This is a genomic window from Nocardia caishijiensis NBRC 108228 (genome assembly GCF_001612825.1).
GTDB lineage: Bacteria > Actinomycetota > Actinomycetes > Mycobacteriales > Mycobacteriaceae > Nocardia > Nocardia caishijiensis.
This window is the reverse complement of sequence record NZ_BDBE01000047.1, coordinates 1-55,995: the sequence shown is the minus strand read 5'-3', so window position 1 is coordinate 55,995 and position 55,995 is coordinate 1. Positions and strand designations below refer to the sequence as shown.

Annotated in this window: 58 protein-coding genes (1 of these 58 only partly in view); 30 read left to right on the top strand and 28 right to left on the bottom strand. The window is 68.1% G+C overall.

Annotated features, from left to right (window positions below; all coding sequences use genetic code 11):
• From NC7_RS25305 to NC7_RS25275, 7 genes are all read left to right on the top strand, one after another.
• On the top strand, nt 1-328 hold the final stretch of the coding sequence (locus NC7_RS25305; RefSeq protein WP_067987476.1) for a lipid-transfer protein. 842 nt of this gene lie to the left of the window's left edge; the window shows 328 of its 1,170 coding nt (coding positions 843-1,170); the start codon falls outside the window, past its left edge; its stop codon occupies nt 326-328.
• Nucleotides 329-428: 100 nt separating this feature from the next.
• The gene (gene zapE, locus NC7_RS25300; RefSeq protein ID WP_084458782.1) at nt 429-1,385 is read left to right on the top strand and encodes a cell division protein ZapE; all 957 of its coding nucleotides are present in this window, start codon (nt 429-431) and stop codon (nt 1,383-1,385) included.
• A gap of 139 nt (nt 1,386-1,524) precedes the next feature.
• Nucleotides 1,525-2,463 (top strand): DUF4129 domain-containing protein, encoded by a 939-nt coding sequence (locus NC7_RS25295; protein ID WP_067987526.1) that lies wholly within the window; start codon nt 1,525-1,527, stop codon nt 2,461-2,463.
• A gap of 37 nt (nt 2,464-2,500) precedes the next feature.
• Nucleotides 2,501-3,019: a hypothetical protein gene (locus tag NC7_RS25290; protein ID WP_236573235.1), complete on the top strand. Its 519-nt coding sequence runs from the start codon at nt 2,501-2,503 to the stop codon at nt 3,017-3,019.
• A gap of 17 nt (nt 3,020-3,036) precedes the next feature.
• Nucleotides 3,037-3,999, top strand: coding sequence for an AAA family ATPase (locus NC7_RS25285; RefSeq protein ID WP_067987470.1), 963 nt, complete (start codon nt 3,037-3,039; stop codon nt 3,997-3,999).
• On the top strand, nt 3,996-5,270 hold the full coding sequence (locus NC7_RS25280) for a DUF58 domain-containing protein (RefSeq protein WP_067987467.1): 1,275 nt from the start codon (nt 3,996-3,998) through the stop codon (nt 5,268-5,270). Before NC7_RS25285 ends, NC7_RS25280 begins: the two co-directional genes overlap by 4 nt.
• Nucleotides 5,267-5,713 carry a hypothetical protein gene (locus tag NC7_RS25275; RefSeq protein ID WP_067987464.1) on the top strand — a complete coding sequence of 149 codons (447 nt, stop codon included), beginning with the start codon at nt 5,267-5,269 and terminating at the stop codon, nt 5,711-5,713. Before NC7_RS25280 ends, NC7_RS25275 begins: the two co-directional genes overlap by 4 nt.
• A 66-nt stretch (nt 5,714-5,779) precedes the next feature.
• Here the strand turns inward: NC7_RS25275 and chsH3 are convergent, their stop codons facing one another.
• The gene (gene chsH3, locus NC7_RS25270) at nt 5,780-6,640 is read right to left on the bottom strand and encodes an enoyl-CoA hydratase ChsH3 (RefSeq protein ID WP_067987461.1); all 861 of its coding nucleotides are present in this window, start codon (nt 6,638-6,640) and stop codon (nt 5,780-5,782) included.
• Nucleotides 6,640-8,331 (bottom strand): 3-oxosteroid 1-dehydrogenase, encoded by a 1,692-nt coding sequence (kstD, locus tag NC7_RS25265; protein WP_067987522.1) that lies wholly within the window; start codon nt 8,329-8,331, stop codon nt 6,640-6,642. Before kstD ends, chsH3 begins: the two co-directional genes overlap by 1 nt.
• Nucleotides 8,332-8,455: 124 nt before the next feature.
• Between kstD and NC7_RS25260 the strand changes: the two genes are divergently transcribed.
• From NC7_RS25260 to NC7_RS25245, 4 genes are all read left to right on the top strand, one after another.
• Nucleotides 8,456-9,241 carry a 2-keto-4-pentenoate hydratase gene (locus tag NC7_RS25260; protein WP_067987457.1) on the top strand — a complete coding sequence of 262 codons (786 nt, stop codon included), beginning with the start codon at nt 8,456-8,458 and terminating at the stop codon, nt 9,239-9,241.
• Between the two features lie 14 nt (nt 9,242-9,255).
• Nucleotides 9,256-10,161 (top strand): acetaldehyde dehydrogenase (acetylating), encoded by a 906-nt coding sequence (locus NC7_RS25255; RefSeq protein WP_067987454.1) that lies wholly within the window; start codon nt 9,256-9,258, stop codon nt 10,159-10,161.
• Nucleotides 10,162-10,173: 12 nt separating this feature from the next.
• A complete protein-coding gene (gene dmpG / locus NC7_RS25250; RefSeq protein ID WP_067987451.1) occupies nt 10,174-11,223 on the top strand; it encodes a 4-hydroxy-2-oxovalerate aldolase in 1,050 nt (349 codons plus the stop codon).
• 122 nt (nt 11,224-11,345) lie between these two features.
• Nucleotides 11,346-12,182, top strand: a complete 837-nt coding sequence (locus NC7_RS25245) for a GNAT family N-acetyltransferase (RefSeq protein ID WP_067987449.1) — start codon at nt 11,346-11,348, stop codon at nt 12,180-12,182.
• Between the two features lie 126 nt (nt 12,183-12,308).
• Here NC7_RS25245 and NC7_RS25240 read toward each other — a convergent pair whose 3' ends face one another.
• Nucleotides 12,309-12,866, bottom strand: a complete 558-nt coding sequence (locus tag NC7_RS25240; protein ID WP_067987447.1) for a YdeI/OmpD-associated family protein — start codon at nt 12,864-12,866, stop codon at nt 12,309-12,311.
• A gap of 63 nt (nt 12,867-12,929) precedes the next feature.
• Nucleotides 12,930-13,526, bottom strand: a complete 597-nt coding sequence (locus NC7_RS25235; protein ID WP_067987444.1) for a TetR/AcrR family transcriptional regulator — start codon at nt 13,524-13,526, stop codon at nt 12,930-12,932.
• Nucleotides 13,527-13,557: 31 nt separating this feature from the next.
• Here NC7_RS25235 and NC7_RS25230 point away from each other — a divergent pair, with 31 nt between their 5' ends.
• Entirely contained in the window at nt 13,558-14,757 is a 1,200-nt protein-coding gene (locus NC7_RS25230) for a saccharopine dehydrogenase family protein (RefSeq protein ID WP_067987441.1), read from the top strand.
• A gap of 244 nt (nt 14,758-15,001) precedes the next feature.
• On the opposite strand, the gene hsaB is transcribed toward NC7_RS25230, so the two are convergent.
• The 4 genes from hsaB to hsaA are packed head-to-tail and all read right to left on the bottom strand — an operon-like array spanning nt 15,002 to nt 18,540.
• Nucleotides 15,002-15,580: a 3-hydroxy-9,10-secoandrosta-1,3,5(10)-triene-9,17-dione monooxygenase reductase subunit gene (gene hsaB, locus NC7_RS25225; protein ID WP_157102173.1), complete on the bottom strand. Its 579-nt coding sequence runs from the start codon at nt 15,578-15,580 to the stop codon at nt 15,002-15,004.
• An 18-nt stretch (nt 15,581-15,598) separates the two neighbouring features.
• Complete coding sequence (gene hsaC / locus NC7_RS25220) at nt 15,599-16,507, bottom strand: iron-dependent extradiol dioxygenase HsaC (protein WP_157102172.1); 909 nt, start codon at nt 16,505-16,507, stop codon at nt 15,599-15,601.
• A complete protein-coding gene (hsaD, locus tag NC7_RS25215; RefSeq protein WP_067987436.1) occupies nt 16,504-17,373 on the bottom strand; it encodes a 4,5:9,10-diseco-3-hydroxy-5,9,17-trioxoandrosta-1(10),2-diene-4-oate hydrolase in 870 nt (289 codons plus the stop codon). The genes hsaC and hsaD overlap by 4 nt, the downstream gene beginning before the upstream one ends.
• Before the next feature lie 3 nt (nt 17,374-17,376).
• Entirely contained in the window at nt 17,377-18,540 is a 1,164-nt protein-coding gene (hsaA, locus tag NC7_RS25210; RefSeq protein WP_067987433.1) for a 3-hydroxy-9,10-secoandrosta-1,3,5(10)-triene-9,17-dione monooxygenase oxygenase subunit, read from the bottom strand.
• A 161-nt stretch (nt 18,541-18,701) separates the two neighbouring features.
• On the opposite strand from hsaA, the gene NC7_RS25205 reads away from it, so the two are divergent.
• Complete coding sequence (locus NC7_RS25205; RefSeq protein ID WP_067987431.1) at nt 18,702-19,871, top strand: 3-ketosteroid-9-alpha-monooxygenase, oxygenase component; 1,170 nt, start codon at nt 18,702-18,704, stop codon at nt 19,869-19,871.
• 1 nt (nt 19,872) lies between these two features.
• Nucleotides 19,873-20,205, top strand: coding sequence for a hypothetical protein (locus NC7_RS25200; RefSeq protein ID WP_067987428.1), 333 nt, complete (start codon nt 19,873-19,875; stop codon nt 20,203-20,205).
• 2 nt (nt 20,206-20,207) lie between these two features.
• Here the strand turns inward: NC7_RS25200 and NC7_RS25195 are convergent, their stop codons facing one another.
• The 8 genes from NC7_RS25195 to NC7_RS25160 all read right to left on the bottom strand — a co-directional run bounded on the left by NC7_RS25195 (nt 20,208) and on the right by NC7_RS25160 (nt 28,140).
• Nucleotides 20,208-21,452, bottom strand: coding sequence for an MFS transporter (locus NC7_RS25195; protein ID WP_067987425.1), 1,245 nt, complete (start codon nt 21,450-21,452; stop codon nt 20,208-20,210).
• Nucleotides 21,453-21,468: 16 nt separating this feature from the next.
• The gene (locus NC7_RS25190) at nt 21,469-21,921 is read right to left on the bottom strand and encodes a MarR family winged helix-turn-helix transcriptional regulator (protein ID WP_067987422.1); all 453 of its coding nucleotides are present in this window, start codon (nt 21,919-21,921) and stop codon (nt 21,469-21,471) included.
• Nucleotides 21,922-22,035: 114 nt separating this feature from the next.
• Nucleotides 22,036-23,070, bottom strand: a complete 1,035-nt coding sequence (locus tag NC7_RS25185) for an acyl-CoA dehydrogenase family protein (protein WP_067987419.1) — start codon at nt 23,068-23,070, stop codon at nt 22,036-22,038.
• 25 nt (nt 23,071-23,095) lie between these two features.
• Nucleotides 23,096-24,220, bottom strand: a complete 1,125-nt coding sequence (locus NC7_RS25180) for an acyl-CoA dehydrogenase family protein (protein ID WP_067987417.1) — start codon at nt 24,218-24,220, stop codon at nt 23,096-23,098.
• A gap of 172 nt (nt 24,221-24,392) precedes the next feature.
• Nucleotides 24,393-24,590, bottom strand: a complete 198-nt coding sequence (locus tag NC7_RS25175; RefSeq protein WP_067987414.1) for a hypothetical protein — start codon at nt 24,588-24,590, stop codon at nt 24,393-24,395.
• Nucleotides 24,587-25,729: an acyl-CoA dehydrogenase family protein gene (locus NC7_RS25170; RefSeq protein ID WP_067987411.1), complete on the bottom strand. Its 1,143-nt coding sequence runs from the start codon at nt 25,727-25,729 to the stop codon at nt 24,587-24,589. Before NC7_RS25170 ends, NC7_RS25175 begins: the two co-directional genes overlap by 4 nt.
• The gene (locus tag NC7_RS25165) at nt 25,730-26,593 is read right to left on the bottom strand and encodes an enoyl-CoA hydratase (protein WP_067987409.1); all 864 of its coding nucleotides are present in this window, start codon (nt 26,591-26,593) and stop codon (nt 25,730-25,732) included.
• Entirely contained in the window at nt 26,590-28,140 is a 1,551-nt protein-coding gene (locus NC7_RS25160) for a FadD3 family acyl-CoA ligase (protein ID WP_067987519.1), read from the bottom strand. The genes NC7_RS25165 and NC7_RS25160 overlap by 4 nt, the downstream gene beginning before the upstream one ends.
• An 80-nt stretch (nt 28,141-28,220) precedes the next feature.
• Here NC7_RS25160 and NC7_RS25155 point away from each other — a divergent pair, with 80 nt between their 5' ends.
• The 7 genes from NC7_RS25155 to NC7_RS25125 all read left to right on the top strand — a co-directional run bounded on the left by NC7_RS25155 (nt 28,221) and on the right by NC7_RS25125 (nt 35,467).
• On the top strand, nt 28,221-29,399 hold the full coding sequence (locus NC7_RS25155) for an acyl-CoA dehydrogenase family protein (protein WP_067987406.1): 1,179 nt from the start codon (nt 28,221-28,223) through the stop codon (nt 29,397-29,399).
• A complete protein-coding gene (locus NC7_RS25150) occupies nt 29,396-30,193 on the top strand; it encodes an SDR family oxidoreductase (protein WP_067987402.1) in 798 nt (265 codons plus the stop codon). Before NC7_RS25155 ends, NC7_RS25150 begins: the two co-directional genes overlap by 4 nt.
• Nucleotides 30,194-30,239: 46 nt before the next feature.
• Nucleotides 30,240-30,851 carry a TetR/AcrR family transcriptional regulator gene (locus NC7_RS25145; protein WP_067987398.1) on the top strand — a complete coding sequence of 204 codons (612 nt, stop codon included), beginning with the start codon at nt 30,240-30,242 and terminating at the stop codon, nt 30,849-30,851.
• A 45-nt stretch (nt 30,852-30,896) separates the two neighbouring features.
• Entirely contained in the window at nt 30,897-32,057 is a 1,161-nt protein-coding gene (locus NC7_RS25140) for an acetyl-CoA C-acetyltransferase (RefSeq protein ID WP_067987517.1), read from the top strand.
• A 210-nt stretch (nt 32,058-32,267) separates the two neighbouring features.
• Nucleotides 32,268-32,927, top strand: a complete 660-nt coding sequence (locus tag NC7_RS29365) for a hypothetical protein (RefSeq protein ID WP_157102170.1) — start codon at nt 32,268-32,270, stop codon at nt 32,925-32,927.
• Nucleotides 32,928-33,003: 76 nt separating this feature from the next.
• Entirely contained in the window at nt 33,004-34,965 is a 1,962-nt protein-coding gene (locus NC7_RS25130; protein ID WP_067987392.1) for a molybdopterin-containing oxidoreductase family protein, read from the top strand.
• 40 nt (nt 34,966-35,005) lie between these two features.
• A complete protein-coding gene (locus NC7_RS25125) occupies nt 35,006-35,467 on the top strand; it encodes a hypothetical protein (protein WP_067987389.1) in 462 nt (153 codons plus the stop codon).
• Between the two features lie 144 nt (nt 35,468-35,611).
• On the opposite strand, the gene NC7_RS25120 is transcribed toward NC7_RS25125, so the two are convergent.
• The 4 genes from NC7_RS25120 to NC7_RS25105 are packed head-to-tail and all read right to left on the bottom strand — an operon-like array spanning nt 35,612 to nt 39,106.
• The gene (locus NC7_RS25120) at nt 35,612-36,694 is read right to left on the bottom strand and encodes an NAD(P)H-dependent flavin oxidoreductase (protein ID WP_067987386.1); all 1,083 of its coding nucleotides are present in this window, start codon (nt 36,692-36,694) and stop codon (nt 35,612-35,614) included.
• Nucleotides 36,691-37,458 (bottom strand): CoA-transferase subunit beta, encoded by a 768-nt coding sequence (locus NC7_RS25115; RefSeq protein ID WP_067987383.1) that lies wholly within the window; start codon nt 37,456-37,458, stop codon nt 36,691-36,693. The genes NC7_RS25120 and NC7_RS25115 overlap by 4 nt, the downstream gene beginning before the upstream one ends.
• Nucleotides 37,455-38,333: a CoA transferase subunit A gene (locus tag NC7_RS25110; protein WP_067987381.1), complete on the bottom strand. Its 879-nt coding sequence runs from the start codon at nt 38,331-38,333 to the stop codon at nt 37,455-37,457. The genes NC7_RS25115 and NC7_RS25110 overlap by 4 nt, the downstream gene beginning before the upstream one ends.
• Nucleotides 38,334-38,341: 8 nt before the next feature.
• Nucleotides 38,342-39,106 carry an enoyl-CoA hydratase family protein gene (locus NC7_RS25105; RefSeq protein WP_067987378.1) on the bottom strand — a complete coding sequence of 255 codons (765 nt, stop codon included), beginning with the start codon at nt 39,104-39,106 and terminating at the stop codon, nt 38,342-38,344.
• A gap of 72 nt (nt 39,107-39,178) precedes the next feature.
• Between NC7_RS25105 and NC7_RS25100 the strand changes: the two genes are divergently transcribed.
• The 5 genes from NC7_RS25100 (at nt 39,179) to NC7_RS25080 (ending at nt 43,795) form a co-directional block, all read left to right on the top strand.
• A complete protein-coding gene (locus NC7_RS25100) occupies nt 39,179-39,946 on the top strand; it encodes an SDR family oxidoreductase (protein ID WP_373861276.1) in 768 nt (255 codons plus the stop codon).
• 12 nt (nt 39,947-39,958) lie between these two features.
• On the top strand, nt 39,959-40,870 hold the full coding sequence (locus NC7_RS25095; protein WP_067987376.1) for an SDR family oxidoreductase: 912 nt from the start codon (nt 39,959-39,961) through the stop codon (nt 40,868-40,870).
• A 203-nt stretch (nt 40,871-41,073) separates the two neighbouring features.
• On the top strand, nt 41,074-42,240 hold the full coding sequence (locus NC7_RS25090; RefSeq protein WP_157102169.1) for a hypothetical protein: 1,167 nt from the start codon (nt 41,074-41,076) through the stop codon (nt 42,238-42,240).
• A gap of 11 nt (nt 42,241-42,251) precedes the next feature.
• On the top strand, nt 42,252-42,767 hold the full coding sequence (locus NC7_RS25085) for an ImmA/IrrE family metallo-endopeptidase (RefSeq protein WP_067987371.1): 516 nt from the start codon (nt 42,252-42,254) through the stop codon (nt 42,765-42,767).
• A complete protein-coding gene (locus NC7_RS25080; RefSeq protein ID WP_067987369.1) occupies nt 42,764-43,795 on the top strand; it encodes a hypothetical protein in 1,032 nt (343 codons plus the stop codon). The genes NC7_RS25085 and NC7_RS25080 overlap by 4 nt, the downstream gene beginning before the upstream one ends.
• A 77-nt stretch (nt 43,796-43,872) precedes the next feature.
• Here the strand turns inward: NC7_RS25080 and NC7_RS25075 are convergent, their stop codons facing one another.
• Together NC7_RS25075 and NC7_RS25070 are read right to left on the bottom strand one after the other, a co-directional pair.
• Nucleotides 43,873-44,289: a helix-turn-helix domain-containing protein gene (locus tag NC7_RS25075; RefSeq protein WP_019044759.1), complete on the bottom strand. Its 417-nt coding sequence runs from the start codon at nt 44,287-44,289 to the stop codon at nt 43,873-43,875.
• Between the two features lie 365 nt (nt 44,290-44,654).
• The gene (locus tag NC7_RS25070) at nt 44,655-45,818 is read right to left on the bottom strand and encodes a steroid 3-ketoacyl-CoA thiolase (protein ID WP_067987511.1); all 1,164 of its coding nucleotides are present in this window, start codon (nt 45,816-45,818) and stop codon (nt 44,655-44,657) included.
• A 132-nt stretch (nt 45,819-45,950) separates the two neighbouring features.
• Between NC7_RS25070 and NC7_RS25065 the strand changes: the two genes are divergently transcribed.
• Nucleotides 45,951-47,231: a cytochrome P450 gene (locus tag NC7_RS25065; RefSeq protein ID WP_084458780.1), complete on the top strand. Its 1,281-nt coding sequence runs from the start codon at nt 45,951-45,953 to the stop codon at nt 47,229-47,231.
• 57 nt (nt 47,232-47,288) lie between these two features.
• Here the strand turns inward: NC7_RS25065 and NC7_RS25060 are convergent, their stop codons facing one another.
• From NC7_RS25060 to NC7_RS25040, 5 genes are read right to left on the bottom strand one after another with little or no spacing between them, the layout of a single operon-like run.
• The gene (locus tag NC7_RS25060) at nt 47,289-47,690 is read right to left on the bottom strand and encodes a nuclear transport factor 2 family protein (RefSeq protein WP_067987364.1); all 402 of its coding nucleotides are present in this window, start codon (nt 47,688-47,690) and stop codon (nt 47,289-47,291) included.
• A complete protein-coding gene (locus NC7_RS25055; RefSeq protein ID WP_067987361.1) occupies nt 47,687-48,571 on the bottom strand; it encodes a TIGR03619 family F420-dependent LLM class oxidoreductase in 885 nt (294 codons plus the stop codon). Before NC7_RS25055 ends, NC7_RS25060 begins: the two co-directional genes overlap by 4 nt.
• Entirely contained in the window at nt 48,568-49,737 is a 1,170-nt protein-coding gene (locus NC7_RS25050) for a thiolase family protein (RefSeq protein ID WP_067987358.1), read from the bottom strand. Before NC7_RS25050 ends, NC7_RS25055 begins: the two co-directional genes overlap by 4 nt.
• Nucleotides 49,734-50,753, bottom strand: a complete 1,020-nt coding sequence (locus tag NC7_RS25045) for a thiolase family protein (RefSeq protein ID WP_236573236.1) — start codon at nt 50,751-50,753, stop codon at nt 49,734-49,736. The genes NC7_RS25050 and NC7_RS25045 overlap by 4 nt, the downstream gene beginning before the upstream one ends.
• Nucleotides 50,754-50,763: 10 nt before the next feature.
• Nucleotides 50,764-51,732: a Zn-ribbon domain-containing OB-fold protein gene (locus tag NC7_RS25040; protein WP_067987352.1), complete on the bottom strand. Its 969-nt coding sequence runs from the start codon at nt 51,730-51,732 to the stop codon at nt 50,764-50,766.
• Nucleotides 51,733-51,793: 61 nt separating this feature from the next.
• Between NC7_RS25040 and NC7_RS25035 the strand changes: the two genes are divergently transcribed.
• Both NC7_RS25035 and NC7_RS25030 read left to right on the top strand, forming a co-directional pair.
• Entirely contained in the window at nt 51,794-52,831 is a 1,038-nt protein-coding gene (locus NC7_RS25035; protein ID WP_067987349.1) for an LLM class F420-dependent oxidoreductase, read from the top strand.
• Between the two features lie 22 nt (nt 52,832-52,853).
• A complete protein-coding gene (locus tag NC7_RS25030; protein ID WP_067987348.1) occupies nt 52,854-54,389 on the top strand; it encodes an acyl-CoA synthetase in 1,536 nt (511 codons plus the stop codon).
• A gap of 13 nt (nt 54,390-54,402) precedes the next feature.
• Here NC7_RS25030 and NC7_RS25025 read toward each other — a convergent pair whose 3' ends face one another.
• Nucleotides 54,403-55,401 carry a sigma-70 family RNA polymerase sigma factor gene (locus NC7_RS25025; protein ID WP_067987345.1) on the bottom strand — a complete coding sequence of 333 codons (999 nt, stop codon included), beginning with the start codon at nt 55,399-55,401 and terminating at the stop codon, nt 54,403-54,405.
• Between the two features lie 150 nt (nt 55,402-55,551).
• Here NC7_RS25025 and NC7_RS25020 point away from each other — a divergent pair, with 150 nt between their 5' ends.
• Nucleotides 55,552-55,968, top strand: a complete 417-nt coding sequence (locus NC7_RS25020; RefSeq protein WP_067987505.1) for a VOC family protein — start codon at nt 55,552-55,554, stop codon at nt 55,966-55,968.
• The last annotated feature ends 27 nt before the right edge of the window (nt 55,969-55,995 follow it).

Genomic DNA, 55,995 nt, shown 5'->3' with positions numbered 1-55,995 from the left:
CGGTCTCGCCGCCACCGATATGCAGGCGGCCATTCTCTACGACCACTTCACCCCGTTCGTCCTCATGCAGCTCGAGGAACTCGGCTTCTGCGGTCGCGGCGAAGCCAAGGACTTCATCGCCGACGGTGCCATCGAGATCGGCGGCCGACTGCCCCTCAACACCCACGGCGGTCAGCTCGGTGAGGCCTACATCCACGGCATGAACGGCATCGCCGAAGCTGTCCGCCAGCTCCGAGGCACCTCGGTGAACCAGGTCGACGACCTGGAACGCATCGTCGTCACGGCGGGCACCGGCGTCCCGACCTCCGGCCTGGTGCTCACCGCCTGACGCGGCGGCGGGTGACTCAACGCACCCTGTCGATCGGGTCACCAACTCTGTCGCCCGTCCTCCTCGCCCCACTACAACTGGGTGGGACGAGGAGGTCGGTGTGGCAGTGGTTCTCGATCCCGGGCAGACGGCGGCGGCGGCGCGGCTCGGGCGGTTGCTCGACCGGCACGGGCGGGTACGGAAACGGGTGCGTGGGATCTACCTGCACGGCAGGCCGGGCCGAGGCAAGACGATGGTGATGGATCGGTTCTTCGCCTCGGCTGATCCGATTCGCAAGCGGCGCTTTCATTTCCACAACTTCTTCGCCGAACTGCACGCGGCGGCACACGAACTCGGGTCGATCGAAAAGGCGGTCGCGCGTTTGCTCGGTGACGCGGAACTGGTGTGTTTCGACGAATTCCACGTGCACGACATCGGCGACGCCATGCTCGTGGCCCGGCTGCTCGACACCCTGTTCGCCGAACACCGCACCCTGGTCGTCACGTCGAACTACCCACCCGAGGGGCTGCTGCCCAACCCGCTGTTCCACGACCGGTTCGTGCCGACCATCGAGCGCATCCGCGCCGCCCTCGACGTGGTGACACTCGACGGCCCACTCGACTACCGCACCCTCGGCACTCGCCAGGACCAAGGCTTCGGCGCCGGACGCTATGTGGTGACGGCGGAGGACATCCTCGGCCCGGGCGTGGTGCTCGACCTGATCGACGGGCGCACGGTGCGCGCGGAATCCGTGGACGGTGAGGCGGTCACCTTCGGCTTCGCGCACCTGTGCGGTACCGCCACCAGCGCCGCCGACTACCTGCGCCTGACCGCCCGCTTCCACCGCTGGACGCTGGTCGCGGTGCCTCCGCTGCGCGAGGTGCCACCGGACTGGGCGATGCGGCTGGTGAATCTCGTCGACATCCTCTACGACGCCGACCTGCCGTGCACGATCCACGCGGCCGAACCCGTCACCGAGCTGACCGCCGGGGTGGCGGCCGTGCCGGACCTCGCCCGCACCGCGAGCCGACTCAGTGAACTCTCACTAACCGGAGCCCGAACCGTTCGTACTGCGTAGCGGGCGCACGGCCGCGAGGGGGACAATGAACAGGAGGAAATCCAAAAGAGCCGATTTCCTCCCGAGCGAACCGCCCGGCATGTAACTATGTGGCTGATTTGTGCAGTCTCTGGGGTTTGGTGGTACAGCTGTGATCGGGGTGAATCAGCCCATTACGCGGGCGATCGTCGTGATCGCACTGGTGGCCTGCGCGACCTTCGCGCTACAGGGCAGTCTGCCCGGCGCGGGTTCCGACGAGTCGGCGGGCACGCCGTCGCCGCTGCTCGTCGCGGTGATGCCGGTGCTGCTGCTGGTATCGATCGTCATCCTGGTGGCCGGAGTCGTCGCGAGCCAGCACCGTCTCCCACTCGCCATGCCGCACCACGAGGACACCGTGCTGCCGAAGGTCCAGTGGCGCAGGCTCGCGGTGCTCGTACCGATGCTCGTCGCCACCCTCGCCCTGCTCTTCGCCGCCGGGGTCACCGCGCTGTTCCTGCTGCCAGGCGCCCGCCCGATGCGCCCGGCCGCGGAGACCCTGTCCGAGGGTTCCGGCCCGGTGCCGACCCCCACCGACGCGCCCGCCCCCGACCCCACCGCGGGCCCGACCGAACTCACCGGCACCGCCCTGCTCATCGCGGCGGGACTGGCCCTCACCCTGATCGCGGTCGCGATGGCCGGGCTCGCCGCCGTTGCGGTCGCCGCCCGCCGCGCGCCCGAGCAGACGGTCGTCGAGGAACCCGCGGCACCGACCGCCAGCGACGTCGACTCGCTCACCCGCGCCGCCGAGATGGGTCTGGCCGCGATGAACGCGCCGGGCCAGGACCCGCGCACCGCGATCATCGCCTGCTACGTGGCCATGGAACGCGGCCTGTCCACCGACAGCGTCGCCCGTCCGAAGGCCTCCGACACTCCGATGGAGGTGCTGGCCAGAGCCTTCGAGAGTGGTGTGCTGCACGACGCCTCCGCCCGCGAACTGGTCGCGCTGTTCGAGGAGGCCAGGTTCAGCCCCCACTCGATGCTCGAGTGGCAGCGCATGCGCGCCGAACAACTGCTGCGCATCGTGCTCTCGGACCTGCAGCGACGGGTGGTGCCCGCATGATCGGCGCGCATCGGGCGACCCGGGTCACGGAGGTCACGTGAACCCGGGGGAGGAGATTCGGTCGAACCGGACGACAGTTGTCGTCACGGCGGTGATCGCGGTGCTCGTCATCGAGGTCGTCCTGTTGCGGCTCGACCGCGACCTGCTGCTGCTCGCCGTCGCCCTGCCGGTGGCGGTCGCGCTCGGCGTGCTCGTGTGGTCGCTGCGCTACCGGGTGCGACGCGAAGAACCGCTCACCGAATACATCGACAACGGTCCCGCCGAGATGCTCGGCCGCTGGCACGCCCGCGCCGAGATGCTCGTCGCCCGCGCCGACGGCACCCGCGCCGACTGGGACCGGCACCTGCGCCCGCTGCTGGCCAAAGAGTTCGAACTGTCCACCGGTATGCGGGTTTCCAAGAACCGCAGAGCCATCGAAGCGGCCGGTCAGCTGCAGTTCGGTCCCGAACTGTGGCTCTGGGTCGACCCGGCCAATTCGTCGTTGCGCGACCAGACGGGTCGCGCTCCGGGTAGGGCGGCGCTGGACGAGATCCTGCGCCGATTGCAGACGATGTGAGGGGTTAGAGGCCACCGATGACAATGCCGTTGAACGTGACCGTCCAGCGCTCCGACGCAGTGCTGCGTGAGCTGGGCCGGGTCGTGGTCGGCAAGCGCGATGAGATGCAGCTCATCATGATCGCCGTGCTGTCCGGGGGCCACATCCTCATCGAGGATCTGCCCGGCCTCGGCAAGACGCTGATCGCGCGGTCGTTCGCCGCCGCGCTCGGCCTGGATTTCACCCGCGTGCAGTTCACGCCGGATTTACTGCCCGCCGACCTGCTGGGTTCGACGATCTACGACATGTCGTCCGGGCGGTTCAACTTCCGCCGCGGACCGGTGTTCACCAATGTGCTGCTCGCCGACGAGATCAACCGGACCCCGCCCAAGACCCAGGCGGCGCTGCTCGAGGCCATGGCCGAGGGCCAGGTGAGCATCGACGGCGAAACCTTCCTGCTGCCACAGCCTTTCATCGTGCTCGCCACCGACAACCCGATCGAGTACGAGGGCACCTACCCGCTGCCCGAGGCCCAGCTCGACCGGTTCGCCATCCAGCTGCGTCTGGGGTACCTGTCCGAGCAGGACGAGACCCAGATGATCCGGCGTCGGCTCGAACGTGGCTCCACCCCACCGCAGGTCGGCCAGGTGGTCGACGCGCAGGGGCTGATGGAGATGCGGCAGTCGGTCGAGTTCGTCACCGTGCACCCCGACGTGGTGAATTACGTTGTCGCACTGGCCTCGGCCACCCGCAGCCACCCCCAGGTGGAGGTCGGCGCCAGCCCGCGCGCCGAACTCGACCTGGTGCAGATGTCGCGGGCGCGGGCGCTGCTGCTCGGCCGCGACTACGTGATCCCCGAGGACGTGAAGGCGCTCGCCGTGCCCGCCATGGCGCACCGCATCACGCTGCGCCCGGAGATGTGGGTGCGGCGCATCCGCGGTGAGGACGTCATCGCCGAACTGCTGCGCAGGCTACCGGTTCCCCGCGCGACGAGCACATGAAGCACCGCGACGAATCGAAGACCGTCGAGGTCGAATTGCGGTGGCGCCCGGCGCCGTTGGTGTTCATCCTCGCCGGTTGCGCCGCGGCGGCGCTCGTGGTCGCGGTGTTGCGGGGGCAGTGGCAGCTCGTCGTCTTCGCCGCGCCGATGCTCGGGGTGCTCGCCACCGCCCCGTGGCAGCAGAACCCCACCCGGATCCAGGTCGACGGGAGCGGCACCGTCCGCTGTTTCGAGGGCGAGACCGTCACCGTCACGGCCGCCGCGTTCGTCGAGAGCGGGCACGCCCTGTTGCGGATGGCCCCCGTTCCGCTCGCCGGTCTCGACCTCGAGGTGGAGGAATCCCACGACTCCGGTGGCGTACCGGCCGGGATGCGGCTCGCGCTGTCGGCCACGCGCTGGGGACGCTACCCGGTGCAGGCGGCGGTGACCGCGCTGAGCCCCGCCGGGCTCGCCGTCGCCACCGCCGAACTGCCCGCCGCGAACCTCTACATCTATCCCATCGCCGACCCGCAGCGCATGCGCCTGCCACGCACCGAACTTCCCGATCGCATCGGCACCCATCTCACCCGCAGACACGGACCCGGCGTCGAATACGCCGATATCCGCGCCTACGCCCCCGGCGACCAGTTGCGCACCGTGAACTGGCCGGTGAGCGCGCGTCGCGGGCGGCTCTACGTCACCGAACGGTTCACCAACCGTTCCGCCGATGTGGTCGTCCTCGTCGACACCTCCCAGCAGGCACCCGGCCCGGCCAGCGACTCGCTGGAACTGTCGGTGCGCGGCGCCGCCCAGGTGGTGCAGTCCACGTTGCAGGCCGGTGACCGTACCGCCGTGGTGTGCCTCGGTGAGTCACCGCGCTGGTTGCGTCCCGACATCGGGCGCAGGCAGTTCTACCGGATCGTCGACACCGTCCTCGGCGTCGGTGACGAGCACGTCGAGCACACGGGCACCCTCGCCCCGCACGCCGCGGTGCCGATCGGCGCCATCATCGTCGCCTTCTCCACCCTGCTCGACACCCAGTTCGCCCTGGCCCTCATCGACCTGCGCAAACGCGGTCACGTGGTGGTCGCTGTCGACGTGCTGCGCGGCACGCCCTTCGCCGAGGGCCTCGACCCGACCATGGCCAAGATGTGGCAGCTCGAGCGGGCCTCGATGTACCGCGACATGGGTACTGTCGGTGTCGACATCATCGCCTGGCCCGACGGCACCCGCCTCGATCAGGCCATGCGCCTGCTCCCCGACCACCGTCGAACCGTGCGGGTGCGCCGATGACCAGATTCCTCGCCCTGCTCGCCGGGCTGCTGCTCGTCGCCTCGGTCGCCCTGGTCAACCCGTTCCTCGGTGTCCCCGCCCTGGCATTCGTCATCGCGAGCTGGTGGTGGCGCCCCGCCTCGGTCGGCGCCGTGCTCACCGCCATCGCTGCTCTCGCCTTCGCCGATGTAGGCGTAATAGCCTCCGCCGCAACAGGTCTGGTTGCGACCACCTATCTCCTCAACGCCGCCGTCCTGCACGCCCCCGAAGGTGTCGTCCCCACCACCATCCCCTCGGTCGGCGGCGCGGTCCTGTTCACCATCGCCGCGACCACCGCGGCCCTGGTGCCCGTCAACCTCGCCTGGGCCCCGCTCGCCGCCCCCATCCTCATAGTCACCATCTACGCCTTCCTCACCACCACCCTCACCTCCCGACCCGCCCACACCACCCTCCCGCCCGCCTGACCAAGATCACCACGCTCCGGTGGCGGGCCGATGCCGCCACCGGAGCGTGGTGATCAGGTGTTCACTTCAGGCGATGCGCAGGGTGACGTCGCCGAGGACGGGTGCGTCGTCGCGGTCGACGGCCGTGACCGCCGCGACCAGCGTGTCCGCCTCGCGCCAGACCTTGGTGCGCAGGGTCTCACCGGGGTAGAGGACGCCGGTGAATTTCGCGCGGAACCCGGCGACTCGGGTGGTGTCGCCGTCGAGCAGGATGTCGGTGAGCGATTTGCACACCACACCGTAGGTGCACAGACCGTGCAGGATCGGCGCGGGAAAGCCTGCCGCCCTGGCGAATTCGGGGTCGGAGTGCAGTGGGTTGCGGTCGCCGCAGAGGCGGTAGAGCAGTGCCTGCTGCGGGAGGGTGGCGGTGGTGAGCTCCGCGTCGGGGGCGCGGTCGGGCAGCTCGGCTTTCGTGCTCGGGCCGCGTTCGCCACCGAAGCCGCCCTCGCCCTTGGCGAAGATCGAGGAGCGTGCCGTCCACAGCGGCTCGCCGTCCGCGCCCGTGACGGTGTGTTCCTGCACGATCACCGCGTTGCTGCCCTTGTCCCAGATCTCGGCGATCCGGCCGACGGACACGGCCTTGCCAGCGGCGGGAATCGGCTTGTGCACCAACACTTCCTGATGACCGTGCACCACCTTCGCCAGGTCGATCTCGACGCCGGGGAAACTCACCCTCGGTGCGGCGGTCTCGCCGAGGGTCGGGGCGACGGTGGCGAAGGTCGGCAGCACCTTGGGTTCGCTGTCGTCGAGATAGCGCAGCTCGGCCGGGTCGGTGCACCGCGCACCGGCGCCGAGTCCCAGGTGGTAGAGCTGCACATCGGTGGGGGTCCAGCTGAATTCGCGGCTGGGCAGCGCCGCGCCGAGCGCGATCTGTGGATCGATGGGCACTACTTCACTTCCTCGGTGGTGGCGGACTTCTTGGCGACGATGTCGAGCACGGACAGGTAGGCGAAGGTGATCGCGGGGCCGATGGTCGCGCCTGGGCCCGCGTAGGTGTGGCCCATCACCGGTGAGCTGGTGTTGCCCGCGGCGTACAGTCCGTCGATCACCGAATCGTCCTCCCGCAGTACGCGTCCGGCGGTATCGGTGACGAGACCGCCCTTGGTGCCGAGGTCGCCGGGGACGATCTTGGCGGCGTAGAACGGGCCATGCGAGATCTCGGCCAGGCACGGGTTGGGCTTCACGGTCGGGTCACCGTAGTAGCGGTCGTAGTGGCTGTCACCGCGACCGAAGTCCTCGTCCTTGCCCGCGGCGACGAATCCGTTGAACCGGTCGACGGTTCCGGCGAGCGCGTCGGCGGGAACACCGATGCGGGCGGCGAGTTCGGCGATCGTGTCGGCCGCGACGATGTTGTCGTTCTCCAGCCAGCGTTTCGGGAAGCGTTGTCCCGGTTGCAGTCCCGCGAAGATGTAGCGGTTGCGGTAGCGCTGGTCGAACACCAGCCAGGCGGGCACGTTCTCGCCGGGGCCCGCGCCCTGGCCGTACTCGCCGCCGTACATGGTGTGCACGGCCTCCACGTACGGGGCCGACTCGTTGCCGAAGCGTTCGCCCCGGTCGTTGACCATGATGGTGCCGGGCAGGTTGCGTTCGGCCAGCGCGAACCAGGGCTTGCCGCCCTTGAAGATGGTCGGACCCCACCAGGCGTCCTCCATGAACCCGACCGTCGCGCCTACCGCCATGCCCGCCACGATGCCATCGCCGGTGTTGGCCGCGGCACCGGTTGTCCACTCAGTGGTTATCGGCTGTCGCTGGTACTTGGCGCGCATGTCGGCGTTGTGCTCGAAACCGCCGCTGCCGAGGACCACGCCGTAGCGCGCGGTGAAGGTGACCGATTGCCCGTCGACGGTGGCCTTGACGCCCGTGATCCGGCCGTCGGTCTCCACCAGGTCGGTGAGTGGCGTGTCGAGCAGCACCGGGACACCCGCGTCGAGCAGGCCCTTGCGCATGGCGGCGATGATGGCCTGGCCCATGCCGAGCAGGTGCTTACCGGTGAACTTGGCCAGGTAGGTGCGCGCGCCGACGCGCAGCGCCCGCATCATCCCCTTGGGGTGGCGGCGGATCAGGTTGAGTCGCACGAAATCGGCCTGCATGACGACGACGTTCATCGGCGCCTTGGCGTAGGGCGGCTCCAGATTGGCCAGTTCCGCGCCGAGCACTTTGCCGTTGAACGGTGTCGGTTCGCAGGAGCGGCCCTGTCCCAGTCCGCCGGGCGCCTCGGGGTAGTAGTCGGAGTAGCCGGGGACCCACTTCATCTTCAGTGGCGTGTGGTCGAGCACGAAGTCGAACGCCTCGGCGCCGCGATCGAGGTAGGTGTCGATCTTCTCGGCGGGCACCACGTCGCCGATGATGCTGTGCAGGTAGGTGCGCGCCTCGTCGCGATCGTCGGGGCGGCCCGAGGCGAGCAGCGCCTTGTTGCCCGGAATCCACACCCCGCCCCCGGACCGGGCGGTCGACCCGCCGTAGTGCGCGGCCTTCTCCAGCACCACCACGCTCAGCCCGTGGTGCGCCGCGGTGAGGGCGGCGGTCATTCCAGCGGCGCCACTCCCGACGACCACCACATCGTATTCCCGATCACTCATGTAGAACACGTTATAGAATCGGGGTGCGGTTGCGCTATGTTGTCTGGAAGAAGAGCAGATACTCAGCTCCGAAACCGGTTACAGTTTGGCTGTCCAGCCGAGCAGATTTTCCCAGGAGGTACCCGTGCTGTCCGACGCGCAGCGGAGTGAACTCGCCGATGAACTGGCGCGCGCCGAACACGATCGGGTGGCCGTGGCGCCGCTGGTCGACCGGTATCCGGGTATCGACGTGGTCGACGCCTACGAGATCCAGTTGCTCAACATCCAGCGCAGGCTGCGCGATGGCGCCCAGGTGGTCGGGCACAAGGTCGGGCTGTCGTCGAAGGCGATGCAGCAGATGATGGGTGTCGACGAACCCGATTACGGTCACCTGCTGGCCGAGATGGAAGTCTTCGAGGACGTTCCCGTGGACACGTCGCAGTACTTGCTGCCCCGTGTCGAGGTCGAGGTCGGGTTCGTCCTCGGCCAAGACCTGCCCGGCGAGGACTGCACCGAAGCCGACGTGCTGGCCGCGACCGTCGCCTACGCCCCCGCGATCGAGCTGATCGACTCACGCATCACCGATTGGAAGATCGGGTTGGCCGACACCATCTCCGACAACGCGTCCTCGGCCGGTTTCGTCCTCGGTGAGCAGCGGGTGGCCCCGGCCGATATCGACATCACCGCCATCGATGCGGTCCTGACCCGCAACGGTGAGGTCGTCGCCGAAGGCCGCAGCGACGCGGTGCTCGGTGACCCGGTGATCGCGGTGGCCTGGCTGGCACGCAAGGTCGCGACCTTCGGAGTGCGCCTCAAAGCCGGTGACATCGTGCTGCCCGGCTCCTGCACCCGCGCGATCGATGCCCGCCCCGGTGACGACTTCCACGCCGAATTCACCGGACTCGGTTCTGTCCGTCTGCGTTTCAGCTGACCTAGGAGTATTCCGTGACAACCAAAGTCACCGCCGCGATCGTGGGGTCCGGCAACATCAGCACCGATCTGCTCTACAAGCTGTTGCGGTCGGACAAGATCGAGCCGCGCTGGATGATCGGCATCGACCCGGACTCCGAAGGGCTGAAGCGGGCCAGCGGGCTCGGCCTGGAAACCTCCGCCGAGGGCGCGGACTGGCTGCTCGCCCTTGACGACAAACCGGACCTGGTGTTCGAGGCCACCTCCGCCTACGTGCACCGCGCGTACGCACCGAAGTACGAGGCCGCGGGCATCCGCGCCGTCGACCTGACTCCCGCCGCTGTCGGCCCGGCCGTGATTCCGCCGGTGAACCTGGATTCCTTGCGGGACGCGCCCAACGTCAACATGATCACCTGTGGTGGGCAGGCCACCATTCCCATGGTCGCGGCCGTTTCGCGGGTGGTTCCCGTTGCCTATGCCGAGATCGTGGCGTCGGTGGCCTCGGTGTCGGCCGGGCCGGGTACCCGCGCCAATATCGACGAGTTCACCAAGACCACGAGTCGCGGTGTGGAAACCATCGGTGGTGCACAGCGGGGCAAGGCCATCATCATCATGAACCCGGCCGAACCGCCGATGATCATGCGCGACACCATCTTCTGCTCGATCCCCGAAGACGCCGACCGCGACGCCATCGCCGACAGCATCCTGCGGATGGAGAAGTCCATCCAGGAGTACGTGCCCGGCTACCGGTTGCTCAACGAACCCCAGTTCGACGACCCGTCGGTGGTGTCCGGCGGCATGGCGAAGGTGTCGATCTTCGTCGAGGTCGAGGGCGCGGGCGACTTCCTACCCCCGTACGCGGGCAACCTCGACATCATGACCGCCGCCGCGACCCGCGTCGGTGACGTGCTGGCCGATCAGATCATCTCGGCTCGGGTGTAAGGAGTTTCCGCAATGAGCACAATCCTGAAGCCCTTCTCGGGCGAACTCGATGTCCGGGTCACCGACACCTCGCTGCGTGACGGGTCACACCACAAGCGCCACCAGTTCACCGTGGACGAAGTGCGAAATATCGTTGCCGCCCTTGATGGTTCCGGTGTGCCGGTCATCGAGGTCACCCACGGTGACGGGCTCGGCGGGTCCTCGTTCAACTACGGGTTCTCCAAAACCCCTGAGCAGGAGCTCATCAAGGCCGCGGCCGAAACCGCGAAACAGGCCAAGATCGCCTTTCTCATGTTGCCCGGTGTCGGCGTCAAGGAAGACATCAAGATCTCGCAGGACAACGGCGCCTCGATCTGCCGTATCGCGACCCACTGCACCGAAGCCGATGTCTCCATCCAACATTTCGGACTCGCGCGTGAACTCGGCCTCGAGACCGTCGGGTTCCTGATGATGGCCCACTCCACCACCCCGGAGAAGCTCGCGAAGCAGGCGCGGATCATGGCCGATGCCGGATGCCAGTGCGTCTACGTCGTCGACTCCGCCGGTGCCCTCGTGCTCGAACAGGTCTCCGACCGCGTCTCGGCGTTGGTGGCCGAACTCGGTGACGACGCCCAGGTCGGCTTCCACGGCCACGAGAACCTCGGCCTCGCTGTCGCCAACTCGGTCTACGCCGTCCGCGCGGGTGCGACCCAGATCGACGGCAGCGCACGCCGATTCGGCGCAGGCGCTGGCAACCTCCCCGTCGAAGCGTTCATCGGCGTCTGCGACAAACTCGGCATCAAGACCGGCGTCGACTTCTTCGCCGTCACCGACGCCGCCGAAGACGTCGTCCGCCCCGCCATGCCCACCGAATGCCTCCTGGACCGTCAAGCCCTGATGATGGGCTACGCGGGCGTCTACTCCAGCTTCCTCCGCCACGCCGAACGCCAAGCCGAACGCTACGGCGTCTCCGCCGCCGAAATGCTCGTCCGCGCGGGCAAGCGCAAACTCGTCGGCGGCCAGGAAGACCAACTCATCGACATCGCCCTCGAACTCCAACGCGAAGCCACCACCCGTTCCTGACCCTATCCACTCTGATCACCACGCTCCGGTGGCGGCATCGGCCGAGAGGTCGCCGCCACCGGAGCGTGGTGATCTCGGTTCGGCGGCGGAAACTCGCTGGACACGGGGGATATAAGTGGAGGATGAGTAGAAACGGATCGCCGTTGTTCTGTGGTGGGGATATGGCGGCGCGGATCGAAGAGGCGGAGGCTTCGGCGATCGTGGCGGCCACCGAGGTGGCGATGGCGCGGGGCAGTGGTGGGTTCGTTCGGGGTGTCGGGGGTGGGACGGCGTGTTTCGCGGAGACGGGGTCACCGTTGAACAAGGTGGTCGGGGTCGGGTTCGGTGGGGTGCCGTCGGTGGGGGAGTGGGAGGCCGTCGAGGAGGCTTATGCGCGGGTGGGGTGCCCGGTGCAAGTGGAGTTGGCGCAGTTGGCGGAGCCGGGGATCGCGGAAGGGTTGACCGGGCGCGGGTATCGACTGATGTCGTTCGAGAACGTGCTCGGGATGCGATTGGACGGTGGGGAGTGGGCGGTGCCGGAGGGAGTCGAAGTGCGGCTCGACGCCGGGGACGACCTCGACGCTTGGCTCGATGTGGTGGTCGACGGCTTCGCGTATCCCGACGAAGGCCCGGTACACGAGGAATTTCCGCGTGCGGCGATCGCGGCGGTGATGCGCGATATGGCGTCGGTCGGCGAGACACGTCGCTACCTCGCCTACCGTGACGGGGTCGCGGCCGGTGGGGCGAGCGTGCGCATCGATGGCGGGATCGCGGCTCTCGCGGGCGCGGCCACATTGCTAGCGCACCGCAGGAGAGGTGTCCAAACAGCCCTGCTCGCAACGCGTCTCGCGGATGCGGCCAGGGCGGGATGCGAGCTGGCTACGGTTACTACTGCGCCCGGATCGAAGTCTCAGCAGAACGCGCAAAGCCAGGGATTCTCGCTCCTCTACACCCGCGCCATCCTGGTGAAAGACCACTGAGCTGACGCATGGCTTCGTCGCCGCGACGAATCCGCCGACACCACAGCGGCTTCTGCTCCGGTGCGACACCGCGAGAGCACCCTGCTTCGGCCGAACTCGACGCGCGGTTGCTCGCTCTGGAACGGTTCACGGTCGGAGTGCGGTAAGAGCCTGGGCGACCCGGTTCGTCCGCTCTTCCGGCGTCGTTGCCTCGAGGATCGGGAGGAACAGTCGATACCGATCCGAACGACTCAGCGATGCGTAAGCCGCTGTCGCACCCGATGATTCGCCAAGCGCGGCGACCAGCTCCGCAGGGGTCTCGGCGGTGCTCTGCCGTTCGTAGGCCCCCGCCCAGCGCCCGTCGGCGACGGCCTCCTCGATCGCCGCGTAACCGGCGAGCCGCATCCGTCCGGCCGCGATCAGCGCCTCGGCCTTGGCGACATTGACCTGCGACCACGGGCTCCGCGCCCGCCGCGGCGAATACCGCTGCAGGTAGTGATGCGCGTCGAGGGAACGCCGGTGGCTGTCGATCCAGCCGTAGCAGAGTGCGCCGTCGAGCGTCTCGGTGATCGTCACCGACGGCTCCGGTGCGCCCTTCTTCGCGATCCGCAACCACACCTCGTCCGCCGAGGCGTGGTTCGCGGCCAGCCACGCTTCCCATTCGGCGGCGTCACCGCAGGTGATGAATTCGATGCTCGCGTTCATGAGAACCATCCTGCTCGCCAAAGTGCTCACCGAATGAGCGGTTTTACGACCATTGTGGCGGCCCTACGCGGCGCCGAGCGCGGACAGCAGAGTGTGGGCGCTCTGTTTGGCCTGCTCGGTGCGGTCGGGCTCGTTCACACCTTGGAGGTGGAATGCCCAGTGCGCCTCGAACAGGCAGGCCAGGGCGTACGCGGTGGTGGCCACCCGATCCGGTGATGCGGCCGGGTAGGCGGCACCGAGTTGTCGTTCGAGGCCGGGCAACCAGCGGTTCGTCCAGAGATCCGTGAGACGTTGCCGCACAACAGGTTCCCGAGCGGCGAGGGCGACCAGTTCGCACCACACCACCAGATCGTCGCGATCGGCGTAGGCGCCGGGCTCGAACATGCGCGCCACCCGTTCCTCGACGGGCGCGTCGGCGCCGAGGCGAAGCAGGTTGTCGCCGTACTCGGCGACGGCGTCGGTGACGAATGCCTGCATGAGACCGTCGCGGCTGCCGAAGTAGTGCAGCACCAGGGTGCGTTGCACGCCTGCCGCCGTCGCGACCCGTGACAGCGTCGTATTCGCGAACCCGTCGGCGGCTACCACCGAGCGCGCCGCCCGCAGGATCTGCGCGATCCGCTCGGGGGCCTTGCTGGGGCGGCCGATTTTATTTACTGTCATGGCGGTCAATATATTCGAAGGGGAGGCAGTGATGCGAGTTCTGGCACTGGGTGGGGCAGGGGAAATGGGGCGCGTCGCGGCGCGCGTCCTGCGCGGCGATGACAGGGTCACCGCGTTGACGATCGCCGATCGCGACGAACGGGCAGCGCGCAAGGTCGCGAGGGAACTCGGTGCCGAAGCACGAGCGCTCGACGTCACCGACGGTCCGCTACTCGCCGCGGCACTGCGCGAGGCGGACCTCGTGGTGAACACTGTCGGCCCGTACTTCCGCTTCGGCCCACCGATCCTGGCCGCCGCCATCGCGGCGGGTTGCGACTACATCGATATCTGCGACGACCCACAGCCCACGGCCGACATGCTCGAACTCGACGCCGAGGCGAAAGCGGCGGGGGTGACGGCGCTGCTCGGCATGGGCGCGAGTCCGGGTGTCGCGAACCTGCTCGCCGTCCGGGCGGGCGCCGAGCTCGACCGGGTCGACTCCCTCGTGACGGGCTGGAACATCCACTCGGCCCACACCGAGCAAAGCGCCTCGGCGACCGCCGCCGTCGTGCACGGCATGCGCCAGATCAGCGGGAACATCCCGGTGACCAGGGCAGGCGCACGCGTCGAACGGCCTGCGCTGGAACGGTTTCGGCTCGAATACCCGGGACTCGGTACCGGTGCGGGCCGCAGCTTCGGTCACCCGGAGGCGATCACCCTGCCCCTGGCTTTCCCGGGCGTCCGGAACGCGACCTCGGTGGTCGTCGCCGATCGTCCGACCTCGGCCGCGCTGCTGGCACTGCGCACGGCGATGAACCGCCGCCTGCTGACCGTCGATCGCGCGGCGGTCCTGGCCGCCCGCCTCGAACGCCTGCTCCCGGCCGACCCGGCAACCCTCGTCGCGGCCGGTGGACTGCCACCGCTGTTCGCCATCGCCGAGGGGGAACGAGACGGCTCGCCCGCCAGGGTCGCCACTGCGCTGAGTCAGGTCCCCGGCCTGTCGATGGCCGACAACACCGGCGTCCCGTTGGCTGTCGGCGCACTGCTGCTGGCCGCGAACCCACGTCCAGGAGTCCACGCACCCGAAACACTGCTCGACCCGGACCAGTTCTTCGCCGCCTTCGCCTCCCACTGCCTCGGCGCACCGGACCCCGCGGCGATGACGATCACCACCCGAAGCTGGGCCACCCCCGACAGCAACGCCGCGGCGCTGTCGTCCGCCCTGCTGACAGCCCTCATCGCGGCACGCTGAGCCCGCGTTCGATCGGAGCCTGGGCCCCGGATCGGTTCTGCGCTGCTTTCGCGACGCACTGCGTCGGCACGCCCGACCCGGCCACGATGACTTGTCACATCGACAAGCCGGGCTGTGCCCGAAGCCAACGACGAGGCTTTGTCGCGTCCGCCCTGGTGACCGCCCTGATCGCGGCTGAGCCCACAACCGGGCGTCACCTTTGGTACACGTCGGCAATACGTGCTCACTCGAGCACCGGCGCCACTTACAACCAGGTGTCGAGGCTGGTGGTGGTGAGGAAGTGGTCCAGGTCGGCGCGCCAGGGGGCGGGGGTGGTCTTGTCCGGTTCGATGCCGGTGTACTGCCCACGGTAGAACAGCAGCGGACGGCCGTTGGTCGTCGACTCCGCCTCCGTCAGCGCCTGAACCCGCCCGATGACGATGTAGTGATCACCACCGTCGACCACAGAGTCGACAGTGCATTCGATGGTCGCCAGTGAACCGTCGAGCACAGGCACACCCAGATCCGAAGTGTGCCAAGGGACTCCGGCGAACTTGTCCGGTTCGCGAGAGCCGAAGCGGGCACACGTCGGCTGCTGTTCCTCGGCGAGCACGTTCACACAGAACTTGCCCGCCGCCTCGATCGCCGCCCACGAGCGCGACCCCTTGGTGGGGCAGAACAGCACGAGCGGCGGATCGAGGGAAAGCGCGGCGAAGGACTGACAGGCGAACCCGATCGGCGCGCCGTCGGGGTCGAGCGCGGTGATCACGGTGATGCCGGTGCAGAACTGTCCGAGCACGTTACGGAATTGTCGGCCGTCGATCGCCGGTGTCTGTTCGGTCATGTCCCTCGCCGCCATTCCCTATTGCTGCTTGAATCCGACGGTGAAGTCGTGACCCCATAGACTGACCGCGGTCGATTCGCGGGCCGTCCAGTTGTCGTCGTCGACTTCCAGCCCCTCGCAACCGAATTCGATGTCGAAGCCGCCGGGCGTCTTCATGTAGAACGACAGCATCTTGTCGTTGATGTGCCGTCCGAGGGTGGCCGACATCTTCACCTTCTTGCGCAGGGCGCGGTCCAGGCAGAGGCCGACGTCGTCGGAGTTCTCCACTTCGACCATCAGGTGCACGATGCCGGTGGGGTTCGGCAACGGCAGGAACGCCAGCGCGTGGTGGCGCGGGTTGCAGCCGTAGAAACGCAGCCAGGCCGGATCACCGTCGGCGGGGCGGCCGACCATCTGCGGTGGCAGCCGCATGGAGTCGCGCAGCCGGAAACCGAGCACGTCCTGGTAGAACGCCTGTGCGGCGGCATCGTCGGTGCAGGTCAGCACCACGTGGCCGAGGCCCTGTTCGGCGGTGACGAACTTGTGGCCGTAGGGGCTCACGAAACGGCGACCCAGGTACTGCGCGCCGTAGAACGCCTCGAGGGTGTTCCCGGACGGGTCCTGGAACCGGATCATGCCCTCGACGCGGCGCTCGCCCAGCTCTTCCTTGGTGCCCTCGGTGTAGTCCACCCCGGCCTTGTCCAAGGTTTCCCGAAGCTGCTGCAGGCCACGCGCGTCGGTGACCTCCCAGCCCGAGACCAGCAGTCGGTCCTGTTCGCCGGGGACGATCACCAGTCGCGCGGCGAAATCGTCCATGCGCAGGTAGAGGGCGTCGGGGTTCAGCCCGGTGCCCTCCATCATGCCGAGCACCTTGAGGCCGTACTCGCGCCAGGCCGCCATGTCGGTGGCCTCGATGCGCATGTAGCCGAGTGCGCGAATACTCATCACTTGCTCCCGAGGAAATCGACTGTGAGCCGGTTGAACTCGTCGAACTTCTCCAGCTGCGCCCAGTGGCCGCAACCGCCGAACACGTGCAGTTGCACCCGGGGAATCACCTTGGTTGCTACGAGCGCGCCGTCGAGCGGGTTCACCCGGTCCTCCCGACCCCAGATCAACAGCACCGGCTGACGCAGCTTGTAGGCGTCGCGCCAGAGCATGCCCTTCTCGAAGTCGGCGCTCGCGAAGGACTTGCCCATCGCGCGCATGGCCGCCAGCGATTCGGGGGTGCTCGCCTGGGCGAAGCGTTCGTCGATGAGCTCCTCGGTGACCAGCGACTGGTCGAAGACCATGATCCGCAGGAACTTCTCGAGGTTCTCCCTGGTGGGCTGGTAGCTGAACGCCGAGAGCAGCTTCACGCCCTCGGTCGGGTCGGGCGCGAACAGGTTGGTGCTCAACCCGCCCGGACCCATCAGCACGAGTTTGCCCGCGCGCGTGGGGTTGTCGAGCGCGAAGCGCACCGAGGTGCCGCCGCCGAGCGAATTGCCCAGCAGGTGAACACGATCGGTGATCTCGAGATGATCGAGCAGCGCGAGCAACGCGGTGGACGCGTGCACGAAGTACTGCGGATGATCCACCGGCTTGTCGGACTTGCCGAAACCCGGCTGGTCCAGGGCGATCACATGGAAGTTCTCGGCCAGCACCGGAATGTTGCGGGCGAAGTTCGACCACGCCGAGGCGCCGGGTCCGCCACCGTGCAACAGCACGATAGTCGGACCGTTGCCGACGCCCGCTTCGTGATAGTGCAGCTTCAAAGATGGGGTGACCTGCGCGAAGCGTGAGGTCGATGCGTAGGTGATCTCAGCGGTCTGGGTCATCGGCTACACCATGGCGTCGGTGACGGGCAGCCCGAACTCGTGCGTGCCGTACATGACGTAGGCGCGCTCGGGATCGTTGGCCGCGTGTACTCGTCCGGCATGCGCGTCACGCCAGAAGCGCTGCAGCGGAGTGCCGTTGGCCAGCGCGGTGGCGCCGGAGGATTCGAAGAGCTTGTCGATCGAGGCGATCACCCGGCCGGTGGCGCGCACCTGGTCGCGCCTGGCCCGCACGCGCAGGTCGAACGGCACTTCCTCGCCCGCGACCAACAGCGCGTACTCCTCGGCCACATTGCCCGAGAGCTGCCGCCAGGCGGCATCGATATCGCTGGCGGCCTCGGCGACACGCACCTTGGCGAACGGGTCGTCCTTGGCGTTCTCACCCGCGTAGGCCGCGCGCACACGCTTGCCCTGATGCTCGACGTGCGCCTCGTAGGCGCCGTAGCCCATGCCGACGATCGGGGTGGAGATGGTGGTGGGATGGATTGTGCCCCACGGCATCTTGTACACCGGATCGGGATTCTGCGCGAGACCGGGCGAGCGGCCCTCGCTCATCGCGCGGAAGCTGAGGAAGCGGTGCGTCGGCACGAAGACGTCCTCCACCACAACGGTATTGGAACCGGTGCCGCGCAGGCCGACCACATTCCAAACGTCGTCGATGCGGTACTCGGAGCGCGGAATCAGGAAGCTGCCGAAGTCGACCGGCTTGCCGTTCTTGATGACGGGTCCGCCGAGCACTGCCCAGGTCGCGTGATCGGAGCCCGATGACCACGCCCACGACCCGCGCACGATGTACCCGCCGTCGACCGCCTGGCCCACGCCCATGGGGGCGTACGACGAGGAGATCCGCACGTCGGTGTCCTCACCCCACACCTCTTCCTGTGCGGCCTGGTCGAACAGTGCGAGGTGCCAGTTGTGCACGCCGATGATGCCCGCCACCCAGCCCGTCGACCCGCAGGCACTGGCGATGCGGCGCACGGAGTCGTAGAAGACCACCGGGTCGGCGGCATGCCCGCCCCACTGCTTGGGCTGCAACAGCCGGAAGAACCCGGTCTCCTGCAGTGCCTTCATGGATTCGTCGGGTATGCGGCGCAGGTCCTCGGCCTCCTGCGCGCGTTCGCGCAGCGTCGGCAGCAGCGCCTCGACCCGTTCGGTCACTTCTTGCGTCATTTCGCCAGCCCGTTCCTGCCCTGTCGGAATCGACAACGTGTTCTCGTTCGTCTCTGAGATTAGAACAGGTTCCCATTCCTGTCGAGAAGGGAATAACGCGGACAGCTGGCGTGAAGCAGCCGTATTTTGTAACGTGTTCTAGTGAAGAAGGAGGGTTCGGGATGGCAGTCAACCCCAAGGTGAGAGAACTCGATGTCGGTACCACGCCGACCAGGTTCGCGCGCGGCTGGCACTGCGTCGGTCTCGCGAAGACGTTCCGCGACGGCAAACCGCACGCGGTCGAGATCTTCGGAACCAAACTCGTGATCTGGGCAGATACGTCCGACCAGCTGCGGGTGCTCGACGCCTACTGCAGGCATATGGGCGGCGACCTGAGCATGGGGTCGGTGAAGGGCGACGACATCGCCTGCCCGTTCCACGACTGGCGCTGGGGAGCGAGCGGCAAGTGCACCGCGATTCCCTACGCCCGGCGCGTGCCGCCGCTGGCGCGCACCCGCAAGTGGACGACGCTGGAACGCAACGGTCAGCTGTTCGTCTGGCACGACCACGAGGGCAACGAACCGCCGCCCGAGGTCACGATCCCGCACATCGAGGGCGTGTACACCGACGCCGACGGCAAGCCGAGCGAGACCCACGACAGCGGCTGGACCGACTGGACCTGGAACTCGCTGCTGATCGAGGGCGCCAACTGCCGCGAGATCATCGACAACGTCGTCGACATGGCGCACTTCTTCTACATCCACTACGCCTTCCCGACGTACTTCAAGAACGTCTTCGAAGGGCATGTGGCGACCCAGTTCCTGGAGACCAAGGGCCGCCCGGATGTCGGCATGGCGGCAAAGCACGGCGGGGAGACGCTGCTCAAGTCGGAGGCGTCGTACTTCGGCCCGTCCTACATGATCAATCCGCTGATCAACATCTACAGCGGGTACGAGATGAAGGTCGTGCTGATCAACTGCCACTACCCGGTGAGCCAGGACTCGTTCGTGCTGCAGTGGGGTCTGACCGTCGAGAAGCCCAAGGGCATCGACGACGCGACCGCAACCAAGCTGGCACAGACGATGACCACCTTCTTCGGCGACGGCTTCCTGCAGGACGTCGAGATCTGGAAGCACAAGTCCAAGGTCGAGAATCCGCTGCTGTGCGAAGAGGACGGGCCGGTCTATCAGCTGCGTCGCTGGTACGACCAGTTCTATGTCGACGCCGCGGAGGTCACCGAGAAGATGACCCAGCGTTTCGAGTTCGAGGTCGACACGACCAAGGCGAACGAGGCGTGGGAGGCCGAGGTCGCCGAGAACCTGCGGCGCAAGGCCGAGGAAGCGGGCGTGTGACATGGCCGCCAGCTGGGCCAAGGCACCGGACTTCGCCGATCAGCCCGCCCGCCGGGCGGCGGTGCGCGCCCAGACCGCCCTCGACCAGCAGCGCTATCTCGACGAAGGTCTGACACCACTTCGGTGTCAGACCTGCCGCACCGAGGTGCTGGTGCGCAAGTACAGCGCGCACCAGACTTCGGTGCAGTGGACCGAGCGGCCCGAGACCCGCTGCCCGGTCTTCGCCGAACTCAGCGCCGGGGGCGTTCGGCCAGGGAGGCCGGAATCGTGCCCGTCGCTGGAGAAGTCGATCAAGTGGGCGATCGATGAGGGCGTGCTCGAGGTTCCCGAATAACGTCAGTCGCCGACGGTGAGTGCCTGGGCTTCCTCGATGCTGTGCGGCGCGGGGTCGTGGTCGTCGAGGTGAGCCAGGGCGCCGCGCCCGAGAAGTAGAACGCCCACCCCGGCGACGGTGCACGCCGCGCCGAGCCAGAACGGCAGGGACACGCTGTGCTCGCCGAGCTTGCCCGCCACCCAGGGCGCGGCCGCGCCACCGGCGAACCGGACGAAGCTGTAGGCCGCCGACGCGGTGGACCGCTCGACCGGCGCGGAGATCATCACTGCCTCGGTGATGAGGGTGTTGTTCACACCGAGGAACAGCCCGGCGACCACGACCCCGACGATCAGCACGATCTTGTGCTCGGCGAGCAGCGCCATGACCGCGAGGTCGGCGGCGAACAGGCCGAGGGACAGCCCCATCATCGGCAGTGTGCCGAAGCGCGCCTGCAGTTTCGGGGCGAGGAACACCGAGGCCACCGCGAGCATCACGCCCCACCCGAAGAAGATGAAACCGATCGCGTAGGTGCCCATGTCGAGGGGGAACGGGGTGTAGGCGAGCAGAGTGAAGAAGCCGAAGTTGTAGAGCAACGCGGTGATGCTGACGGTGAGCAGCCCGCGGTGCCGCAATGCCTTGAACGGCGCGCTGATCGAGGTGGGGGTCGCGGGCTTCGGCAGTTCCGGCAGCAGCACGACGATCGCGACGAAGGCGACGGCCATCAGCACGGACACGCCGAAGAACGGTCCGCGCCAGCTGATTCCACCGAGCACCCCACCGAGCAGCGGTCCGGTCGCGATGCCGATTCCGAGGGCCGCCTCGTAGAGGATGATCGCCTTGGCGACGCCGCCCGTGGCCGCACCGACGATGGTCGCCAGCGCGGTCGCGATGAACAGGGCGTTGCCGAGACCCCACCCGGCACGGAAGCCGATGATCTCGCCGATGGTGCTCGACATGCCTGCCAGCGCGGCGAACACGATGATGATCGCCAGGCCCGACAGCAGGGTCTTCTTGGCACCGAAGCGACTGGAGATGACACCGGTGACCAGCATGGCGACGCCGGTGACGGCCATATAGCTGGTGAACAGCAGCGAGACCTGCGAGGGGCTGGCGTGCAGCTGTTCGCCGATGGGTTTGAGGATGGGATCGACGAGGCCGATGCCCATGAACGCGATGACGCTGGCGAAGGCGACGGCCCAGACGGCTTTCGGCTGGCCGGTCGGAGTCACCGCGGCGGCGTCGTCGCGAGTCAACTGAGAGGTGCTCATGAGCGCTCCTGTTGCTTCACTGATGACCGCGGGCAACCGCGCGCAAGGCTGTCAGCAGGTCGTTCATGTCGGTATCCAGGCGGATCAGCCGATCGAGATCGAAGTCGGCGAGTCCGGGCGCCAAGGCGGCCGCGTAGGCACGTCTGGCGCGGGTGAGGCGGGTCCGGCCCGCCGGGGTGAGTTCGACGCGTACCGCTCGCGAGTCCTGCGGGTCCTTGGTTCGGGTGGCGAATCCGTCGGTGACGAGCCGTCCGAGCAGCGCCGTTGCCGCCGGTTGTGAGCATCGATCGATGCGGGCGAACTCGCTGACCCGCAGGCCGTCGTGCTCGTCGAGCACGGCGAGGGCGCGCAGCATCGCGCGGGGCAGGTCGTCGGAGCTGACCGCCCCGGCGAGCCGGGTGAGCCGACCGGCAGTGACCAACAGGTCGACCACGATGTCGTCTGGTGATGGCTGCTCGTTCTGCTGCACGAGAAATATTATTGCATAAGCTAACTATCTATATCGACTGCTGGTGCTGCGTTCTGTGCCACAACGCACGAAACCCCAGCTCCAGGGGTCGGAACTGGGGTTTCGGGAGCTCGGTTACGCGGCGATCGGACGGCGGGCGGTCCCGAACAGTTGCGCGGTGGCGTGTGCCCGCTTGAAGTACAGGTGGGCGTCGTGTTCCCAGGTGATGGCGATACCGCCGTGCAACTGGATGGTCTCGGCGGCCACCGCGTTGAACGCCTCGGTGCAGTAGGCGCGGGCCACCCACACGTCCTCGGCGGCCGAATCGCTGCCCGCCGCCAGCGAGTGGGCGGCCAGCAGCGCGGCCGACTCCGCCGATTCGACGAGTACGTACATGTCGGCCATCCGGTGCTTGAGCGCCTGGAAGCTGCCGATCGGCCTGCCGAACTGCACGCGCGCGCCCGTGTATTCGACCGTCATCTCGAGGCAGCGCCGCGCCGCGCCGACCTGCTCGGCGGCCAGCGCCGCCCACGCGACATCACGCAACCGTGCGCCGGGGTCGCCGATCCTGGTCGCGGGGGTTTCCGCGAAGGTGATGCTCGCGAGGGAGCGGGTGGGATCGAGTCCCGGTGTCGGCGTCACAGTGACACCTGGTGCGGTAGAGGAGGTTTCGAAAAGGCCGCGTTCGGTGAGTACGAGAAGGACATCGGCCTGGGCGCCATTCAGCACGTACTGTGCTGTCCCGGTGAGGGTTTCGCCGTCGGAGCGAACGCCGAACGACTCCCAGCCGTCGGCATCGGCCCAGCACAGCGCCGCCGTGCGCGACCCGTCGGCCAGATCGGGCAGCAGCCGCGCACACGCCTCCTCGTTCCCGGCCAGCAGGATGGCCTGGACGCCGAGCACGGCCGACCCGAGCATCGGCACCCCACTCAGGACACGACCCAATTCGCCCACCACCATGAGGGATTCGACCAGGGTCGCGCCGACACCACCCCATTCCTCCGGCACCGCCAACGCGGCGACCCCCACCTGATCGCACAGCATCCGCCACAGCTTCTCGTCGTATCCGAGGTCGGTCTGCATGGCCGCACGCAGCGCCTCGGGGGTGGCATGTTTCGTCAGCAGTGCACGCACCGACGAGCGGAATTCGAGCAGTTCATTCGATGACATGGGATTCCTTGGCGAAGTCGACATCTCAGCTCGCCGCCGTAGCGCGCAGGGCAGTGGCGATCCGGGCGCGGTGGAAGTCGGCGGTGCCCCAGGCAGTGCGCAGGGCTGCGACTTTGGTGAGCCACAGCGACAGGTCGCACTCGGCGGTATAGCCGATGGCGCCGTGCACTTGCAGACCTACCCGCGAGGAGCGGTGGGCGGCGTCGCCGCAGGCCACGAGCGCCGCCGAGACATCGCGGGCGCGATCGGGGGAGTCGAGGGTGAGTGCGGCGCGGTACAGCAGTGGCTCGGCGAGATCCAGTGCGATCCGCACATCCGCGAGCTGCTGCTTCACGGCCTGGAATTCGCCGATCGCGCGACCGAACTGCTTGCGCTGCTTGGCATAGGCGGTGGTCTGGTCGAGGATCGCGCGTCCCGCGCCGAGCAGTTGCGCGGCGCAGGCGAGCACGCCCACGTCGAACGCGAAGTCGATGGCATCGCCGCCCTCGGCTACCACTTCATCGGCACACACCGGGAAGAGCTTGCGGGCCGGATCAATCGACGCGATCGCCCCGGTGCTGTCGAACCTGCCTGTGCCACCCGCCCCGGCGGTGGTGCCGGACTGGGTCGGTTCAGTGCGGGCCGCGACCGAATCGACATCGGGCGAACCACTTTCCGCTGGTACGTCGTCCCCCGCGACAGGGTGTCCCTGATCCGGTCGACCTGTGGCGAGCTGACCACCGGCGACAAGCACGAAGTCGGCCGCATCCGCGTCGAGCGCGACGGTTCGTCCGGGGTGCTCGAACGCGATGGTGCCGAGCAGTTCGCCACTCGCCACCCCCGACAACCAGTGTTCGGCGACACCCGGGAGTCGTTGCAGCAGAGCCGGAATCACGGCGGCCGATTCGATCACCGGCCCGGGCGCAGCCGCGCGCCCAAGCTCGATCAGCGCCACGACCAGATCGACCGGCGTCGCCTCGGCACCACCGTGATCTTCGTCCACGATCAACCCGAATACGCCCATGTCCGCGACCTGCCGCAACAACGAACGACCGGGCGCGGTGTCACCCGACGACCACGCACGCACGGCGGCGGGCACCTGCCCCGCATCGAGGATCTTGCGCAGCTCCGCGGCGAAGTCGAGCTGTTCGGTACTGAGGGCGAATCTCATCGCACACCTCCTGTTGTCGGGCGGTCGATTCGACTCGCAGTGCCGCCTCGGCCCGACATCGGAACGCGTGGCCTTGCGGCCGCGGACTGGTCCATGCGGGTTGCCTCGCGCGGGTCGGCGGTGAAGTCGGATGGTCGGCTACTGAGGGCGAGTCTCATCGCATACGCCCTGTTCACGGGTGGTCGATTCGACGCGCATAGTCTGCGGGCTCAGTGGTCGCGGCGGAGGCCAGGTCGACGTCGAGTACGTGCCGGTCGGTGGAAGAGCCGGTCTGTGTCCGAGCGTGCGGCAGGTCGATCGCGCAGCCGTCGCGCTCGGCGCGGACCTCACTTGTGCGCCGCTCGAGATAGAGCAGGAAGCGGGCGTTCATCGCTTGCTCTCTCTCGGCAGGCCGAGCAGGCGTTCGGCGATGATGTTGCGCTGGATCTCGTTGGTACCGGCGTAGATCGGGCCCGCGAGCGAGAACAGATAGCCGTCGGTCCAGGTGCTGCGCTGCTCGGCGGCCGCGCCAAGCAGGTCGAGACCTGTTTCGTGCATGGCGATATCGAGTTCGGACCAGAACACCTTGGTGATCGAGGACTCCGCACCGAGCTGGCCGCCGTCCTGCAACCGGGTCACCGTGCCGAACGTGTGCAACCGGTACGCCTCGGCGCCGAGCCAGGCGTCGACCACCGAGTTTCGCGCGGCGGTGTCGGCGGGATCGGCGGTCCGCGACCACAGGTCGATCAGGCGCTCGGCGGTGGCGCTGAACCGACCGGGGCTGCGCAGCGAGAGCCCGCGTTCATTGCTCGAGGTCGCCATCGCGACGCGCCAGCCCTCATTGGGAGCGCCGATCACGTCGTGGTCGGGGACGAAGACATCGTCGAGGAAGATCTCGGCGAAGCCGGGTTCACCATCGAGCTGGGGGATGGGCCGCACGCTCACACCCTCGGCGGTCAGCGGGAACATCACATAGGTCAACCCATGATGCCGCTGCGCCTCGGGATCGCTGCGGAACAGGCCGAAGGCCCAGTCCGCATAGGAAGCACGGGAACTCCACGTCTTCTGGCCGTTGAGCACCCAGCCACCCTCGGTGCGCCGGGCGGTCGAGCGCAGACCCGCCAGATCGCTACCCGCCTCGGGCTCCGACCAGGCCTGGGCCCAGATGTCCTCGCCGCGAGCCATTCGCGGCAGGATTCGTGCCAGCTGTTCCTCGGTGCCGTGTTCGAACAGGGTCGGTGCCAGCAGGAAGATGCCGTTCTGCGCCACCCGGCCGGGCGCGCCCGCCGCGTAGTACTCCTGCTCGAAGAGCACCCATTCGAGAATGGACGCATCGCGTCCGCCGTATTCGCGCGGCCACGACACCGCCGAGAGCCGCGCGTCGGCCAGTGTCGCCTCCCATTCCCGATGGGCGGCGAAGCCCTCCTCGGTGTCCATGGACGGCAACGGTTCGCGCGGCACATGAGTGGCGAGGAATTCGCGCACCTCGAGCTGGAACCGTGCGGCTACCTCGTCGATCTCGAGATCCATCTACTTCGACCCGTTCTGTTCGGTCGCGGCGCCCTTCATCGTCTTGGCGTTCATCCCGCCCAGCGAATCGGCGCCGACCTCGGCATTGTGCGCGTGCGCGAAATGATGCAGGCCGAAGACCGAGTCCATGCCGGCACGCATACCCATCAGATCCTCGGCCTGGTTGACGGCCTTCTTGGTGAGTGCGAGCCCGAATTGCGGCATGGTGGCGATCTTCTCGGCGAGCGCGATGGTCTCACCTTCCAGGTCGTCACGCGGCACGACCCGGTTCACCATGCCCCACTCCTTGGCCTGCGAGGCCCCGAACCGGTCACCGGTGAACAGGAACTCCTTGGCCGCGCGCGGGCCCATCACCCACGGGTGCGCGAAGTACTCCACGCCCGGAATGCCCATGCGGACAACCGGATCGGAGAAGAAGGCGTCGTCGGAGCAGACGATCAGATCGCACACCCAGGCCAGCATCAGCCCACCGGCGATGCAGGCGCCCTGCACCATCGCGATGGTCGGCTTGGGGATCTCGCGCCAGCGGCGGCACATCCCGAGATACACCTCGGTCTCCCGGGCGAACCGCTGGTCGCCACCGGCCCGGTCGACGTGGTCCCACCACAGCGCGGCTTTGTTCTCGTAGCGCACATCGTGATCGCGCCCAGGTGTGCCGATGTCGTGCCCGGCGCTGAAGTGTTTCCCGTTGCCCGCCAGCACGATCACCTTCACCTCGGCATCCTCGACCGCGCGCACGAACGCGGCGTCGAGGGCGTAGGTCATCTTCGAGTTCTGCGCGTTGCGGAAATCGGGCCGGTTCATGGTGATGACGGCGACCGGTCCGCGCACCTCATAGGTGACGACCTCGGTTTCGGAACTCACGACTTCTCCTCACGTAGCTCGCGCTTGAGCACCTTGCCCGCCGCGCTGTAGGGCAGCCGGTCGCGGAACTCGACGAACCGGGGCACTTTGAAATTCGCCAGATGGGCGGTGGCATGGGCGATCACGTCGTCGGTGGTCAGGTCCGCGCCCGGCTTCGCGACGACGAAGGCCTTGCCGACCTCGCCCATCCGCTCGTCGGGCACCCCGATCACGGCCGACTCGGCGACACCGTCGAGGCGGGCCAGGGTCTGCTCGATCTCGGCCGGGTAGACGTTGAAACCGCCGGTGATGTACATGTCCTTGAGCCGGTCGGTGATCTTCAGATAACCGCGTTCGTCGACCACGCCGATGTCGCCGGTGTGCAGCCAACCCTCGGCGTCGATCGCCTCGGCGGTGGCTTCGGGATCGTCGAGGTAGCCGAGCATCACATTGGGTCCGCGCAGCAGCACTTCGCCGTTGTCGGCCAGGCGCAGTTCGAAACCGGCGATGGGTTTGCCGCAGGTGTTGGCGATGGTCTTCGCGTCGTCCTCGGGGTCGCACATGGTGCCGAAACCCGCGGTCTCGGACAGGCCGTAGGCGGTGATGACGACCTCGAAGGCGAGATCGTCGCGCATCCGCTCGATCAGCACCACCGGCACGGTCGCCGCGCCGGTCACCGCGACCCGCAGCGAGGACAGCTCCCGGCCGGTGCGGTCGGGATGATCGAGGATGGTCTGGTAGATCGTCGGCGGGCCGGTGAGCACCGTGATCCGCTCGGACTCGACCAGGCGCAGCGCGGCCGGGACATCGAAGGTCGCCTGCGGGACGATCGTGGCCCCGGTGACCAGGCAGGCGAGGATGCCCGCCTTGTATCCGAAGTTGTGGAAGAACGGCGGGATCACCAGGTAGCGGTCACCCGCACGCACGGTCGAGCAGGCGCACCAGGCGCGCACCACGTCGAGGGCCTGCCGGTGGGCGACCAGGGTGCCCTTGCTGCGGCCGGTCGTTCCCGAGGTGAAGAGGATGTCGGCGATGTCGTCGGGGGAGACTTGTACGGCCCGCGCCTCGCCGTCGGCCTCGGTCACCTGCTCCGCCTCGGCGAGGAAGTCCGCCCAGGTGAGAGCGCTCGTCGGAGTGGACGCACCCGGCTCGACCGGGATGACGACGACCGTGCCGATGCCCGAATCCGGTGCTTCGGCGAGCAGTTCGGTGACCCGGTCGCGACCGAGGAACGGCCCGGCGACGAACAGCGCCTTCGCGTCGACCCGGCTCAGCACATCGATCGCCTCGGCCGCCACGTAGCGGGTGTTCAGCGGGACGAGTGCGGCGCCTGCGGAATGGGCGGCCAGGGCGGCGACCACCCAGTGATGGGTGTTCGGCGCCCACATGGCGACCCGGTCACCGGGTGCGATGCCGCGGGCGATGAGCGCGCGTGCCGCGATCCGCACCTGGTCGAGCAGTTCGGCCCACGTCAGGCGGGTGTCGCCGTCGACGATGGCAGGCTCGTGCGGAAACGCCTCGGCGGTCTGGCGCAGCGCCTGCGGGGTGGTCTGTGCAGCGGGTGTCACGGGGTCCTCACCGTTGTGCGGTTCGCTGTTCTTCACGAAGCAGCGGACAAAGCAAGTGCTTGGTAGGTTACTCTACCGGGGTGGGCGTGATCCAGACCGCAGATTCAGTTACCTCCGACGCGGAGTTCCGCGCGGAGATCCGGGAGTGGCTTGCCGAAAACCTCGCGGGCGAGTTCGCCGACCTGCGCGGAACCGGTGGACCGGGCCGCGAACACGAGCACTTCGAGCGACGGCTGGCCTGGGATCGTCATCTCGCCGCCGCTGGCTGGACGTGTCTCGGTTGGCCGACGGAGTACGGGGGCCGTGACGAGAGCGTCGCCCGCCAGGTGATCTTCCACGAGGAGTACGCCAAGGCCGACGCGCCCGCGCGGGTCTCGCACGTGGGCGAGGAGCTGCTCGGGCCGACCGTGCTGGCCTACGGCACCGAGGAGCAGAAGCAGCGCTTCCTGCCCGGCGTTCGTTCGGTGGGCGAGCTGTGGTGTCAGGGTTACTCGGAGCCGGGCGCCGGTTCGGACCTGGCCGCCGTGTCGACCACCGCGCGCCTCGACGGCGACCAGTGGGTGATCAACGGTCAGAAGATCTGGACATCACTGGCCCACGTGGCCGACTGGTGTTTCGTGATCGCCCGCACCGAACGTGGGTCGACCCGGCACCACGGCCTGTCCTACCTGCTCGTCCCGATGAATCAGCCGGGCATAACCGTCCGCCCGATCCAGCAGCTCACCGGCACCTCGGAATTCAACGAGGTGTACTTCGACGACGCCCGCACCGACGCCGACCTGGTGGTCGGGGCGCCCGGCGACGGCTGGCGAATCGCCATGGGCACCTTGACCTTCGAGCGTGGCATCTCCACCCTCGGCCAGCAGATCCGCTTCGCCCGCGAACTCACCGACATCGAGGACCTCGCCCGGCGCACCGGCGCTGCCGACGACCCGCTGATCGCCGCGCGTTCCGACCGCGCGTGGATCGGCCTGCGGGTGCTGCGCGCGCACGCCTTGCGAACCATGAGCGACGAGAACGACGCGGGCGGCGCCTCGGTGTCGAAGTTGTTGTGGGCCAACTGGCATCGCGATCTGGGCGAGCTGGCCATGGCGGTGCGGGGCGCCGCCGGTCTGGTGATCCCCGACGACGACATGACCGCCTGGCAACGGCTGTACCTGTTCAGCCGTGCCGACACCATCTACGGAGGTTCGAACGAAGTGCAGCGCAACATCATCGCCGAGCGGGTGCTCGGTCTGCCGCGCGAGGCTCGACCGTGACCGGCCCGCTCGCCACCCCGCCCGCGCCCGTCCCCGGCCACGGTCTGCTCACCGGCCGCAAGGGTGTGGTCACCGCCGCCGCCGGTACCGGCATCGGCTCGGCCACCGCCCGCAGGCTGCTGTCCGAGGGTGCCGACGTGGTCGTCTCCGATTGGCACGAGCGGAGATTGGGTGAGACAGCCGAACTGCTGGCCAAGGAATTCCCGGAGCGAACCGTCGGTGCCGTGGTGTGCGACGTGCGCGAGACCGCCCAGGTGAATCAGCTGCTCACCGCCGCTGCCGCCGAACTCGGGCGCATCGACATCATGATCAACAACGCCGGTCTCGGCGGCGAGACGCCCGTGGTCGACATGACCGACGAGCAGTGGGACCAGGTGCTCGACATCACCCTCACCGGCACCTTCCGCTGCACTCGCGCGGCGCTCGGCTACTTCCGCGACGCGGGGCACGGCGGCGTGATCGTCAACAATGCCAGCGTGCTCGGCTGGCGAGCCCAGCACGGGCAGGCGCACTACGCGGCCGCCAAGGCGGGTGTGATGGCGCTGACCCGGTGCAGCGCGATCGAAGCCGCCGAATTCGGCGTGCGGATCAACGCCGTCGCGCCGAGCATCGCGCGTCACCCGTTCCTGGACAAGGTGAGCTCCACCGAACTGCTCGACAACCTCAGCGAGCGTGAGGCTTTCGGGCGCGCGGCCGAGCCGTGGGAGGTCGCGGCGACGATCGCCATGTTGGCCAGCGACTACACCTCGTACCTGACCGGCGAGGTGGTTTCGGTGAGTAGTCAGCGCGCATGACACCGAGCAGCGTGCCAAGCAAATGCTTGGTTGTACGATGTCAAGGGTGACCGCTCCCGATACCGTGAAACGCACCCGCCGCGACGAACTGCTCGCCCTCGCCGCCGACCTGTTCGCCGAACGTGGCCTGCGCGCCACCACGGTGCGCGACATCGCCGATTCGGCGGGCATCCTCTCGGGCAGTCTCTACCACCATTTCGATTCCAAGGAATCGATGGTCGACGAGATCCTGCGCGGCTTCCTCGACGACCTGTTCGGCCGCTACCGCGAGATCGCCGCGGCCGGGCTCAGTTCACGGGCCACCCTCGAGGCCCTGGTCCTGGCCTCCTACGAGGCGTTCGACCGCCACCACGCCGCCGTCGCGATCTACCAGGCCGAGGCCAAGAACCTGCGTGACGTGGAACGTTTCGGCTACATCCGGGACTTCAACACCGAGTTCCGCGACCTGTGGCACCAGGTGCTCACCGCCGGTGTCGCCGACGGCAGCTTCCGCCCCGAACTCGACGTGGAACTGGCCTTCCGCTTCCTGCGCGACACCGTGTGGGTCGCGGTCCGCTGGTACACCCCCGGCGGTCCCATCACCGTGAAAAACCTTGCCTCGCAATATCTGACCATCGTGCTCGACGGGCTCACCGTGCCCGCGAGCGACGCGCATTAGGAGTTCCCCATGACCGCACCCGCCGAGCGCCGCCCCTACACCCCGTTGCGGGAGGCCTATGTGATCGACGCGGTGCGGACCGCCGTCGGCAAGCGTGGCGGCGCGCTGGCAGGTGTCCACCCGGCCGACCTCGGCGCGGCCGCCCTGCGCGGACTCGTCGAGCGCACGGGCATCGACCCGGCTGTTGTCGACGATGTGATCGTCGGCTGTGTCGACAACATCGGCCCGCAGGCGGGCAATATCGGGCGCACGATGTGGCTCACCGCCGGTTTCCCCGAGGAAGTTCCCGGCGTCACCGTCGACCGGCAGTGCGGTTCCAGCCAGCAGGCCATCAACTTCGGCGCCCAGGCCATCATGAGCGGCACCGCCGAGGTGATCGTCGCGGGCGGCGTACAGAACATGAGCGCCATCCCGATCTCGGCGGCCATGCTCGCGGGCAAGGAGTACGGTTTCGATTCGCCCTTCGTCGGCGCCACCGGGTGGGATCAGCGCTACGGCACCGGCGAGGTCTCCCAGTTCCGCGGTGCCGAACTGATCGCCGAGAAGTGGGGCATCACCCGCGAGGACATGGAGCAGTGGGCGCTGCGCAGCCACCAGCGGGCGCGCGCGGCGATCGCCGAGGGGCGCTTCGAGGCCGAGATCGTGCCGGTAGGTGACTTCGCCGTCGACCAGGGTCCGCGCGAGACCAGCCTCGAGAAGATGGCCACGCTGCAACCACTGAGTGAGGGCAGCCCGCTCACCGCCGCGGTGGCCAGTCAGATCTCCGACGGAGCGAGTGCGACGCTGCTGGCGTCCGAATGGGCCGTCAAGGAGTACGGGCTCACCCCGCGGGCCCGCATCCACCACGTCAGCGCGCGTGGCGCCGACCCGATCTTCATGCTGAGCGCGCCCATCCCGGCCACCCAGTGGGCGCTGGACAAGACCGGGCTCACCATCGACGACATCGACGTCATCGAGATCAACGAGGCTTTCGCGCCGGTGGTGTTGGCCTGGATCAAGGAGATCGGCGCCGATCCCGCGAAGGTCAACGTCAACGGCGGTGCCATCGCGCTCGGGCATCCGCTCGGCGCCACCGGTGCGAAACTGTTCGCGACCCTGCTGCACGAACTCGAGCGCGTCAACGGCCGCTACGGTCTGCTCACCATCTGTGAGGGCGGCGGCACGGCCAACGTCACCATCATCGAAAGGCTCGGCGCGATCGCGTAATTCGACGCCAGGCCGAGGACGGCCCGGTACCGGACACTCCGGTACCGGGCCGTCGTGCGTCGGCGGACTTGCGGACGATCGATCGGTCGCAGAGACTGAACGGTTGCTCAACCCGGCGCCGCAAATAACACGAGGGCGCAATGGGTAAGCCATGTGCTGAAGCGGCGCCGGTCAGGTGCTGCTCGTCGAAAAAGGGAACAGGAATTTCGAATGGGTTACCCACAACCGCCCAACCCGTATCAAGGTCGGCCAGGTCAGCCGATGCAGCCTGGTCAGCCGTATCCGGGCCAGCCGATGCCGGGGCAGCCCTATCCGCAGGGCCAACCGATGCCGGGCCAGCCCTACCAGCAGGGTCAGTATCCACAGGGTCAGCCGTACGGTGCGCCCGGAGGTTACGGACAGCCGCCGCGTCAGTCGGGCGGTGGCGGCGGCAAGATCGTCCTCGTCCTCGGTGGCCTGGTTGTGCTGATCGCGGCGGCGGTCGGCGCGTTCTACCTGTTCGGCAGCGGCGGGGGTGGACTCGGCGGTGGCGGTTACGACACCCCGCGAGCGGCGGCGCAGGCCTGGGTCGACAAGGACGGTGAGCTCGAGGATCTGGTGTGCGCCTCCGATCGCGACGAGATCGCGAAGTACGAGAAGCAGGCCGCGCCGACCGGGGTGCCGTCGGGCGGCGGGTCGGTCCCGAACGTGACGACCACCTTGAAGAGCGTGGACGTCGCGTCCGGCAGCAAGTCCGGCACCTTCACCACCGCGATGAGCATGTCGATCCTCGGTCAGAGCACCACCTCCACCGCGACCTACAAGCTGGTCGAAGAGGACGGCGGCTGGCGGGTGTGCGGCATCCTGAACCCGACCATCGAAACGGAGTGAGTTCGGCGGGTCGGTCCGCAGGGGCCGACCCGCGCACCCTGTCGAGGCATCGGTGAACGGGCCTACGATAGGAACGGTGAAGGTGCTGGGTGCGTGTCCGCTCGACTGTCCTGATGCCTGCTCGTGGGTGGTGACGGTGCAGGACGGCGTCGCCACCGGCCTGCGCGGCAACAAGGAACACCCGGTCACGCGCGGTGCGCTGTGCGTGAAGGTGAACCGCTACCTGGAACAGGTCGATTCGCCGGATCGGCTCAGGTACCCGCTGCGCCGGGTCGGGCCGAAGGGCTCCGGCCGCTTCGAGCGGATCGGTTGGGACACCGCGCTCGACGAGATCGCCACCCGGCTCACCGACATCATCGACGAGTTCGGCGCCGAGGCGATCTGGCCGTTCCACGGCACCGGCAGCCTCGGTTACCTCCAGGGCCTCGAGGGGTATCCCGGTCGCCGCATGTTCAACGTGCTCGGTGCCTCCCACCATGCGGCGACGATCTGTTCGGTCGCGGGCAGCGCGGGGCTGAACTACACCCTCGGCACCTCCGGCGGCATGGACCCGGAGGACTTCGCGAAATCGAAGCTGATCCTGCTGTGGGGCACCAACCCGCTCACCTCCGGCCACCACCTGTGGAAGTTCGTGCAGGACAGCGGCGCCCACCTGGTCGCGATCGACCCGGTGCGCACCAAGACCGCCGAACGCTGCGACGAACACCTCGCACCCCTGCCCGGCACCGATGCCGCCCTGGCACTCGGCCTGCTGCACGTGGTCGTCTCGATGGGTGCCGAGGACACGGAGTTCATCGCCGAGCACACCGAGGGCTGGCCCGAATTCCGTGAGCACGTCATGGAATTCACCCCGGACCGGGTGGCCGCGATCACCGGCCTCGAGCGCGAACAGATCGTCGCACTCGGTGAACGGATCGCGCGTACCAGGCCGACCGCGATCCGCGCCTCCCAGGGCATGCAGCGGCACGCCGGTGGCGGGATGGCGCTGCGGGTGCTCGGGTGCCTACCCGGCGTCACCGGCGACTGGGCGATTCCTGGTGGCGGCCTACACTATTCGACCAGCGGACACTTCGACCTCGACCTGCCCGCCCTGGTTCGCGACGACCTGCTGCCGCACCCGGTGCGCACCTTGTCGATGACCAGGCTCGGTGAGGCCCTGCTCGAGGTCGCCGATCCGCCCGTGCGGGCGCTGTTCGTGATCGGCGCGAATCCGGTCGGCTCCAATCCGGACCAGCGCCGGGTGATCGAAGGCCTGTCGCGCGAGGACCTGTTCACCGTGGTACTCGAGCACTTCGCCACCGATACGGTCGATTACGCCGACATCGTGCTCCCCGCGACCATGCAGCCCGAGCACCTCGACGTGATCGCGGGTTACGGCCACCTGTACCTGGTCTGGAACGAGCCAGCTGTCGAGGCGCCGGGCGAATGTCTGTCCACCACAGAGACTTTCCGCCGACTGTCCCGCCGCCTCGGACTCACCGAACCGGCGCTGTACGAATCGGACGAGGAACTGGCCCGTCAGCTGCTGAAGGGTCACGATCTCGACCGGTTGCGCGCCGACGGTTTCTTGAAGGTGCGGCCGGGACCCGTCCCCGCAGGGAAGCTCCAGTTCGTCTCTCCGCGAGCACAATTCGCGGGACACGACCTGCTGCCCACCTACACCCCACCCGCCGACCCCGGCGACGGACTCGTGCTGATCTCCGCCGCCTCGCACCACTTCCTGAACACCACCTTCGGTGCCAACCCCGAATTGCGCCGTCGCGCAGGCGAAAACCGCATCACCCTGCACCCCGATGATGCCGCCGCGCGCGGAATCGTCGACGGCGCCCCGGTGTCGGTCGTCAACGGTCGCGGTTCCTTCGAGGCGATCGCCGAGGTGTCCGACCGTGTCAGACCCGGCGTAGCGGGTACCACGAAGGGACGCTGGGCCAAGAATTCCGGCGGGGCGACCGTCAACGCCACGATCGCCGAGCGCGACGCCGACTACGGCGGCGGCGCGGTGTTCCACGACAACCGGGTGGAGGTGGTACCCCGCTGACACGACTCGCACGCGATCATCGAACGAAAGGCACGCAGTGATGTGGAAGTACACCGGCCGCGCGACGATCGTCGCGGCGGCAACCGCAGGACTCCTACTCGGCGCGACGACCCCCGCCTCGGCCATGACGTCGTTCAAGCCCACCTACACCCTCGCCACCGGCTGGACCTGCGCCGGGCAGATCGACGCGACGGCACTGTCCGGCCAGGGCATCATCCGCTCCGGCGAGGCCGAGATGCGACTGCGCGGCACCTTTTGGAGTCCGGCCCCCGGTTCACATCAGAGCGGCTGCACGGTCACGACGACGGTCGAGTGGCGCAACCTCGACACCGGCGCGGCCGGTTCGGCGGCGACCGTGGTGGCAGGCGGCCCGGTGGGGCAGCAGGGCCCTGAGGTCGGCGTGACGCTCGTGACGGGCGCCGGTCGCATCGAGGCGACGATCCGCACCACGCCACTGGCCCACCTGCCGAGCACCGGTGAATTCGCCGTCTCCGAATTCTGAATCCGAAACACCGAACCGGATGCGCGCCTTGTGAGTACCGCATCCGGTTCGGTGTTCGTTCGCCCTGTCGACGGGAGGCTCAGACCCGTCGGGCGGCACCCTCGGCGTACCGTGTGCGGGGTTCGCCGAGGATGGGTCTCGAGGTCAGCTCTGCTCGGTGACCGGCGCGTCGACCAGCGTGCCGACAGCCGCGATGCGCGTGAGCGCGTCGGTGACGATGCCGTCGATCAGTTCGGCGACCGTCGGCAGGCTGTCGATGATGCCGGTGACCTGACCCGCGGGCAGCACGCCCGCGTCGGTACGGCCCTCGACGAGTCCGGCCTTGGTCAGCATCGCCGAGTTGGCCGCCATCACGACCTGCGACCAGCTGAGGTCCTTGGTCTTGCGCATGGCGAGACCGTCGCGCATCAATGTCGACCACTTCATCCCGGTCATGCTCTTGAACTTGGCCGCGTTGCCGACGGCCGCCGAGAGCCCACGCCAGCCACCCGAATGTTCCAGGCGCTCCACGAGTTCGGTGTTGAGCATGCGGTGCGGCATCCCGTCGACCTTCACCGACACCACGGTGTCGCCGAGCCCGCGCGCCAGGTACTCCTGTTTCACGGCGTCGGGGACGGTGCTCTCCTGAGTGAGCAGGAACCGGGTGCCCATGGCCACACCGGCGGCACCGTAGGACAACGCGGCCGCGAGCCCACGCCCGTCGAAGAAGCCACCCGCCGCGACGACGGGGATGTCGACGGCGTCGAGGACGGAGGGCAGCAGCAGGGTGGTGGCCACCGGACCGGTGTGCCCGCCGCCCTCACCGCCCTGGACGATCACCGCGTCCGCGCCCCACGAGGCCACCTTCACCGCGTGCTTGGCGGCACCGATCGACGGAATCACCACCACGCCCGCGTCTTTGAGCCGGGCGATCAGTTCCTTCTTCGGAGCCAGCGCGAACGAGGCGACTCGCACCTGCTCACGGATGAGCAGTTCGATGCGCTCGGGCGCGTCGGTGGCGTCGGCGCGGATGTTCACCCCGAACGGCTTGTCGGTCAGCGACTTCGTCTTGGCGACAGCCGCTTCCAGCTCCTCGAACGTCATCGTCGCCGAGGCGAGAATGCCGAGCCCGCCCGCGTTCGCGGTGGCGGCGACCAGTCGCGGCCCGGCCACCCAGCCCATCCCCGTCTGCACGACGGGATGCTCGATACCGACCAGCTCGGTCAGCGGGGTACGCAGACGGCTCATGCGGCCACTTCCTTCTCGCGGAAACCCTTGGGATCGAGCACGGTCCGGATGATCCGCAGCTCCTCCTCGGTGGGCAGCCGGGTTTCGTCCGCGTCGGCCAGTCCCGCGATCTCGAAGGAGGTGTTCTCGGCGACTTCCTCGGCCGTCACACCCGGGTGCAGCGACAGCGCCCGCATGGTGTGCTCGGGGCCACCGAAATCGAAGACGCCGAGGTTGGACACCACCCGGTGCACGTGATGGAAGCGGAAGGCGGGGTTGGCCGGGTCGATCTTGTCGTAGCCGACGCCGCTCACGATATCGACCTGCTCGCAGAACACCCGCGTGTTGTGCTTGGGCACGAAATAGCTGGTCGCGTGGTTGATCGTGTTGCCGGGCGCCCCACGCACACCGAACATCTGCCTGCGCGGCTGCTGCAACGGCCCGAACGCCGAGAGGTTCTGGTTGCCGAAACGGTCGAGCTGATTGGCGCCCATCACCACGTGCCGTCGGCCCGAGGCGACCACGTCGAACACCTTGGAGAACGGGATCCAGCCCTCCACCGGGGCTTTCGCGCCGATCGCCGGCACCTCGGCGAAGAACAGCGCCTCACCGTCGGACAGCAGCAGGTCGGGTTCGAAGGTGAGCCTGGCCAGTCGCGCGCCGATGGTGGTGATCGTCGACATCGGGCTGGCCATGATCTCGCCCGCGCCACGGAAGATCTCCGCCGCCGCGACTACACACACCTCCGCACGCGTGATCTGACCGGTCGCCGGTACTGCGTTCATCGCTGCTCCTCCGCGAAAGCCTTGACGGCGGACTGGTATTCGTCTTCGGACACGTCGAGATAGCGCGCCCTGAACTCGGCCCACGACTCCGGCGACTGCGCGGCCGCCACATAGTGCTTCTGGAACTTCTCGTCGCGTCCGTAACTGCCCGAGAAGGTGAAGTGCGCGCCGCCGGGTGACTCGACCACGCCGTCGACCATCATCCGATTGAGGATCAGCGCCTGCGACGGAACGGCTTTCACCAGTTCGTCGGTGTCGACGAGGCGATCCACCGAGACGTAGCGCCGCTCGGCCGCCAGGCAGTAGAGGTCGTCGAAGTACGGATCGACACCGGTGTAGGCGGCGTTGCCGTGCTTGTCGCCCAGGTCCAGATGCACCAGTGCCGCATCGAGATCCAGCGCGGGCATGGCGATCAGCGTCTCGGTCCGGCCGTCGGCGTGCGGATACGGCGAGACGACGGTTTTCAGCTCACCCTCCCAGAACTCCGGCACCGCCGAACCGAGCCCGGCCCGGATCGGCAGGAACGGCAACCGGGCGGCGGCGGCCTGCAACCCGCACTTCACCATGCCCTCGTCCATCTCGCGCACCGTGATCGCACCCTCGGTGCGCGCCTTGGCGAACCACGGGTCGTAGAACGGAGCCGAGTCGAGCGAGACGAAACCGTAGTAGGCCTTGCGCACCTTGCCCGCCGAACACAGCAGGCCGAGGTCCGGCCCGCCGTAGGTCACCACCGTCAGGTCGGTGACCGTGGAGCGAAGCAGCGCACGCACCAGCGCCATCGGCTTACGCCGCGATCCCCAGCCGCCGAGGCCGATCGTCATGCCGCTGCGCAGCTCGCCGACCACCTCGTCGAGCGTCATTCTCTTGTCGCGCATAGCTTTTCCTAGTTCCCCTTCTTCTGCGCGGCGAGGTCGTCGTCGAAACGCGCTCTGATCTCATCGGCCACCCCGGCCAGGTTGAGCTCCATCGTGAAGCCCTGCTCGTAGCGATAGGAGCGGTGTACGTCCTGCACGTCGATGCCGTTGAGCGCCCGCTTCGCGGCGCGGATCACCCGGCCGTCCTTGTTCGCGATGTTCTTCGCGACCTCCATGGCCGCGGCGTCGAGTTCGGCACGCGGCACGACCTTGTACACCGACCCGTAGTGGTGTAACTGCTGAGCGGTGAGCTTGCCCGCGGTGTAGAACATGGTCCGCATCAGGTGCTGGGGGACCAGCCGCGCCAAGTGGGTCGCGGCGCCGAGCGCACCGCGGTCCACCTCCGGCAGGCCGAAGGTGGCGTCGTCGGAAGCCACGATGACGTCGGAGTTGCCGACCAGGCCGATCCCGCCGCCGAGACAGAACCCGTTGACGGCGGTGACCACCGGTACCTCGCAGTCGTACACGGCGGCGAAGGCGTCGAAACATCCATGGTTCGCGCGGATCAGCGCGGTGTGCCCGGAGTCGGCGTTCATCTCCTTGATGTCGACACCGGCGTTGAAGCCGCGACCCTCCGCCCGCAGCACGACCACGCGGGTGCCCGGATCGCGTCCGGCGGCGCGCACGGCCTCGGCCAGGGCGAACCAGCCGTCCGACGGCAGCGCGTTGACCGGCGGATAGTCGACCGTGACGACCTCCACCCCCTCGGTTTCGGTATGCCGGTCGATTCCCATGGCAACTGTCCTATCGGTGCGTGCCCGGGCGAACCCGAGACAAAGCAAGCAATTGCTTGGTAGGTTAACACGGTGGCGATAGAAATCGACCTTTCCGGCCAGATCGTTCTGGTGACCGGCGGTGTCCGTGGCGTCGGCGCTGGCATCACCCGCGCCTTTCTCGCGGCGGGCGCGCGCGTGCTCACTTGCGCGCGCAGGCCCGCCGACACCCCGATCGACGGCACCGAGCACTACTCCTGCGATGTGCGCGACGACAGCGCGGTCGCCGCCATGTTCGACGAGATCCTCACCGCGCACGGGCGGCTCGACCATGTCGTCAACAATGCGGGCGGGGCGCCCTTCGCCCTGGCCGACGCGGCGAGCCCGCGCTTCCACACCAAGATCATCGAGCTGAATCTGCTCGCCCCCCTCGTCATCGCGCAGCAGGCGAATGCGGTGATGCAGAAGCAGGATTCGGGCGGTTCTATCGTGATGGTCTCGAGCGTCAGCGGGCACCGGCCCTCGCCCGGCACCGCCGCCTACGGCGCGGCCAAGGCCGGACTGGACAACCTCACCACCTCACTCGCGGTGGAATGGGCGCCGAAGGTCCGCCTCAATTCCGTGGTGGTCGGACCGGTGGAAACCGAACTGAGCCACCTGCACTACGGCGACGCCGACGGTGTCGCCGCCGTCGGCGCGACCATCCCGCTCGGCCGCCTCGCCGCCCCCGCCGACGTCGGCAATGCCGCCCTCTTCCTCGCCTCCCCGCTGGCCGCCTACGTCAGCGGCGCGAGCCTGTTGGTGCACGGCGCGGGGGAGCGGCCCGCCTTTCTCGATGCCGCGAATACGAACCACGGATAACTAGGAGTTTCGATGGACCAGCAGTTGATCTGCGCCGACCGCACGGTGATCGTCACGGGTGCGGGTCGTGGGATCGGGCGCGCGCACGCGCTCGCCTTCGCCGCGGCAGGTGCGCGCGTCGTCGTCAACGACGTTGGCACCGCGCTCGACGGCGCACCCACCTCGGAGACACCCGCGCAGCAGGTCGTCGACGAGGTCGTCGCCGCCGGTGGGCAGGCGGTCGCCAATTACGACGACGTGGCCGACTGGGAAGGCGCGCGTCGGCTCGTCCGCCAGGCTGTCGACACCTTCGGCGGGCTCGACGTGCTGGTCAACAACGCCGGTTTCGTGCGTGACCGGATGCTGGTGAACCTGGGCGAGGACGAGTGGGACGCGGTGATCCGCGTGCACCTCAAGGGGCATTTCGCCACCATGCGGCATGCCGCCGAATACTGGCGAGGTGAGTCCAAGGCGGGGCGCGCGGTCGACGCGCGCGTCATCAACACCAGCTCCGGCGCCGGTCTGCAGGGCAGCGTCGGCCAGGGCAACTACGGCGCGGCCAAGGCGGGCATCGCGGGGCTCACGCTCACCGCGGCGGCGGAGTTCGGCCGCTACGGCGTCACCGTCAACGCCATCGCCCCCGCGGCCCGCACCCGGATGACCGAAACCGTCTTCGCCGACACCATGGCCGCACCCGATTCCGGCTTCGACGCCATGGATCCAGCGAACATCTCGCCGCTGGTCGTCTGGCTCGGCAGCAGCGAGTCCGCCGGGGTGACCGGGCGGATGTTCGAGGTTGAGGGCGGCAAGGTCGCGCTGGCCGAAGGTTGGCGCCACGGCATCGCGGTCGATCGCGGTGCGCGCTGGGATCCGGCCAAGCTCGGTCCGGTGGTGGCTCAGCTGATCGAGAAGGGTGCCGAACCGGAGCCGGTTTACGGTGCATAGCTAACTTCGCGAGAGGACACTGAGCAAAGCCGCCGGGCCAGCGGTTTTGCCTTGTCATCGGCGTCCAGGGGGCTGGACGGCTCTTGCGCTCTCCTGCGGGGTTCTGCGAGTGGGTTTACTATGGGCTACTGTTCGTCGATCCCGGAATGAATCGCGACCGGGGGTAATGCTGCGCGGAATTACTTGAAGGGGATGACAGGCGCATGGCCGTTGGTCGCATGTTGCGCGTTCTCGCCGCTGCGAGTGTCTTGGCCGGTTGTTCCCTACTGGGGCCCGTCGCCGCCTTCGCCGCGCCGGAAAAGCCGCCGACGCCCGCCGCGCAACCGTCCGGCAGCGGAAGCACCGGCATCGGGGGTAGCGGCGGTGAACCGGCTGAGGAGCCCGCCAAGGGCAAGCCGATCGAACTCACCCTGCCGGGTACGGGCAGCGGCAACGACCCGGCACCGGCGAATCACGGCGATCCACCCCAGACCGGTGCGGAAGTCGCCGAAGAGACCGAGTGGACCCCGCTGAGCATCCCCGGCCAGGACCCGGCCGAACTCCCGACCAAGGAAGTGGCCGGTCCGGCCTCCGGCTCCGCCGTCCTCGGCGCGGGCTCGGCCGCCGCCGGACTGGTGCTCGGCACCGGATCGGCAGGCCTCGGCGTGCTCCTCGGCACCGGCTCCGCTGGCCTGGGCGCCGTGCTCGGCACGGGCTCGGCAGGCGCCTTCGCGATCCTCGGCACCGGTTCCGCCGGTGCCGCCGCCGTACTCGGCACCGGTTCGGCCGGAGCGGCCGCGGTGCTCGGCACCGGTTCGGCCGCCGTCGGCTCGGCCGCGGCGGGGACGGGCTCGGCGCTGGCCGGTACCGGCTCCGCGGCCGTCGGCTCGGCTGCCGTCGGATCCGCCGCGGTCGGTTCCGCGGGCGCTGGTTCGGCGGCGACCGGTTCGGCTGCCGTCGGTTCGGCGGCTGTCGGTTCGGCTTCGCCGTTGCTGCTGTTGCTCCTGCTGCAGACCCCGCCGACGCCATCGCCCGCGCTGCCCGCGATCGCGATCCCGCCCGCACCCGGCACGCCGTCGATTCCGGGCATCGCCGCGCCGAATGTGGCGGTGGCGGCACCGGCCCCGGCCGATGCGCCGCCGCCCCCGGCCGCCGCCCCCGCGCCGCCTGCCGCCGCCGCGCCCGCTCAGGCCGCCAAGCCCAACCACGAGGTCCGGCCGACCAGCGACAACAGCGGTCTGCCCGAACCCGAGCTGCTCTCGGTGATCGGCGGCCTGATCGCGCTCACCCTGGCCGGAACCGGTTCGGGCGCAGTGAGTTTCCAAGGTGCCGCGGCCGCGCAGGCGCGGCTGAACGCGGCGCGTGCCGAGTTCTTCGGACCGAGGTCGTGAGGGGATCTTCGATGAGCAAGAGCAAGACCCAGTCCACCTCGCGGTCCTATCGTCGCGTCGCCGCCGCCGTCGACGCGGTGTGCGCGGTCGCCGCCGACTCCGACGCGACCACCCTCGATGAGGTGGTCGCGGCGGTCTCGCTCGAGCGGCAACGCGAAATCGAGATCACCAGTGCGCAATTGGGCCCCGGTGTGTGCGGGCAGCGCCGGTTCTACCCCGAACGCGACATCATCGTGCTCGCCGACGCCCTGCCCAGCCGCGACCACACCCTCGCCCACGAACTCGGGCACATCGTCTTCGACCACGAGGGCGCACCCGCGGTCGAGACGACACTCGAGGTCAGCGACGACCTCATCGCCTACATGCTCAGTCAGCGCGCCCACGCCCAGATCGTCGAGGACGGAAGCGACGACCTGGCCGAGTGGGAGGCCGAGACCTTCGCGGCCATGCTCATGACCCGACTGCGCGTCTTCAACAACCGGGGCGCAGGCGTCTCGGTCCTTCGATTCGATGAGGCACTCGGATGACACTCTGGTTGACAGCCCTGCTGGTCTGGGTTGCCGCGGGTGCGCGAGTGGGGCGCGTGCTCGTGAAGCCCGCGACAACGGCCCGCGTGGCCATCGTCGTCGCGGTCGCCGCCGTCGCACTCGCCTCGACCGTCGCCATCCCCGATATCGCCGTCGCCGTCGACAATCTGCTCCCGGGCGGCCTGCACAGCGGCTGGTTGTCCACGGGCATCGTCGATTCGGCGTGGATCCTGTTCACCACCGCCACCTCGGTGGTCGCCTCGGCGGCCTGGCCGGTGGTGTCGCGGCGCAACCTGCGCCAGGTCGCGACGGTCGTGTACGGCATCGGCGCCCTCGCCATCGTGCTGACGCTGGCCTGGTCGTTCATCTTCGGCTGGATCGTCGTCGCGCTCGGCGCGGTCTTCATCGTCACCACCGGCCTGCGCAATCTGGACTGGACCACGCTCGGCCGTGGTATCGCGATCTACACGGCGGGAACGGCGCTGGTCGCCGTGCTCGCCTTCGCCAACGCGGGCCGAGCCTTCCAGGGCGCCGAGCCGACCCCGCCCGGTCAGCCGACGTGGGGCTGGCAGGCGTGGGAGATCGCGAGCCTGCTGATCTCGCTCGGGGCGGTGTCGATCGTCATCGAGCTGTGGTGGCGGGCCCGAATCCTGTTGCGGCGCATCCGTCCGCTGCACAAGCTGATGGTCGGCCGGTTCCCGGAGGTCGTCGCACCCGAGCAGAACGCCACCTCGGCGCAGCTGAAGGCCTCCGACCACGTGGCGCAGGTGATGGACGCGCTGTATCTGCTCTCGGGCAGCGGCATCGTCATCCCGGCGGCGGGGGAGCCACCGAACTCGGTGCCCGAGCGTGCGGCCGTGGTGGCCGAGTGGGCCCGAAATCCCCTGGGGGACTTGTTCGTCGACGCGCGCTGGATCGCGCCGCCACCGGGCGTGAGTCCGCGCGGCTGGGTGCTGGCACTGGCGCGCAGGTACGAGGTGGCGGTGGCGACGGCGGGTGCGCCGCAGAACGCCGCCGCGTCGAGCTGACACCGGCAACAAGAACGGGCCCGAGCTGGTGTCTCCACCGGCTCAGGCCCGTTCTTCGCGTATCCGCCTGGTTGTTCCTATTCCGTTCCATCCGGAGGAATTTCGGGCAAGCCTTCGCTGGCCCGCAACTTCTCCGCCATGGAGGTGAGCAGATTCTGTGATTCTTCCGAGAGGTCGAATGCCCGGCTGGACAGACGACGCAGCCCGTAACCCTGTAGCTGCGCAAGCAGTTCCAGGTCGTGATCGATCTTGGCCGCGTAGATGTCGTTGAAGAAGTAGTCAGGCTTGACCTTGAAGAACTTCGCCAGGGCGGCCACCGTCTCGTCGGACGGGTTGGTTCGTTGTCCCGACCGCAGCTGCGAGAGATACGGCTTGGAGATCGGATGCCCGGAGGCAGTCAGCGCAGCCGCAACCTCTGCGTTGGTGTGCGGCTTGCGCCCCGGGGGATGCACGGTTTCGAACAGCTTGTTCAGCCGCGCCGCGAAATCAGCCATTGTGAGCCGCCCAATTCCCTTCACTGTACTAACAGTCGTTATCTCGGATACGTATCATTGATATTAGCGGCTCAGTAACTGAAAACCTACGCCTGATTCAGGATTTCTCCGCGGATTCCGACGCTCACCTGCGTACAGGGCCCGCGACAGCCGCGTTTGCGGGGTCACGTCAACGACTCTTGTGGAGCCGGTGGGTGCCAAGGTTCGTGCCCGTCGCGGGGGTCTTCCACCTCGGACCCATGATAGCCCAAAGATTGCTGATGCCTCATCATCCCCCTCGCCCCTCGGACCGTGTGGCGTACGACACGTTCCGGGCGCTTTGAGATGAATGTTCAACCTGGGCGCCCGGTTTCGGTGCGTCCAGTCTACAGGCGCTCGATGATCGTGCCGGTCGCAAGGGCTCCACCGGCGCACATGAGCACCATCGCGGTTCCCTTGCCCGTGCGTTCGAGCTCGTGTAATGCGGTCGTGATCAGACGAGAACCGGTGGAGCCGACAGGATGCCCGATTGCGATCGCACCGCCGTTGACATTTACCCGTTCCATGTCCGGCTGATGTACAGAAGCCCACGAAAGGGCAACCGCCGCGAATGCTTCGTTGATCTCGAAAAGATCGATATCACCGATCGCCATTCCCGAGCGTTCCAGCAGCCGGGTGCACGCCTGCACGGGTCCGTCCAGATGGAACTCTGGTTCAGCGCCGACGAGTACCTGGGTGCGGATCCGCGCGCGCGGTCGCAAACCCTTTCCCCTGGCGACGGTTTCGTCCATCAGCAGCACCGCCGCGGCGCCGTCGGAAATCTGCGACGACGTCCCGGCGGTGTGCAGACCGTCGGTGACCACCGGCTTCAGCTTGGCCAGGCCCTCGATCGTGCTCGCGCGCAAGCCCTCGTCGCGGGTCACCTCGGCCTTCTCGCCGGTCGGCGCGCCCTCGCTGTCGAGCACCGGGGCCACCACGGGCAGTACCTCGCGATCGAAGCGGCCCTCGGCCCAGGCGGCGGCGGCCAATTGCTGTGAGCGCAGGCCGAATTGGTCCAGGTCGTCGCGAGTGAGCCCACGCCTGCGCGCGATTCGCTCGGCCGCGCCGAACTGATCCGGCAGGTCGATCGACCACGACTCCGGCCTGCGCGGTCCCGCCGCGGTGCCCACATTGGCGCCGAGCGGCACCCGACTCATCGCCTCCACGCCGCAGGCCATGCCGATGTCGATGGCGCCGGTGGCGATGAGCCCGGCGACGAGGTGGTTGGCCTGTTGGGCCGAGCCGCACTGCGCGTCGATGGTCGTCGCGCCGGTCTGCCACGGCAGGCCCGCGTGCAGCCACGCGACGCGGGTGACGTTGTTGGACTGCTCGCCCGCCTGGGTGACGCAGCCGCCGATCACCTGCTCCACCTCGGCCGGATCGAGGTCGGCGCGATCGAGCAGCCCGCGCTGGGCCAGGCCGAGCAGTTCGGCCGCGTGCAGCCCGGAAAGCCGCCCGCGGCGCTTGCCGATCGGGGTTCGCACTGCCTCGACGATTACCGGTGTTCCCATCTGCATCTCCCTCTGAACTGCAACGTGTTCTGTTTGCGTTAGCGGGGCAAAACCGCGAGGTTCTTCCGTCGTGGCATACCCTGTGCTTGAATGATTGTAGAACGTGTTTCAGTTTGTCGAAGGAGACATCTGGTGGTAGATCCGCGCAACGAAGCCACGGGTACCCTGCCGAACCTGCCCGAGGGGTTCGACGTCACCGACCCGGCCATCTACGCCGAACGTGTCCCGGCGGAGGAATTCGCTGAGCTGCGCCGATCGGCGCCGATCTGGTGGAACCCGCAGTCGCCCGAGGTCGGCGGTTTCCAGGACGACGGCTTCTGGGTGGTCAGCAAGCACGCCGACGTCAAGGAGGTCTCGCGCCGCAGCGATGTCTTCTCCACCTACGAGAACACCGCCATCCCGCGCTTCAGCGACGACATCAAGCGCGAGCAGATCGAACTGCAGCGCTTCGTCATCCTGAACAAGGACGCCCCGGAGCACACCAAGCTGCGCAAACTGATCTCCAAGGGCTTCACCCCGCGTGCGGTGAACAGCCTGCGCGCCGAGCTGTCCTCGCGCGCCGAGAAGATCGTGAAGGCGGCCGCCGAGTCGGGCGGCGGCGACTTCGTCACCCAGGTGGCCTGTGAGCTGCCGCTGCAGGCGATCGCCGAGCTCATCGGGGTGCCGCAGGAGGACCGGATGAAGGTCTTCACCTGGTCCAACGACATGACCGGCTACGACGATCCCGACAATGTCGACGTCGACCCCGTCGCGGCATCGATGGAGCTGCTCGGCTACTCGTACCAGATGGCCGAGGCGCGCAAGGCCTGCCCGGCCGACGACCTGGTCACCACCCTGATCGAGGCCGATGTCGACGGTGAGTCGCTGAGCGCGGAGGAGTTCGGCTTCTTCGTCATCGTGCTCGCGGTGGCGGGCAACGAGACCACGCGCAATGCCATCAGCCACGGGATGATCGCGTTCATGGAGAACCCCGACCAGTGGGAGTTGTTCAAGAAGGAACGGCCGACCACCGCGGTCGACGAGATCATCCGCTGGGCCACCCCGGTCACCTCTTTCCAGCGCACCGCGCTCGAGGACACCGAGCTGGGCGGCGTGCGGATCAAGAAGGGCCAGCGGCTGGTGATGCTGTACCGCTCGGCGAACTTCGACGAGGACGTGTTCGAGAACCCCGAGAAGTTCGACATCATGCGCAAGGAGAACCCGCACCTGTCCTTCGGCGGCACCGGTGCGCACTTCTGTGTCGGCGCGAACCTGGCGCGACTGGAGATCGAGCTGATCTTCAACGCCATCGCCGACCACCTGCCCGACATCAGCAAGATCGGCGACCCCAAGCGCCTGCGCTCGGGTTGGCTCAACGGCATCAAGGAGCTCCCGGTCGACTACAAGACCAAGGGCTGCCCGGTTTCGCATTGAAACACCAGATACAACAGCCCCGGACCGAAAGGTCCGGGGCTGTTGTGTTTTTGGCGTTCAGGAGGCCTTGCGGCCGGTCGCCATCGCCCGGTCGACCTCCCAGAAGGCACGCAGGGCGACGATCTTGCCGTCGGCGTCGACCCGATAGGTGAACACGCCCTCGGCGTCGATGAGGTAACCGGCCATGGTGGTGCGGATCAGTCCGGTGAACGCGATCTCGTCGCCGCACGCGAAGGAGTCCTCGAAGAGGAATTCGATCGAGTCGGTGTTGGCGATGGCCATGTCCCAGAACGCACCGATCGCCTCGTGGCCGCGATGACCGACGCCCTCGGGGTCGAAACCCGAAGGGCCGACCGGGTCCTCGACGATGCCGTCCTCGGCGAACAGTGCGATCCAGGCCGCGCGGTCCTTGGCGCGGACCGCGGCCTGAGAGGCGAGTCCGGCTTCGCGCGCGTTCACGACGCCGCCACGATGGGGTCGGCGATGTACTTCTCGGCGAACCGGCGCAGCGAGTCCTGTTTGGCGGCCAGTTCGCCGTCGAAGCCGATGCCGTCGAAGAGCCACGGCACCACAATGGTGTCGGTGACGCCCGCGTCGGCCAGGTCCTGATAGCCATCGCGGCCGTGGCGGTCGATGCAGACCGCCTGGATCTCGAAGGGCTCGTCCGCCCGGTCGTACTCGGCGCGCAGTGCGCGCAGGGTCGCGATGGTCTCGGTGAGCTGGTCGAACTTCATCATCGCCGAGGTCCAGCCGTCGCCGCCGCGAGCCGCGCGGCGCAGGGCGGGACCGGTGTGGCCGCCGATGTAGAACGGCACCCGCTCGGTGGGGGCCGGGCTCATCTGCAAGGGATCGAAGTCGTAGAACTCGCCGTGGTACTCGACCATGCCGCCGTCGAGGACCAGCTTGATGACCTCGATCATCTCGTCCACCCGGGCGCCGCGCTTGGCGTAGGGCACCCCGCACCACTCGAATTCCTCCGGTGCCCAGCCGATTCCGACACCGAAGCCGAACCGGTTGCCCGACATGTTCGCGATCGAACCGACCTGGCGGGCCAGCAGCAGCGGATTGCGGGAACCGAGCTTGAGTACGTTGGTGTAGAACCGCAGGGTCGTCGTCACCGCCGACATCGACGCCGCGGCGATCAGCGGGTCGACCCACGGCGTCTCGGGCCCCCAGAATCGGCTTCCGTCCGGGGTGTACGGGTAGTCCGCGCTCTGGGACTTCATGTAGAACAGCGAGTCGGGCAGGCCGATGGAGGTGAAACCACACTCCTCGGCCGTCCTGGCCAGCTCGGTCAGTTGGTCGAGCGGGCTCAAGGCCACGCCGAGCGTGAATTTCATTCGGGGCGCTCGCTTCCCACGACCCACATCGCGAAGTACTGTGACCCGCCGCCGTAGGCGTGGCCGAGCGCCTTGCGCGCGTCCGCGACCTGGTAGTCGCCCGCCCGGCCCATCACCTGCTTGGCGGCCTCGGCGAATCGGATGAGACCCGAGGCGCCGATCGGGTTGGACGAGAGCACACCACCCGAGGGGTTCACCGGCAACCGGCCACCGATCTCCGTCTCGCCCTTGTCGGTGAGCTTCCAGCCGTCGCCCTCGGCGGCGAAGCCGAGGTTCTCCAGCCACATCGGCTCGAACCAGGAGAACGGCACGTAGATCTCGGCGACGTCGATCTCCTCGAGCGGGTCGGTGATGCCCGCGGCGGCCCACAGTGCGGCGGCCGCGTCGCGACCGGCCCTCGGATTCACCTGATCGCGCCCGGAGAAGGTGGTCGGTTCGGTACGCATCGAGGTGCCGTGCACCCACGCGACCGTCTTGCCCTGTGCCTCGACGGCGGCCGCGGCCTCGGCGTTGCCGATCACCACCGCGCAGGCGCCGTCGGAGGACGGGCACGTCTCGTCGAAACGGATCGGGTCCCACAGCATCTGGGATGCCAGTACCGATTCCAGGGTGATGTCGGGCTGATGCAGGTGGGCGAGGGGGTTCTTGGCGCCGTTGCGCCGGTCCTTCACGGCCACCTGGGCGCCGATGTGCATGGGCGCGTTGGAGCGGCGGATGTAGGAGCGTACGTGCGGGGCGAAGTATCCGCCCGCGCCCGCGCCGACCGGCATGGTGAACGGCACCGGAATCGACAACGCCCACATGGCATTCGACTCCGACTGCTTCTCCCACGCGATCGCGAGCACCTTGCCGTGCACACCGGCCTGCACCAGGTTGGTGGCGACAATGCCGGTCGACCCGCCGACCGAACCCGCCGTATGCACGCGCAGCAGTGGCTTGCCGATCGCGCCGAGTGCTTCGGCCAGGTACAGCTCGGGCATCATGACGCCCTCGAAGAAGTCGGGCGCCTTGCCGACCACGACCGCATCGATCTCGTCGATGGTCAGGCCCGCGTCATCGAGCGCGCGATCGATCGCCTCACGACACATGCCCGCCATGGACACGTCCGCACGTTTTGTCACGTGATGTGTTTGACCGGTGCCGAGCACCGCTGCGGGGAAGCTCATGATGCCTCGGATTCCAGGACGGCGACCAGGTTCTGCTGCAGCGCTGGGCCGCTGGTCGCATGGGCGAGGGTCCGGTTCGCGGTGCCGGACATGATGGCCGTGGCGGCATTGCCGATCCGCTCGAGACCGGCCGCGAACATCGGGTTGGCCGCGAGTGCCCCGCCGGACGGATTGATCGTGGTGTCGGGGGACAGGCCGATCGCCTCGGCCAGGATCAGCTGCTGATGACTGAACGGTGCGTGCAGTTCGGCCACGTCGAAGTCGGTGTTGCCCCGGGTCACGGCGGCGGCCGCGCGGGTGGTCGACGGCGAGCGGGTCAGGTCGCGGACACCGAACGTCTGGGGGTCGATATTGTGCGCCATGCCGGTGATCCAGGCCGGGCGCTCGCACAGTTCGCGCGCCCGGTCGCCCACCGCGAGCACGATCGCCGCCGCGCCGTCGGTGATCGGCGCGATGTCGTGGGCCCGCAGGGGATCCGCGACATACGGTGCGGCGAGCAGGGATTCGATGTCACCACCGGTGACGGCGGCCATGTCCTGCTCGGTCCAGCGGCCCGCGTCGAGCCCGGCGCGCGCCTGTAAGCCCGCGACGGAGATGGCATCGGGCCACAGCGGGCCGACGAGATACGGGTCGAGTTGCCTGCTCAACACCTGGCGCAGCGTGCCCGCCGACGACTTGCCGAAGCCGTAGACGAGGGCGGTCCGCGCCTGCCCGGACAGCAGTTTCACCCACGCCTCGTAGAGCGCCCACGCGGCGTCCATCTCCACGTGCGATTCGTTGATCGGCGGCACCGCGCCGATCGCGTCGACCGCCGAGATGAACGAGAAAGCACGTCCGGCAAGGTAATCCGAGGAACCCGAGCACCAGAAGTCGATGTCGGACTTGGAGATGCCGAGGTCGGCGTAGAGCTGCTGGAAGCACGGCACGAGCATTTCGACGCCGTTGGTGGTGCCGAAGGTCTCCGGCACGTGCGGTGCGTGGGCGAACCCCACCACCGCGATTTCGGGTGTAGTCACGTCGCCTCTCTCAGAGGTGGTGCTGGTAGGACTCGTACGCGGCATCGGGCTCGCCGGTCGGGCGGAAGTGATCGATGTTGGCCAGGGCGTGGCCCCACTCCTCGCGCGGCTTCCACACGGCCTCGACCCGCATGCCCATGCGCACCTCGGACGCCTCGCATCCGAGAACCAGGTGCAGGAACGGGATATCTGCACCGTCGAGCAACACATAGGCGGCGACGTAGGGCGGCTTGATCCGCTGGCCGAGGAACGGCACGTTCACGATGCAGAAGGTGGTCACCGTGCCCTTGTCGGGCAGTTCCACCAGGTCGTCGGTGGGGGTGCCGTCGGTCGGGTTGGCACCGCGCGGCGGGAAGTACACGGCCCCACCGGTTTCGGAGCGGCCACCGATCAGCTTGCCCTCGGCGAGGCCGCGCAGGTATACGCTCTCCTGCGGTGACGCGGTGTGCTTGTAGCTCATGTCGACCGGCGTCACCAGCATGGTGACCGGTTCGGCGGCGTCCTCGGTTGGCGGTGCGGTCGCGCCCTCGCCCGGTTCGAAGCAGGCGATGTCGGCGATGGTGCCGGTGCGTTCCTCGGCCCAGCGCACGCGCACCCGCATCCCGGTGCTCACCTGCGCGGGTTCGGTGACGTCCAGGGCGTGCAGCATGCTGGTGTCGGCACCGTCGAGCTGCACGAGCGCCCACGCGAACGGGCGGTCGAACGGCTGACCGGGCAGCGGCTCGGCCACCCACGTCCAGGACCGCACCGTGCCGGTGGTCTCGACCCGCACCAATTCGGCCAAGGGGGCCGAAGTGATGGGATCGTATTCCTGGGCGGGTACCAGCACCCGGCCGTCACTGCCGCGCACGCCGAGTATGCGGCGCTCGCGCAGTCCGGTCAGGAAGGCTCCGATGATCGGTCCGACGGATCTGGTGTAGTCGAACTGCACCCGAAGGGGTGCACTCAATACTTCCACTGCGGTATTCCCCTTGGTCACGATATCGAGTAGAACAGGTTCTTATTCTGCACGCAAGGATTCGCCGGAAAGGGCGTCGGCCATGAAATTCGGACTGCAACTCGGATACTGGGGTGCGCAGCCGCCCGTAAACGCGGGCGAGATGGTCGTCGCGGCCGAGGAGGCCGGGTTCGACGCGGTGTTCGCGGCCGAGTCCTGGGGGTCGGACGCCTTCACTCCGCTCGCCTGGTGGGGCTCGTCCACGAAGCGCGTGCGCCTGGGCACTTCGGTGGCCCAGCTGTCGGCGCGCACGCCCGCCGCGGCCGCGATGCACGCGCTCACGCTGGATCACCTCAGCGGTGGCCGGGCCATTCTCGGGCTCGGCGTGTCCGGTCCGCAGGTGGTGGAGGGCTGGTACGGGCAGCCGTTCGCGCAGCCGCTGCGGCGCACCCGCGAGTATGTCGACATCGTGCGCAAGGTGCTGGCGCGCGAGGCCCCGGTGACCTCTGACAGCCAGGTCTACGGCCTGCCCTACACCGGGCCCGGCGCCACCGGCCTGGGCAAACCGCTCAAGCCGATCGTGCATCCGCTGCGCGCCGACCTGCCGATCTGGCTCGGCGCCGAGGGTCCGAAGAACATCGCGCAGACGGCCGAGATCGCCGACGGCTGGCTCGCGATCTACTACGCCCCACGCCTGGCGGGCATGTACAACGAGTGGCTCGACGAGGGCTTCGCGCGGCCGGGTGCCCGTCGTTCACGGGCGGATTTCGAGATCGCGGCCAGCGCCCAGGTGGTGGTCACCGACGATCCGGCCGCCGAGATCGAGCGGATGCGTTGGGTCACCTCGCTCTACATCGGCGGCATGGGCGCACCCGAGCTGAATTTCCACGCCCAGGTCTACAAGCGGATGGGCTACGACAAGGAGGTCGACGAGATCTCGACGTTGTTCCGGGCCGGGCGCAAGGCCGAGGCGGCCGCCGCGGTGCCCGACGAGCTCATCACCGATACCGCGATCTTCGGCGACGAGGCGCACGTCCGCACCCGATTGCGGGAATGGGAGGACGCCGGTGTGACCATGATGCTGATCTCGGTTTCCGATGCCGAACAACTTCGTCGGCTCCAACCCCTTGTTACGCAGTAGAACACGTTCTAAATTCGTAGGGGTGAGCAGTCAGCAGACAACGGAAATCCTCGGACTGTGGAATATCGCCGCGGCCGAACCCGAGCGGGTCGCCGTCGTCGACCCGGACGGCCGGGAGATCACCTACCGAGAATTGGCCACTCTCGCCAATCGCTACGCCAACGGACTACGCGGGATCGGATTGCGGACCGGAGACGTCGTTGTCAGCATGCTGCACAACGGCGTCGAGGCGATCGCCGCGTACTTCGCCGCCTACCAGGCCGGTTTCTACATCGTCGCGGTCAACTGGCACCTGACCGCGCCGGAAATCGCCTACATCCTCCAGGACAGCGACGCCTCCGCGTTCCTGGCCAGCGAACGGTTCGCCGCCACCGCCGCCGCTGCCGCCGAGGAGGCCGGACTACCCGCCGACGCCCGCTTCTCCGTCGGCACCATCGATGGCTTCCGGCCGGTGTCGTGGCTCGGCGCCGCCGATACCGGCAGACCCGACGAGCGGTCGGTCGGCGCGCCGATGCTCTACACCTCCGGGACCACCGGTCGGCCCAAGGGCGTTCGCCGCCCGCTGACCGGCGCCGATCCCGACGAGGTCCCCGCGCCGAACAAGGCGTTCTTCAGCCTCTTCGGCCTGACACCCTACGACGACCACGTGCACATCTGCGGCTCGCCGCTCTACCACACCGCCGTCCTGAACTTCTCCACCATCTCGATTCAGTTGGGCCACAAGCTCGTTCTGATGGACCGATGGGATGCCGAGGACATGCTCGCGCTCATCGAACGGCACCGGGTGACCCACTCGCACATGGTGCCCACCCAGTTCCACCGCCTGCTCGCCCTGCCGGAAGAGGTGCGCGCCCGCTACGACGTGTCGTCGCTGCGCAGCATGGTGCACGGCGCCGCGCCGTGCCCGCCGCAGACCAAGCGCCAGATGCTGGACTGGTGGGGTCCGGTCGTCACCGAGTACTACGCCGCCACCGAGGGCGGCGGCACCGTGATCTCCGGGACCGAATGGCTGTCCAAGCCGGGATCGGTGGGTAAGGCCTGGCCGTGGTCGGTGGTCAAGGTCCTCGACGAGACCGACGGCAGCGAACTGCCGCCGGGCAAGGAGGGCCTGGTCTACATGAAGATGGGCGCCTCGAGCTTCGAATATCACCACGCCAAGGAGAAGACCGAGGAGTCCCGCGTCGGTGACCTGTTCACCGTCGGCGACATCGGCTACCTCGACGAAGACGGCTATCTGTTCCTCTGCGATCGGCGCTCGGACCTCATCCTCTCCGGCGGGGTGAACATCTACCCGGCCGAGATCGAAGGCGTGCTGATGAGCCACCCGAAGGTCGCCGACGTGGCGGTTCTCGGTGTGCCCGACCCGGATTGGGGTCAGCAGGTGAAGGCGTTCGTGCAGCCGGTGCCCGGTGTCGTTGGCGACGACGAACTGACCGCCGACCTGCTCGGCTTCGCGGCCGGGCAGCTCGCCAAGTACAAGCTGCCCCGCACGGTGGAATACCGTGCGGAGCTGCCCCGCGACCCCAACGGCAAGCTGTACAAGCGTCGGCTGCTCTGAACTAGCCTGTCGCTCAGGCGGCTTCGCGCCACTCGGGCGGCAGGCCGAACAGCGGGAACAGGCGCTGGGTGTCGAGGAAGAAGTTGAGGCCCGCGATGGTGTCGCCCTCGAGCTCGAGCACCGTGATCGACCACGGCACCCAGACGCCCGGCTCCTCGCTCGGCTTGTAATGGCCGAACGCGGGCAGGCCGTTGGCGCCTTCCAGCGGAACCATCCGCGAATCGCGGCAGGCACTTCCCGTGCCGAGCATGAACGCCGCCACGTTCTCCGGGCCGGAGATCCAGAGGTCGAAAGGCGGCATCGACAGCGCCACATCGGCTTTCAGCAAAGTGGTGAGCGCGTCCATGTCGTAGGCCTCGAAGGCCTTGACGAAATCGTCGACCAGTTTGCGCTGATCCGGGTCGGTGTCGTCGAAGCCGTCGGTGACCGCCGGTTGCACCTTCGACATCGTCGAGCGGGCGCGTTGCAACGCGCTGTTCACCGACGCGGGCGACATCATCAGCGCCTCCGCGGTCTCGCTCGCCGAGAAGCGCAACACCTCACGCATGATGAGGATCGCGCGCTGGGTGGCGGGCAGGTGCTGACACGCGGCGACGAACGCGAGGCGCAAGGTGTCCTTGGTCGAGGCGTGGTCGGCCGGATCGGCGCCGAAGGCGAGCGCGTTCGGGATCGGCTCGATCCACACATAATCGGGCTGTGGCATCGGCAGCGGGGAATCCGGGCGGCCCGGGCCGTTCAGATCCATCGGTCTGGCTCGGCTCTGCGGGCGATCGAGCATGTCCAGACAGATGTTGGTGGCGATCTTGTAGAGCCAGGAGCGCAGACTCGCGCGGCCCTCGAACGAATCGTAGGAGCGCCAGGCACGGGTGAACGTCTCCTGCACCGCGTCCTCGGCCTCGAACGAGGAGCCGAGCATGCGGTAGGCGTACGCGCACAACTCGCGCCGGTGGGTTTCGAATTCGGCGAGGACCTCGGGGTCCGGCCCGGTGGTTGCGGTTGTGGCGTCGGTCATAGGTGTCACGATGCCACAGGGGTCCGACAGCCGACAGGGGACGAATCGGACTATCGAGATTTCGGGAATCTTTCGGTTCGGCGATGAATCCTCAGCAGTCACAGCGTCTACATGAACGAGACCGCAACAACGCTCCGAAAGGCTGAAACCATGAGCAGCAAGATGATCTTCATCAACCTCCCCGTCGCCGACCTCGACCGCTCCAAGGGGTTCTACGAGGCACTCGGGTGGAAGGTCAATGAGGATTTCACCGATCAGAACGCGGCCTGCATCGTCGTCGACGACAACATCTGTCTCATGCTGCTGACCAAGGACTTCTTCACGACCTTCAGCAAGCGGCCGATCGCCGATACCGGCAGCCAGGTCGCCGCGGCTTACGCGCTGTCGCTGGGGAGTGCGGCGGAGGTCGACGCGCTGACCGATGCTGCTGTTGCGGCTGGTGCTCGGGAGGAAGTCAACGACGACAAGCGGGCCGAAGAGGCGCAGGTTGGGATGCATGGGCGGACTTTTGTCGACCCTGATGGGCATCAGTGGGAGCCGTTTTTCATGGACTACCCGGGGGCCTGAACTGCCTTGGTGTTTTGTGCACCAGAA

What these genes read in the sequence shown, in the direction of transcription:
- NC7_RS25025 (WP_067987345.1), bottom strand. Translation starts at nt 55,401, where the DNA reads ATGACCGACGCCACAACCGCAACCACCGGGCCGGACCCCGAGGTCCTC.
- NC7_RS25230 (WP_067987441.1), top strand. Translation starts at nt 13,558, where the DNA reads ATGCGAGTTCTGGCACTGGGTGGGGCAGGGGAAATGGGGCGCGTCGCG.
- NC7_RS25235 (WP_067987444.1), bottom strand. Translation starts at nt 13,526, where the DNA reads ATGACAGTAAATAAAATCGGCCGCCCCAGCAAGGCCCCCGAGCGGATC.
- NC7_RS25285 (WP_067987470.1), top strand. Translation starts at nt 3,037, where the DNA reads ATGACAATGCCGTTGAACGTGACCGTCCAGCGCTCCGACGCAGTGCTG.
- kstD (WP_067987522.1), bottom strand. Translation starts at nt 8,331, where the DNA reads ATGAGTGATCGGGAATACGATGTGGTGGTCGTCGGGAGTGGCGCCGCT.
- hsaD (WP_067987436.1), bottom strand. Translation starts at nt 17,373, where the DNA reads ATGACCCAGACCGCTGAGATCACCTACGCATCGACCTCACGCTTCGCG.
- NC7_RS25090 (WP_157102169.1), top strand. Translation starts at nt 41,074, where the DNA reads ATGGCCGTTGGTCGCATGTTGCGCGTTCTCGCCGCTGCGAGTGTCTTG.
- NC7_RS25055 (WP_067987361.1), bottom strand. Translation starts at nt 48,571, where the DNA reads ATGAAATTCACGCTCGGCGTGGCCTTGAGCCCGCTCGACCAACTGACC.
- NC7_RS25120 (WP_067987386.1), bottom strand. Translation starts at nt 36,694, where the DNA reads ATGAGCCGTCTGCGTACCCCGCTGACCGAGCTGGTCGGTATCGAGCAT.
- NC7_RS25245 (WP_067987449.1), top strand. Translation starts at nt 11,346, where the DNA reads ATGAGTAGAAACGGATCGCCGTTGTTCTGTGGTGGGGATATGGCGGCG.
- NC7_RS25110 (WP_067987381.1), bottom strand. Translation starts at nt 38,333, where the DNA reads ATGCGCGACAAGAGAATGACGCTCGACGAGGTGGTCGGCGAGCTGCGC.
- NC7_RS25085 (WP_067987371.1), top strand. Translation starts at nt 42,252, where the DNA reads ATGAGCAAGAGCAAGACCCAGTCCACCTCGCGGTCCTATCGTCGCGTC.
- NC7_RS25125 (WP_067987389.1), top strand. Translation starts at nt 35,006, where the DNA reads ATGTGGAAGTACACCGGCCGCGCGACGATCGTCGCGGCGGCAACCGCA.
- NC7_RS25075 (WP_019044759.1), bottom strand. Translation starts at nt 44,289, where the DNA reads ATGGCTGATTTCGCGGCGCGGCTGAACAAGCTGTTCGAAACCGTGCAT.
- hsaA (WP_067987433.1), bottom strand. Translation starts at nt 18,540, where the DNA reads ATGACGCAAGAAGTGACCGAACGGGTCGAGGCGCTGCTGCCGACGCTG.
- NC7_RS29365 (WP_157102170.1), top strand. Translation starts at nt 32,268, where the DNA reads ATGGGTTACCCACAACCGCCCAACCCGTATCAAGGTCGGCCAGGTCAG.
- NC7_RS25175 (WP_067987414.1), bottom strand. Translation starts at nt 24,590, where the DNA reads ATGAACGCCCGCTTCCTGCTCTATCTCGAGCGGCGCACAAGTGAGGTC.
- NC7_RS25170 (WP_067987411.1), bottom strand. Translation starts at nt 25,729, where the DNA reads ATGGATCTCGAGATCGACGAGGTAGCCGCACGGTTCCAGCTCGAGGTG.
- NC7_RS25180 (WP_067987417.1), bottom strand. Translation starts at nt 24,220, where the DNA reads ATGAGATTCGCCCTCAGTACCGAACAGCTCGACTTCGCCGCGGAGCTG.
- NC7_RS25105 (WP_067987378.1), bottom strand. Translation starts at nt 39,106, where the DNA reads ATGGGAATCGACCGGCATACCGAAACCGAGGGGGTGGAGGTCGTCACG.
- dmpG (WP_067987451.1), top strand. Translation starts at nt 10,174, where the DNA reads ATGAGCACAATCCTGAAGCCCTTCTCGGGCGAACTCGATGTCCGGGTC.
- NC7_RS25020 (WP_067987505.1), top strand. Translation starts at nt 55,552, where the DNA reads ATGAGCAGCAAGATGATCTTCATCAACCTCCCCGTCGCCGACCTCGAC.
- NC7_RS25185 (WP_067987419.1), bottom strand. Translation starts at nt 23,070, where the DNA reads ATGTCATCGAATGAACTGCTCGAATTCCGCTCGTCGGTGCGTGCACTG.
- NC7_RS25205 (WP_067987431.1), top strand. Translation starts at nt 18,702, where the DNA reads ATGGCAGTCAACCCCAAGGTGAGAGAACTCGATGTCGGTACCACGCCG.
- NC7_RS25080 (WP_067987369.1), top strand. Translation starts at nt 42,764, where the DNA reads ATGACACTCTGGTTGACAGCCCTGCTGGTCTGGGTTGCCGCGGGTGCG.
- NC7_RS25070 (WP_067987511.1), bottom strand. Translation starts at nt 45,818, where the DNA reads ATGGGAACACCGGTAATCGTCGAGGCAGTGCGAACCCCGATCGGCAAG.
- NC7_RS25095 (WP_067987376.1), top strand. Translation starts at nt 39,959, where the DNA reads ATGGACCAGCAGTTGATCTGCGCCGACCGCACGGTGATCGTCACGGGT.
- hsaB (WP_157102173.1), bottom strand. Translation starts at nt 15,580, where the DNA reads ATGACCGAACAGACACCGGCGATCGACGGCCGACAATTCCGTAACGTG.
- NC7_RS25240 (WP_067987447.1), bottom strand. Translation starts at nt 12,866, where the DNA reads ATGAACGCGAGCATCGAATTCATCACCTGCGGTGACGCCGCCGAATGG.
- NC7_RS25280 (WP_067987467.1), top strand. Translation starts at nt 3,996, where the DNA reads ATGAAGCACCGCGACGAATCGAAGACCGTCGAGGTCGAATTGCGGTGG.
- NC7_RS25195 (WP_067987425.1), bottom strand. Translation starts at nt 21,452, where the DNA reads ATGAGCACCTCTCAGTTGACTCGCGACGACGCCGCCGCGGTGACTCCG.
- NC7_RS25200 (WP_067987428.1), top strand. Translation starts at nt 19,873, where the DNA reads ATGGCCGCCAGCTGGGCCAAGGCACCGGACTTCGCCGATCAGCCCGCC.
- NC7_RS25115 (WP_067987383.1), bottom strand. Translation starts at nt 37,458, where the DNA reads ATGAACGCAGTACCGGCGACCGGTCAGATCACGCGTGCGGAGGTGTGT.
- NC7_RS25035 (WP_067987349.1), top strand. Translation starts at nt 51,794, where the DNA reads ATGAAATTCGGACTGCAACTCGGATACTGGGGTGCGCAGCCGCCCGTA.
- NC7_RS25275 (WP_067987464.1), top strand. Translation starts at nt 5,267, where the DNA reads ATGACCAGATTCCTCGCCCTGCTCGCCGGGCTGCTGCTCGTCGCCTCG.
- NC7_RS25050 (WP_067987358.1), bottom strand. Translation starts at nt 49,737, where the DNA reads ATGAGCTTCCCCGCAGCGGTGCTCGGCACCGGTCAAACACATCACGTG.